Genomic DNA, 57,671 nt, shown 5'->3' with positions numbered 1-57,671 from the left:
ATTTCCGCGCCCCCGCTCACCTGATCGTAACCGGCGCACATGGTCTGCTGGGGCGACAAATCCTGCGCCTGGCCCCCACTGCGCACGGCTTCGGGCGGGCCGAACTCGACATCACCGACCGCGACGCCGTCGACGCCGTCCTCACACCCGGAGCCGTGGTGATCAACTGCGCGGCCTACACCGCGGTCGACGCCGCCGAAACCGACGCCGCGGCGGCCTTCGCCGCCAACGCGACCGGACCGGCCGTGCTCGCGGCCGCCTGCGTCGCGGCGGGTGCGCGGCTGATCCACGTCTCCACCGACTACGTCTTCCCCGGAACCGCGCGGAGGCCGTACGAACCCGGGGACCCCACCGGGCCGACCACGGTCTACGGACAGTCCAAGCTCGCCGGTGAGCAGGCGGTGCTCGCGCTGGGCGCGCACGTGGTGCGCACCGCCTGGGTGTACGCCGGTGTCGAGGGGGATTTCGTCGCGACCATGCGCAGATTGGAAGCCGAACGCGACACCGTCACCGTGGTCGACGACCAAGTCGGCTCCCCCACCAGCGCCGCCGATCTCGCCGCCGCGCTCCTGGAATCGAGCACCCGCCCCGACGTGCCCCGGGTGTTGCACGCCACCAATTCCGGCACCGCTACCTGGTTCGACCTCGCCGCGGCGGTTTTCACCGACCTGGGCGCCGACCCCGGCCGGGTGCGGCCGTGCGCGTCCTCCGAATTCCCCAGACCCGCACCGCGCCCGGCGTATTCGGTGTTGTCCCCGGCGGCCTGGAACGCGGCGGGCCTCACCCCGCTTCGCCCCTGGCGTATCGCACTCACCGACACACTGCGCCGGTTGTCCGACTAGGCTCCGCAGTCGTGAACGCAGCAATCCCCGCCGATTCTCCAGCCCCCGCCGGCCTTGCCGTGGTCACGGTGACCTATTCACCGGGTGAGCACCTCGAGCACTTCATCACCACCCTGGCCGACGCCACCAGCGAGAAGCCGCAGGTGATCCTGGCCGACAACGGCTCGACCGACGGCGTCCCCGAGCTCGTCGCCGAGGCGAACTCCCACGTCACGCTGCTGCGTACCGGCGGCAATATCGGCTACGGCGGCGCCATCAACCGGGCCGTCGCCGAGATCGACCCGTCGATCGAATTCGTCATCCTGGCCAACCCGGACATCCGCTGGGGCGTCGACTCCATCGACAAGATGCTCGAAGCCGCCGCGCGCTGGCCACGGGCGGGCGCGATCGGGCCGATGGTTCGCGAGCCCGACGGCAGCATCTACCCGTCCGCACGTCGGGTCCCCGGGCTCGCCGACGGTGCGGGCCACGCCGTTCTCGGCTCGGTCTGGCCGAAGAACCCCTGGTCGGTGCGCTACCGCCAGGAGAACGAGCAGATCTCCGAGCGGGTGGTCGGCTGGCTGTCGGGCTCGTGCCTGCTGGTGCGCCGCGCCGCGTTCGACACCATCGACGGTTTCGACTCGCGCTACTTCATGTACATGGAGGACGTGGACTTCGGTGACCGCATGGGCAAGGCGGGCTGGCACAATGTCTTCGTCCCGGACGCCGAGGTGACCCACGCCAAGGGTCACGCCGCGGGCAAGCATCCCGAGCTGATGCTGCCCGCCCACCACGCCAGCGCCTACCGCTTCCAGGCGGATCGGCATCCGCACTGGTGGCAGGCTCCGTTGCGGGGCGCGTTGCGGGCCGGACTTGCGGTTCGCTCCAAGATTGCGGTTCGATCGGCGCTGCGCGAGCAAGCGCGATCCGCCTGACTCGTCAGCGCCCGGAGGCGACAGCCTGTGTAACCACGTAGGGCGCCGAGGCAGGCAAAATAGACACCGGCGCCCGAGTGGGCGCTGTGCGACTGTGAACAGGGGAAACTCGATGGCAGGCAATGCAGGCACCGACGCGGTCATCCTCGTCGGCGGACAGGGCACGCGGCTGCGCCCGCTCACCCTCTCGGCGCCCAAGCCCATGCTGCCGACGGCCGGGCTGCCGTTCCTGACCCACCTGCTGGCCAGGATCGCCGAGGCCGGGATCACCCACGTGGTACTCGGCACGTCTTTCAAGGCCGAGGTTTTCGAAGAGCACTTCGGTGACGGCTCCGAGCTGGGCCTCGACCTCGAGTACGTGACCGAGACCGAGCCGCTCGGCACCGGCGGCGGTATCCGCAACGTGCTGCCCAAACTGCGCGCCGACAACGTGATGGTGTTCAACGGCGACGTGCTCGGCGGCACCGACCTCGGTGCGATCCTCGACACCCACGAGTCGACCAACGCCGACGTCACCCTGCATCTGGTCCGTGTCAGCGACCCGCGCGCCTTCGGCTGTGTGCCGACCGACGACAGCGGGCGCGTCACCGCGTTCCTGGAGAAGACCCAGGATCCGCCGACCGACCAGATCAACGCCGGTTGCTATGTGTTCCGTCGCGAATACATCGAGAAGATCCCCACGGGTCGCCCGGTCTCGGTGGAGCGCGAGGTCTTCCCCGCGCTCCTGGCCGAGGGTGCCCGCGTCCAGGGCCACGTCGACGCCTCCTACTGGCGCGATATGGGCACCCCCGAGGACTTCGTGCGTGGTTCCGCCGACCTGGTCCGCGGTATCGCCCCCTCCCCCGCTCTTCCCGGCCAGCGCGGCGAGTCCCTCGTCCATCCCGGCGCGGGTGTGGCACCGGGCGCGCTGCTCATCGGCGGGACCGTGGTCGGGCGCGGCGCCGAGATCGGTGCGGGCGCGCGCTTGGACGGTGCGGTGATCTTCGACGGCGCTGTCGTCGAGGCGGGCGCGACCGTCGAACGCTCCATCATCGGCTTCGGTGCCAGGATCGGCCCCCGCGCGTTGGTTCGCGACGGTGTGATCGGCGACGGCGCCCACGTCGGTGCCCGCTGCGAGCTCCTGCGTGGTGCGCGCGTGTGGCCGGGCGTGGTCATCCCCGACGGCGGCATCCGCTTCTCCACCGACGTCTGATACCCCGCGACGCCGGGTCCCGCCGATTTCTCGGCAGGGCCCGGCGGCGTGCTCTCCGGACCTGCTCGGCCTGTGGCTGCTAGCTGAAACCCACCGCTTGGTCGCCCCAGGCTGTGTGCAGGTCGGCGTCCGGGTTGTCGACCACGCGGTCGATGGTGTCGATGAGCAGGGTGGTGCGGGCGGTGGGCCGGTAGTTGGGCCAGTGCTTGGAGCCGTCGAGCGCGGCGGGGACGCTGTGTTCGGCGAAGGCCAGCCAGCGGCGTTGCATCCGCCCCGAGACCGCGACCGAGGCTTTGCGTCCGCCGAGCCAGAAGGTGGGGTCGTGGTTGAAGGTGCCGAAATTGCCGAAGACATACGGTAATTCGGTGGCATGCCCCGCACCGACCCTGGCCGCTTTCAACATCGGGGTCGCGTAGTCGAAGCGATAGTTCCAGGTCGGGGAATGCTGGGCGTGCCCCTCGGCGACCCAGGCGGCAGGCATCCGGAAGGCCGCGTCGGTCGACATCGCCAGTGCCCCACGGGTGGTGGCGAGATCGGGGTAGGCCGAGGTGATCTCGGCGATCCGCTCGTGCGACATCTCCGGATGCGACGCGGCGACGTCGCGCAGCATCGCGTTCACCGCGTCGGGCGTCACCGGCATGATCGGCGAGCGCAGCACCCGAAACAGCGACGCCTCATCACGATTGGTGCCGATCAACAGCGGCACCCGATGCGAGAGACCCTGCTGGAATTGGTCGATCGGATAGCCGGGCAACAGATCTCCGTCGACGACCGGCGCCGCGGCGAGCCTGCCCGGTTCCTTGATCGGTACCTCGTCCAGCAGCACCGCACCGATCTCGACGAGGCGTTCGATCGGCAACTCCAGCAACCGATTCGTCTCGCCCGGCCCGAGCTCGAGCAGTTCCAGATAGCGCTGCCCGACCACCGCGGCCCGCTCCTGCCCGAAAACCGTCGTGGCGGGCGGGCTCTGGGCGATCGCCTTGTGGAACAGTCCGGCCGCGGCCGGTGAGGTGAGCAGTGCGGTGACGCATCCCGCGCCCGAGGACTCACCGAAGAGGGTCACGTTGTCCGGGTCGCCGCCGAACGCGGCGATATTGTCGCGCACCCACGCGAGCGCGGCGATCTGATCGCGCAGGCCGAGGTTGGCGGTGAACTGCTCGCCGAACGAGGACAGGTCGAGGAAGCCGAGCACCCCGAGTCGATAGTTCACCGAGACGACCACCACGTCGCCCGCCTCGGCCAGCTTGCGCCCGTCGTAGATGGTCTGGGCGGCGGTGCCGAGGCAGTAGGCGCCGCCGTGCAACCAGACCATCACCGGGCGCGGTTCGTCGTCGCTCGGCTCGGGCCGCGGCGACCAGACATTGACCCACAGGCAGTCCTCGCCCATCTGCAGGTCGGAACCCACCGGCACCATCGCACCCATGGCCTGCGGTGCGATATCGCCGAAGACCACACAGTCGCGTACCCCGTCCCAGGGCTTCGGCGGCTCCGGGGCGACGAACCGAGCCGGTCCGGCGGGTGCGGCGGCATAGGGAATGCTGCGCCACACCGCCACCGGTCCGTCCCAGGTTCCGCGCACCACTCCGTACTCGGTGCCCGCCAGTGGGTCGGCCTCGTGCGTCCGCATGTCGTGGTCGAGATCGGGCTGAATGCTCATCGCACACCTCCTAGCCGGCGCGACCGGGCGGGTGCCTGTGCATTTGCTCCCGCTGGCCGCAGCACCTGGTGACTTCTAACGAGAGTACGTGCGCACCGCCCGTACACGCGCCCTACGCGCCATTTCCGCAGGTAACAGTTACTCCGCGGTACAGAAGGAAGCGGCGTTTCGTCGCCCGCGACGGGAGGAAGTGGGCCGATCAGGTCGAATTTCGGCCCCGCCGCGGCGACCGACGCCGGCGTGCCGCTGTCCGGCGGACAACGCTTCGTTTCGGTTAGCCAGAAATGTGCTGAGCGAGGCCGGGCCGAAGCGTCCGCCCGCATCCCGAGGGCGCTACGACGATATTCCGACAGGCAATCCGTCGGGCGTCGGCGCTGCCTACACTGTGTCGATGCCGAACTACAGCTTCCGGTGTCGTTCCTGCGGCGACACGTTCGACGTCAACCGGCCGATGGCGCAGTCCTCGGACCCCGCCACGTGCCCCGTCGGCCACGATGACACCGTCAAACTGCTCACCACCTTCGCGGCGGTGGGACGCGGCTCGGCTCCGACACCCGCGCCCGCGCCACGTCCGGCGGGGGGCGGTTGCTGTGGTGGTGGCGGCTGCTGCTGACCGCATCGACGAGACGGCGCGCGGCCACGGCTCCCGTTGCGACGTCAGTCGCGGCGGTCGGCGTGGCCCAAGTCGCGGTCGGGCGCGATCCGGTCGCGCACCCGCTGCTTGAGCACCGCGATATCGGGAAAACCCCCGTCCGCCTTGCGTTCCCAAAGCTGTTCACCGTCGAGGGTGATCCGGAAGATCCCGCCCTCGCCCGGCACCAGCGCCACCTCACCGAGTTCGGTGGCGAACGTGGTGAGCAGTTCCTGCGCCATCCAGCTCGCCCGGAGCAGCCAGCGGCATTGGGTGCAGTACTCGATCGCGATACGGGGCACGTGAGCAGTATCCCCCGTCTCAGGCCTGGAACGTCCCGTCGAGGTAGACCCACGCGCCGTCGACCCGCACGAAGGTACTGATCTCGTGCATCGCGTCACGCGTGCCGTCGAGCTTGTAGTGGGCGATGAACTCGACCGTGCCGTTGTCGTCGAACGGCCCACCACGCTGTGTCCCGACGATCTCGAGAAACAGCCACCGCTGATCCCGGTCGAGCTCGAGCTCGGCGGGGCGCGTACTGGGATGCCAGGAGCGCAGCAGATAGTCCACCTCGCCGACGACGTAGGCCGTGTAGCGAGACCGCATCAGCGTCTCCGCGGTCGGCGCGGCCTTCTCCCCCGCGAGAATCGGCCCGCAGCACGCGTCGAACGGCTCACCACGACGACACGGACACGGTCTCACTTCACCCATGCCCCCATCCTGCCGGACCCGCCCGCCCTCCCCGCACCCCAGATCCGTCGGCGTCGCTCACCCGAACGGCTGGTGCGCGAGGGGAGCCAGCGCCAACACCCGCGCCAGCTCGGCGGTCTGATCCCGCCACCGCCGCAGGTCGGTGACACTCGGCGCCATCTCGTAGTCCAGATGATGCGCCGCCCGGGACAGCGCCGCCCACAACGCGCCGACCTGCCCCGCTGTCTCCGCCCCCGCGTACACCCGCAACGCCAGCAGCTGAGCCCGCATCGGACACCGCATCAACTCCGGCGCCACCTGCGCCCACAATTGATCCACGGCCTGTTCGAGCGCCAGCCGCAGGATCCACGCCACCGCCCGCGACCAGACGCCACCGGCATCCGACACCGACCCGTCCAACAGGTTCTCGGCCGCGTGCAACCGCTGCGCCACCGAAGGCCGCGGGCTGAACTTCGCGCGAGCGGGCCTGCCACGGCGATTCACGACGACCTCACCGAGCCGCTCGTGTTCGCACCGCGGTCGGCTCGTGCGCTCGCAACCAGGTGATGAATCGTTCGGTGTCACTGATCAATTCACGCATCGGGCGGTCGATCGGCACGTGGGCGCCCGCGGTGGCGTCACGCAGGACACCGACGAGCCAGCGTCCGCCCACCGCGCTCAGATGCTTGTTCAGGTCGTCCACGCGGGCGCCGACGCCCATGATGGCGAGGGTGATCATGGCGCGGGTGGTGTGCGCGTTGCGGACGCGCCGTTCCACCTCCCCGTGCTCGAGACCGGCCGCCAGCAGAACTTGTCGCGCCTTCGCCAACCCGGCCGCTTCGATCGCCGAACGGCAGCAGGTCGCGACGAGTTCGTCGGCGATGGCGGCGGGAAGCTGGGGGGTGCGCAGCAGGGATCGAGCGTCGTCGAGGTAGCGCCGAACCGGGTCGCCGGTCACCCTGACCTCGACGATCGAACGCTCGCGCCGCTGCACCTCGAGCACCGTGGCGTCGAGCTGCATGCGGCGCACCGCCTCGGCCAGGCGCTCGTCATGGGTGAACACCACCACCTGCCGCGAGGCCGCCACTTCGGCGAGCACTCCGGCCAGCCCGTCGACTTTCGCGGGGTCCATCGCCTGCACCGGGTCGTCGATCATCACGAACCGGAAAGGGCTGTGCGCCACCGTGGCTCGCGGGAGGAACAGCGACAGTCCGAGCGCGTGCAGCTCCCCCTGGCTCATCACGCCGAGCGCCGCGCCGTCCACCTCGTCGACGGTGACATCGAGCACCACCCGCCGTGCCGTTCCCGCGCTGCCCTGCAACCGGATCGCGCCGAGCTCCACGTTGCTGTGCTGGCGCAGAGTGCTCCACACCCAGCGTGCCGTGGTCTCCAGTGGCCGCATCCGCTCCCCGCGGATCGTCGCCGTCGCCCCCTTGAGCCAGTCGGCCGCCTTCTTCACGACCCGCAGCTCGCTCGCGTGGTCGGCGACGGCGCGGGCGGGGTCGAGCCAGGCGAGAATGCGCGGGACCAGCGGCGACCACACCGCGTCCAGGCGTTCCAGCTCGGCGCGGGTATCTCGTTGCAGTGCACCGAGTTCGGCGGCGAGATCGAGGTGGACTGCATGCAGTCGATCCGGGAGTCGGTGGTCGTAGTCGAGCGAAGCGAGCTCGGCCCACTGCGACCAGAGCTCTCCCACGACCTCGCGCTGTTTGCGCAGCGAATCCGCGCTACCCGGTAGCGAATTGGCGCGACCTGTCTCCGCAGCCGGCCGGGCGGTGGTGGTCGAGCGCCCCTCGGCACGGGCGCCGCGTGCACCGGCCACGCCGAGCTCGATCGGCACACCCTGGACGAGTGCGCGGGCCGCCAGCAGCGCGTTGTCGAACTCCGATCGGGCCGCCTGGAATGCGGCGAGTTCCGCACTGCGGTGGGCGATCTCGATGTCGGCGGACGCGAGCCACGCGGTATCGAGATCGCCACGCCCGCAGACCGGGCAGGGGCACTCGCCACCCGCGGTGACGTGTTCGCGTGCGCGCGTGAGCAATTCGAGAACCCTCAGGTCACCCTCCGCGTCGGCGGTCGCGTAGCGCGCGACCGCCTGCGCGGCTTCGGCGAGCCGATCCGTCGTCGCGGCGACCGCGACCGCGTCGGGCAGGGTGAGCCGCAGAATCGCCCGCAAGCCCTCTGGCCCTTCGATACCGAGAACCGAGTCGGCGACCGCGGCCGCCACCGCGTCGATGTCGGGATCCGGCGCTCGCAGCAGGTCGGCCACGTCGCGGGCGCGTTCGTCGTCGGCCTCGGCGAGTTCGACCAGCAGATCGGCGCGGGACTGGCGCGAATCCTTCACGGCGCGTTCGAGTTCGAGCTTGCGCAATCTGATCTGTTCGGCCGCGGCGGCCAACTCGTCGAGGCCGAGCAGGCGATGCAGGGCATCGAACAGGTCGCTCGGCTTCCCGTCGACGAGCGCGCCGAGCTCGCTGTAGGACAGGAACGGCCGGTACAGATCGAGCCGTTGCCGCCGGCCACGGGGGTCGATCGGGGCTGCCGGTTCGGTCCCGCGCCGCTCGGTCCACCGCGCGTCGGCCAGCTCCGCACTCGCGTCCCAGCTGGTGGCGACCGAGAGCTGCGGCTCCTCGCCCGCGGTGAGCAGCTCGACGTCGATCCGGGCGGTCTCGGGCTCGTGCAGGTTGCGCCACCCCTCGCGCCACGCGGTCGAGCGGCCGTCCCAGCGCCGATTCCCACCGGTCAACGCGAATTCCGCCGCCTCGGCGAAACTCGACTTGCCGCTACCGTTGCGACCGACCACCAGCGTGAGGCCCGGCCCGGGGTTCAATCGCAGCGTCGCCGCGGGCCCGATCCCCCGGAAGCCCTGCACGGTGATCGACCGCAGAAAGACCCCGGTATCACCGGAATCCGTTGCGGCCGAGTCACCGTCGACAGCTGCGAGCGCGGCAAGCACGCATTCGGCGACCCGTTCCTCCACTGCCGGGTCGGCGGCGAGCTCGCGCGCGACCACCTCGGCGATCCGATCCGAGCACACTGGCGACATCCCCCTTCGCGTCGGCGCGCAACGCGGCGATCCTGGTGGAAACGCTACCCGATCGCCGGATGTTCGCCCAGGGGATGCGCGGGGCCCCAGCGAATCTGCCCGCGGAGGTGGAATGGCCATCGCGGCGCCACGGCGGGACCTCGATGTCCACCCCTCGCCCACCCCGGCGGGCAGCTCGATGAGGTGTTCACACCCGCGTTACGCTGCGTCGGGCAGCACGGGCGGTCCGGGCGGTGCCGAACAAGTCAGAATGCCAGACATTGCGGTCCACGGCAAGGGCTGGGGTGCGAAATTCCCACAGCACCAGCATTTTCCACGCGACCGGCCCTCGGCACCGCTAGTTGTCGGTGGGTTGCGGTAGATATTCGGCGAACAGAGAACGGGGGAACCGATGACCGAGCAACGCACGCCGTGGACCGAAGACCAGGTCCGCGCGCTCGCGCCCGATGCGAGCTCGCTGGCTGCCGCCCGCAAGCTGGCCGGTCGCTGGCGCGAGACCGGCACCGCGGGTAACGCGGTGTGGGGGCTGTGTCAGGGCAGCGGCGCCAAGCCGTACCAGGCGATCGTCGACCTGGACGGGCCCGCGTACAAGTGTTCGTGCCCGAGCCGCAAGTTCCCCTGTAAGCACACACTGTCGCTGTTGCTCACGTGGTCGAGCGGCCAGGCGCCCGCACGCGATGCCCCCGCCGATTTCGCGGCCGAGTGGTTGGCCGGGCGGGCCGCGAAAGCCGCCGCGCCACCGAAGCCGAAGACCGCGAGCGCGCCGTCGCAGGCCACCGTCGAGCAACGGCGAACCCGCGTCACCGCCGGGCTCACCGAACTGGAGATCTGGCTCACCGACCAGATCCGGACCGGCCTGGCCCAGACCGACCGATCCTTCGCCGCCTACGAGGCGATCGCGGCCCGGATGGTCGACGCCCAAGCGCCCCGAATCGCCGAGACCCTGCGGCGGTTGCCCTCCGCGGTGGTCACCACCGAACACTGGCCCGAACTGCTGTTGCGCGAGTACGCCCGCCTGCACCTGCTGGTGCTGGCCCATCGCGGGCTCGACGCACTGCCCGAGCCGTGGCAAGCGGGCGTCCGAACCCATGTCGGCTACCCGACAACGGCCGAGTCGGTCCTGACCGAGCCCGCGGTGCGGGACCGCTGGCTGGTGCTCGGCATGCGGGTGAGCGAAGAGGAGCGACTGCACACCCGCCGTACCTGGCTGCGCGGCCGCGCCGGCGGACGATGGGCCCTGCTCATCGAGCATTCCTTCGGCACCCCGAATTTCACCGGCGAAGTGCCCGCACCCGGCAGCGAAGTAGACGCCGAACTGCACTACTACCCCGGCGCCGTGGCCCTGCGCGCGCACTGGGGCACCCGCCACGGCGTACCCGAACCCTTCACCACCGTCCCCGCTGTCGGCGGCACCACGATCGACGACGCCTTGGACGCCTACGCCACCGCGTTGAGCGAGGATCCGTGGCTGCGCGCCTGGCCCGCGCTGCTCGCCGACGTCGTGCCGGTGCCCGACGAGAACGGATGGCTGCTCGTCGCGTCCGACGGCAGCGCGCTGCCACTGCCCGCGGGCGCGCGCCCCTGGCGGCTGATCGCCGTCGCGGGCGGTCACCCGGTGACAGTGTGCGGCGAATGGCGAGCCGACGGCTTCGACCCGATCTCGGTGTTGCACGCGGGCGAGGTGAGCGACCTGGACACCGAGTTCCCCATCGAAACCACCCCGTCCCCCGCGCTGGCCGAACTCGTCTCGGTAGCCCTGCTCGGCACCGCGCGCCGCAGCGCCGACGGCGTCCACCTCGACTCCGCGGTCGCCGCCGCCGTACCCCAGCACGCGAGCGAACCGGCCACCCGCCTGCTCCACACCGCCGCACTCCAAGACCTCTACCTCCGTGGCGGACAGCTCCCCCGGACGGCATCGAGACCCGAACCCGCCCTCGACGATCCACGCCGCCTTCTGCCACGGCCCGCGGCCGACCGCCTCAGTCGTCTACTCGCGGACAAATCCCCGTTCCTGCCCGAATGGTTCGCCGCGGCGACACCGTTCGACTTCAGACTCCCCGACGTGCTGTGCGTTCAAGCGCTGTCCGCCGCCTCCGACAGTGCGCTGCGAGCGCCGCTCCTTCGCCTGGCCGGGCGCCGTGGGCGCTGGCTCGCCGCACGCAACCCGGCGTGGGCGAAACTGGTGGACGAATTCCCGGGCGAGAAACAACCGATTTCGCACGCGGTGGGCATCGACGCCGACCCCCACATCGATACGGTCGCAGCCCCTGGCGCGGGCAGCGGGCCGAGCCCCGATACCGGCTCGGGTTCCAGCACGGGCACGGGCACGGGCAAGGATCCGGCCCACGATGTATGGCTGTTCGGCACAGCGGGAGAGCGCAAGGACTGGTTCGCGCGTACTCGTCGGGCGAATCCGGATGCGGCCCTCGCCCTGCTGTCGGCGGCGTGGCCGAAGGAGTCGGGGCCCGTCAAAGCGGAGCTGCTGGCATTGCTCGCCGATGGGCTCAACCCGGCCGACGAAGCCCTGCTCGAGCGGGCCCTCGATGATCGGCGCGGCGATGTGCGACGCACCGCCACCACGCTGCTGAACAAGCTCCCCGGCGCCGCCTTCGGGCAGCGGATGGCCGCGCTGATCGGATCGTGGATTCAGGTGCGCGCCGACGGCACCGTCGAGGTGACAGTGCCCGCGGAGCTCGACGCGCAGGCCCGGCGCGACGGCATCACCGACGCGACCGATCAAGCGAAACTGCGCTGGGACACCCCTGATTCGACGATCACCACCCTGCACCAGGCGGTCGCCGCGACTCCGCTCACCGCCTGGGCCCCGATCGTGGGCTCCACCGGCGCGGATGCCGCGACCACCGCGCTGAGCCTGACCCTGCCACCCCGCTATGCCAAGGCGATCGTGGACGGCTGGGTCGACGCCACGCTCGCCCAGCACGACACCGTCTGGGCCCGTGCGCTGTTCGCTCACGCGACCCCGACCGAGCAGGCCGTGCTCCGGCGGCGGGAACTGTTCACCCTGCTCGACCCCGCCGACCGGATCGAGCACGTGCTCGACCTCGACGCACACCAACTCAACGAACTACACGCGATCCTGCCCGGCCTCGATCACCCGTGGCCGGAACCCGTCGCCACCCATGTGCTCCGGCTGCTCGGTGAGCGCGCCCGCACCACCGCCCGCCAGCCGCACGCAGGCGCGGGCGTGTACACCGATCGGGCGCTGCTCACCGCGGCGAGCGTGCATCTGCCTGTCGACCTGGCCACGCGGATCACCGCGCTCGCCGACACCACCGATGATCCTGCCTGGCAACAGGCTTTCCACCGACTCGCCCACGATCTCACCGATCGCGCCACCATGCTCGAGGAGCTGCGTTGACCACCACCGAACCGTCCACCACCCTGCTGCGTCCCCACGCCGAACAGGCCTTCGCCGACGAATTGGCGGCCCTGGCCCGCGTCGACGACCGCGTCCGTCCGCCGTCCTGGAAACTGTCGCCGTGGGCGGTGGTCACCTATGTCCTCGGTGGCACCCTCGACGACGGCACCGTGATCACCCCCAAATACGTGGGTCCACGCAGGCTGATGGAGGTCGCGGTCGCCACCCTCGCCACCGACCGCGCGCTGCTGCTGCTCGGGGTGCCGGGCACGGCGAAAACCTGGGTCTCCGAGCACCTTTCGGCGGCGATCAGTGGCGAGTCGACCCTGCTCGTACAGGGCACCTCCGGTACCGCGGAAGAGGCGATCCGCTACGGCTGGAACTACGCCCGTCTACTCGCGGAGGGGCCGAGCGACGCCGCCCTGGTCGCGTCCCCGGTGATGACCGCCATGCGCACCGGCGCCATCGCCCGCATCGAAGAGCTCACCCGCATCCCCTCGGATGTGCAGGACGCGCTGATCACCATCCTGTCCGAGAAGACCCTGCCCGTTCCCGAGCTCGGCGGAGAAGTGCAGGCGGCCAAGGGTTTCAACGTCATCGCCACCGCCAACGATCGCGACCGCGGCGTGAACGACCTCTCCTCGGCGCTGCGCCGACGCTTCAACACCGTCGTGCTGCCGCTGCCGGCCGACGAGGATGCCGAGGTCGCCATCGTCAGCCGTCGCGTCGAACAGCTCGGTGCCGCACTGGAATTGCCGACCGTGCCCGCCGCCGCCGAGGAAGTGCGCCGCGTGGTGCGGGTCTTCCGCGAACTGCGCTCCGGCATCACCGCCGACGGTCGCACCAAACTCAAGTCCCCTTCGGGCACGCTGTCCACCGCGGAGGCGATCTCGGTGATCACCAACGGTCTCGCCCTGTCCGCACACTTCGGCGACGGTGTGCTGCGCGCCTCCGACATCGCGGGCGCCGTGCTCGGCTCGGTGATCAAAGACCCGGTGGCCGACACCGTGATCTGGACCGAATACCTCGAGGCCGTGGTCCGGGAACGCCCCGACTGGGCCGACTTCTACCGAGCCTGCCGCGAAATCGCCGGCTGACACCCACCGCCGGGGAGGACGGAACACAGCACACATGGGGTTTTCGATGAGTCAGCGCAACAAGCCGGCCCGCCCGACCACCGGAGAGACCACACCGGCCGACCCGGCAGGCGATGCGGACAACCGCAGGCGCTCCGGTGCGGCCACCGGCACAGACCTGGACGCAGGAACTCTCACCGAGCTGCGAGAGGGCAGCGCGAGCACAAAAGCCGATGCGGCCGAGCTGAATTCAGATGTGTGGGCGAGTCCGAGTACGAGCGCCAGTGCGCGTCTGCGTACGGGCGCGGGCGCGGGAACGGCGAGTGATCCTGTGGTCAGCGGGGAAGCGGTGACGCGGGTCTTCGGCATCCGTCACCACGGGCCGGGATCGGCGCGCTCGCTGCGCCACGCGCTGGAGGAGTTCCGTCCCGACGCCATACTCATCGAAGGGCCGTCCGACGCGGATCCGCTCGTCGGGTTCGTCGCCGCCGACACGATGACCCCACCGGTCGCGCTGCTCGCCTACGTGCCGGATTCGCCTGCCCGTGCGGCGTTCTGGCCGTTCGCTGTGTTCTCGCCCGAGTGGCAGGCCATGCGTTACGGCGTCGATCACGCCGTCCCGGTCCGCTTCTGCGATCTCCCTGCCACCAACGTCCTCGCCGCCGACGACGACACTCGCGGCGGCGGCTCCGATCCGCTGGCCGCCCTCGCCTCGGCCGCGGGGTATGACGATGCCGAGCGCTGGTGGGACGCCGTGGTCGAGACAGTTCCCGACAGTGCCGCGTTCGACGCGATCACCGAAGCCATGGCCGCGCTCCGTGAGGATGCCCCGCACTCCGCATCGGAGCCGGCAGCACAGCCCGACACTGCGGACCCGACACAAACACCGTTGTCGGCCACCGAAATCGGATCACCGGCAGCGCCGGATCGACGGCATCCCTCGATCGCGCCGCTGCTCGTCGACCAGCACACCTTGGTCCGCGAGGCGCATATGCGACAGGTGATGCGCCACGTGCTCAAGGGCGGGGCGAAGAGAGTGGCCGTGGTGTGCGGCGCGTGGCATGCGCCCGCGCTGGCAGGCCCGCTCGGCCCGGCCGCGCCGGATATGCGGCTGCTCAAGGGATTGCCGAAGACGAAGGCGGCGCTGACCTGGGTGCCGTGGACGCATTCGCGACTGGCAGCGGGCTCGGGATACGGCGCGGGCGTCACCTCACCCGGCTGGTACCACCATCTGTTCACCGAGACCGAGCGGCCGGTGGCGCGCTGGCTGACCAAGGTCGCCGGGGTGCTGCGCGGGCACGATCTGCCGGTGTCGAGCGCGCACATCATCGAGGCGGTGCGGCTGGCGGATACCCTCGCGGCGTTGCGCGGCCGGCCACTGGCGGGATTGTCCGAGGTCACCGAGGCGGTGCGGTCGGTGATGTGTGGTGGCGACGAGACCGTGCTGCGACTGGTGGTCGATGAACTCGTCGTCGGCGAAACGCTCGGCGGCGTCCCCGAGGACACCCCCACGGTCCCCTTGGCCGCCGATCTGCGGGCACGCAGCAGAACCCTTCGGCTCAAGCAGGAGGCTCTTGCCCGCACCCTCGACCTGGACCTGCGCAAGGAACGCGACGTCGAACGCTCGCATCTGTTGCACCGTCTGCGCCTGCTCGGGATCGGTTGGGGAACTCCGACGACCGGTGAGATCCGCAGCACCGGCACCTTCCGCGAGACCTGGACACTGCGCTGGGAACCGGAATTCGAGGTGCGCATCGTCGAAGCCGCGGTGTGGGGCACGACCCTGCGCACCGCGGCGGAATCGAAGATCCTCGACACCGCGAGCCGGGACGGCGTCACCGTCACCGCCTTGGCCGACGCACTGGAAATGGCCCTGCTCGCCGACTTGGGCGGCGCCACCGACGGCTTGATCACCAGGCTCGAAGCCGCCGCCGCCCTCGATCACGACGTCACCCACCTGCTCGGCGCCCTCCCCGGCCTGACCCGCACGCTGCGCTACGGCGATGTCCGCGGCACCGACACCAAGGCACTGACCCACGTCGCCGACGGCCTGCTGGTGCGGATCTGCGCGGGCCTGCCCGGCGCCGTCACCGGCCTCGACACCGATGCCGCGCAGGCCCTGCGCCTGCAGATCGACGCCGCGCACACCGCCATCAGCACCCGCGACGACGAGCACGCCGGCACCGAGTGGCTGGCGACCCTGCAGCGCATCGCCGACCGTGACGATGTGCACGGCGCGATCGGCGGCCGCGCGGTGCGTCTGCTCTGCGACGCCGAACGCATCGACGACGCCGACTCCGCGCGCCGCCTCGCCGCCGCCCTGTCCATCGGCAACACCCCCGCCGCCAAAGCCGCCTGGATCGACGGCTTCCTCGGCGGCCGTGGGCTACTGCTCGTCCACGACCGAGAGCTGTTGCGCCGCATCGACGAATGGCTGCGCGACCTCAACGAAGACCAGTTCGTCGCGACCCTGCCGCTGTTGCGCCGCACCTTCGGCTCCTTCGAATCCGGCGAACGCCGAGCCATCAGCCAGGCACTGCGGGACACCGGCACGGCGCCGACCACCGCGTCCACTCCCACCGCGATCGACCCGGTGCGCGGCCAGTTGGCTCTTCGAGCCGCCGCCGCCATCCTCGGTGCCGGCGGATGACCACGCCGAACAGCCACGCGAGCGAGCGCCACACCCACTCGGGTCTGCGCCGAGTCGGCACCCGGCTCGCGTCAGGACATCACGAATCCTCGCTCGATCACCAGGAGCACCCATGACCGAACCCGATGAAACCCAGTCGCGCCGTTGGCGTCTCGTGCTCGGCACCGCCGCCGAGGAACAACTCGGCGGCCTGTCCTCCGGCGCCGACCAGGCGATGGACCAGGCACTGTCCGCCCTCTACAACACCGGGGAAGCCGGCGGGTCGCCGAAAAGATCTGGCGGACTGGGCGGTTCGGCGCCCCGAGTGGCGCGCTGGCTCGGCGACATCCGCAGCTACTTCCCCGCGACCGTGGTCGAGGTGATGCAGCGCGACGCCGTGGAGCGCCTGAACCTCACCCAACTGCTGTTGGAGCCCGAGCTTCTGGAATCGGTAGAACCCGACGTGCACCTGGTGGGCACGCTGCTCGGACTCAACCGGGTGATGCCCGAAACCACCAAGGCCACCGCGCGAATGGTGGTCGAGAAGGTGGTGCGCGAGATCGAGCAGCGCATCGCCGCCAAGACCGTGGCCGCAGTTTCGGGCGCGATCAACCGGGCCGCCCGCACCCATCGCCCGAAGCTGCGCGATATCGATTTCAACCGGACCATTCGCAAGAATCTCGCCAACTACCTGCCCGAACACCGCACCATCGTGCCCGAACGGCTCGTCGGATACGGCCGCAAGTCGCAGTCGATCCAGCGTGATGTGGTCCTGGCCATCGATCAATCCGGTTCGATGGCGGCCAGCGTCGTCTACGCGTCGGTCTTCGGTGCGGTCCTCGCCTCCATGCGGTCGCTGAAGACCTCGCTGGTCGTGTTCGACACCGAGATCGTCGACCTCACCGACCAGCTCAGCGACCCGGTCGACGTCCTGTTCGGCACCCAGCTCGGCGGCGGCACCGACATCAATCGCGCCATCGCCTACTCGCAAACGCTGATCACCCGCCCCACCGACAGCCTGTTCGTGCTCATCTCCGATCTCTACGAGGGTGGCGTGCGCAACGAGATGCTGCGCCGCTGCCACGCGATGAAGGAAGCGGGCGTCCAAGTGGTCGTGCTGCTCGCCCTCTCCGACGAAGGCGCACCCGCCTACGACCACGACAACGCGGCAGCACTGGCAGCTCTCGGCATCCCCGCTTTCGCCTGCACCCCCGACAAATTCCCCGACCTGCTCGCCACCGCCCTCGACCGTGGCGACATCACCCGCTGGGCCGACACCAACGCCCCGGCGGTGTAACTGAGACCAGGAGCGCATCGCGTCCGGGCCAACTAGGCTGCCAACGATCGGGTTCGGTGGACGGGGTGAGGCGATGTTGCGGCGCGGGGCGGTGTTCGCCGGTTTCGTCATCGAGCGTGAGCTGGGGCGCGGCGGGATGGGCGCGGTGTACGCGGCGAGGGACCGCAGGCTGCCACGGCTGACCGCGTTGAAATTGATGCACCGTGACCTGTTCGCCGACTTCGAGATCCGCGCCAGGTTCGAACGCGAAGCCGACCTCGTGGCCCAGCTCGATCACCCGAACATCATCACCGTCTACGACCGTGGCATCGACGAGGAACGTCTCTGGATATCCATGCAGTTCGTGGACGGTGTCGATGCCTCGGCGGTTCCGGCGCCGCAATTCGGGAGCGAGCGGATCGCCCAGATCGTCACCCAGACCGCGAGCGCCCTCGACTACGCCCACCGCCAGGGCGTTCTGCACCGAGACGTGAAGCCCGCCAACATCCTGTTGTCACACACCGCGGGAGTCGGCGCGGGCTTCGACGAACGAGTCGTGTTGACCGACTTCGGCATCGCGAAACTTCTCGACGACACCGGCGGGCTCACCCGCACCGGCCAGTTCACCGCCACCATCGCCTACGCCTCCCCCGAACAACTCAGCAGCGCCCCGCTCGACGGCCGCGGCGACCAATATTCGCTGGCCTGCACGGTATTCCGACTCCTCACCGGCACCGGCCCGTTCGACGCGCCCAACCCCGCCACCGTCATGCTCGGCCACCTCAACGCCCCGCCACCCGCGGCGAGCACCCGCCGCGCCAGCCTCCCCACCGCGGTGGACGCGGTCCTGTCCAAGGCCATGGCCAAGGACCCCGCCCACCGCTTCCCCACCTGTATCGCGTTCGCCACTGCCCTCACCGAGGCCCTCCGCCGACGCCCGACCTCCGGCGCCGCGCCGCACGGATCCCCGAGTCGGCCGAATGCCGGACGCCACGATCCGACCGCTGTCGGCCACCCCGCGACCGAGCCCGAAAGTCTCGTCGCCGTAGACAGTCGCGGCATCGACGCCGCCCGCGAGGCCCGGTCGGCCGAGGAACCGACCGCACACGCCCTCGCACCGACGCGGACATCGAGCTCCGATCCTGCGCGGCGGACCAGGGACGTCGTCGCGACGGCCGCACCGATCTGGCTCAACGCCGTGCACGGCTGCCTCCTCGGCGGCGCGATCGGTGATGCGCTCGGAGCGCCGGTGGAAACCCTGTCGCTGCAACAGATTCGCGACGAGCACGGACATCTCGGGGTGGGTGACGACGCCGATCATCTGCGGATCTCGGAGGAGACGCAGTTGACGGCGTTCACGGTGGAGGCTTTGATCCGAGGCTCCGTGCGTGCACGGGCGAAGGGAATCGGCGGGGCGACATTGGGTTTACTGCAGCAGGGGATGCTGGTGTGGTTGCGCGGGCAGGTACGCGATGTGCCCGATCAGCCGATCACCCTCCACAGCTCACTCGCCGACCATGCCGAACTGACCGAACAGCGCGGCGTGGCGGTCTCGGTGTACACCGCGCTGCGCGAGGCGGCCGAGCGCCGGGATCCGACGAATCCGATGGGCACCCGTGACCGGCCGATCAACAATTCCAAGGGCAGTGGCGCGGTGATGCGGGCCTCGCCGTGCGGATTCGGTTACGCCGCGGATCGTGGCGGCTCTGCGCTCACAGCCATCTTCGAACTGGGATGTGACGCGGCCGCACTCACCCACGGCCACCCCAGCGGCTGGCTCCCCGCAGGCACCCTCGCCGCACTTGTGTACCAGGCCAGTCGCGGCGTCGACACCATGACCGCACTCGACCGGGCTCGCGCCGAACTGGCGAGCTATCCACACCACGAGGAAACCTCGGCCGCACTCGAAGCGGCGATCTCGCTTGCCGCCCACACCTCCAGGCCAGGACGCAAGCCCCAGCCCGAGGACCTCGAAATTCTCGGCCAGGGTTGGATCGCCCCTGAAGCCCTCGCCATCGCCGTCTTCGCTGTGCTGGCCGCGGAGTCCGTCGGCGGGCCCGCCCACCTCATCGTCCGCAACGGACTCCTGTTGTCGGTCAACCATTCCGGGGACAGCGACGCCACCGGTTCGATCGCGGGCAGCCTGCTCGGCGCGCGCTACGGTCGCCCTGCCCTTCCCCATCGCTGGTCGCACACCGTCGATGCTCGCCCTGTGCTCGACCGGCTCGCCGCCGATTACTGCGCCGAATTCGGCCTCACCCCACCACAAGACGACCACGGGCATCCGACGCAGGCCTGGATCGACCGCTACCCCATCGTCTGAACACGGCGACGCCCAACCTGCGCTGCCTGTAGTCGGCGGCCGTCTACGAACACGATCTCGGCTCGAGGGCAGATCCTCGCCTCGGAACGCACTCGGCCCCCGATGGAATGTCCACCGGGGGCCGAGAGTGGTCGCGACTCTTACAGATCCGCGATAGCCGCCAACGGCGGCGTCCGCGCGGCCCGCACACCCGGCCACACCGCGGCCAGCACGCCCACCACACCGGAGGCGACCAGCACGATCACCAGCTGCGACCACGGAATGGTGATCTGGTCGATGCCCATATCGCGCAGCGTGCGCAGGAATCCGACGCCGAGCGCGATGCCGAGCACCAGCCCGACGATCGCGCCGAAGATCGCGATCAGCATGGACTCCAGGTAGATCGTGCGCCGCACCTGCGCCCGCTGGGTGCCCACCGCACGCAGCATGCCGATCTCGCGTCGGCGCTCCACCACCGACAGTGCCAGGGTGTTGATGATGCCGAGCACCGCGATCACCACGGCCAACGCGAGCAGCCCGTAGAGGATGGCGAGCAGGGTGTTGATCTGCTGGCCTTGGGCGCCCTTGAACTGTTCGTGATCCTGCACCTGCACCACCACGAACGGTTCGGTGGCCTTTTCCAGATTCGCCCGCATCGCGGTCAGGTCGACGCCGGGCGCGGCCTTGACCAGCACGAAGACGTTGGTACGCAAGCTCTGCGGCATCAACTGCTCATAGACACCGGGATCGACCACCATGGGGCCGAGCAGCGGTGTGTTCGCGTAGATGCCCGCGACCGTGAGCTCGAGCGCCTTGTTGTCGAGGCTGGTGATGGCGATCTTGTCGCCGAGTTTCCATCCACGATCGGCGGCCTCGGTCTCGTCGACGAGCACACCGCCGGTGGGAATCGTGCTCGTGCCGCTGATCATGTCGACGTCCATCACCGGATCGATCGGTCCGTCCGGTGAGGTGGCGCCGATCTGATCTTCGCCGACCTTGAACGCGACGACCCGGATCCCGGTGACATCGCTGATCCCCGGCACCTGGGTGCGCACGGCGTCGACCGCGCCGATCGGCGCACCGATCATCTGCGGCCCGGCGAGCACGTATTCGGCTTTCACGCCCTTGTCGATGAGCACGCCGACACTGGTCTTCGCCGAAGCGCCGAGAATGCCGATCGCCGAGACCAACATCAAGCCCAGCGTGAGCGCGAACGCGGTGGCCGCGGTGCGACGCGGATTACGGGTGGCGTTGTTGCGCGCCATCTGCCCGATCGCACCGAACGGCCTGGTGAGCACCCCGAGTACGAGCACCATCGGCCGCGACAACGCCGGCGACGCCAGCAGCACCGCCAGAATCAACCCGAGCGCTCCGACACCGACGGTCACCGCCGAGCCCTTGCCGGTGCCCTGCGCGCCGACGTACACGAGCACACCACCGGCCACGGCCATGACCGCGCCGACGATCGTCCGCAGCCGCAAAGAGTCACCGGCACTGGCAAATTCGGAGCGCATCGCCTCCACCGGCGGCACCTTCGCGGCCCGTTGAGCGGGCGCGTAGGCACTGGCCACGGTGACGATCAGACCCACGAGCAGCGCGACGATCGCGGTCCGCGGCAGCACCGTCAGCGACCCGGTGGGCAGACCGAGGTCGAACGCGTTGAGCATCGCCGACAACCCGTAGGCCAACCCGATACCGGCCGCGAGCCCGAGCACACTTCCGATCAACCCGATCACGACGGCCTCACCGACCACCGACCGTCCGACCTGCTGGCGGCTCGCCCCGATCGCGCGCAGCAGCGCGAGTTCGCGTAGACGCTGAGCCACGATCATCGAGAAGGTGTTGTAGATGATGAACGTGCCGACGATCAGCGCGATCGCGCCGAAGGCGAGCAGGAAGTAGTTGATGAATGTGAGCGCCTCGGAGATCTCCTTCTTCATGTCCTCGCGGACCTCGTCGGAGTTCTGCACCTTGTAATTCGGCAGCGCGGCGGCGAGCTCGTCGCGCAGGTCGTCGGCCGAAACACCGGGTGCCGCGGCGATATCGGCGTAGGCGACGTGCGAGCCGTCGGTGAACAGTGTGCGGCCCTGCGGTTCGGTGAACATCACCGCGACCACACCGCCGCCCTCCGCGCCGGGCATCTCGTAGATGCCGGACAGGGTCACGTCGAAGGGTTCGCCTTTGGACGGGATCAGCACCTTGGTCTTGTCGCCGACCTCGAGCCCGGCTTTCTCGGCGCCACCGGAGTTGAGCGCGATCTCGTTCGGCTGGGTGGGCGCGGCACCTGCCACGAACTTGTTGGGCGCCTCGACCGCCTTCTCCGGCGGCAGGTAGGACAGCCCGAAACTGGGTGCGCCACCGGTCTGTACTGCCTTCTTACCGTCGGGCTCGAGCAGTACGACCGGGCCGTTCACCGCGGGGGCGACCCGGGCGACACCCTCGTACTTGGCCAGCGCGTCGACGATGTTGGTCGGCACACCGAGTGATTGACGATCCGACGGGCCGACGCGCACGTCCACGCCCTGGGCCTGGCCTTCGAAGATGCCGTCGAAGGTGCGCTGCAGGGTGTCGGTGAAGACGAACGAACCGGAGATGAAGGCGGTGCCGAGCACCACCGACAGCAGGGTCAAGGCCAACCGCACCTTGTGCGCGGCGAGGTTGCGCAAGGCGACCTTGCGCATCGGATTGCCCCCACCCGTCACCCGGCCGCCACCACTGCTCGAATCGCTTCGCGATGTTGTGCTCACTTGTTTTCCAGCGCCTTCATCCGGTCGAGGATCGAATCCTGGGTGGGCTCGCGCAGCTCGTCGACGATGCGACCGTCGGCGAGGAACACGACGCGGTCGGCGTAGGCGGCCGCGCGCGGGTCATGGGTGACGATCACGACGGTCTGGTTGAACTCGTCGACCGAGGCGCGCAGGATCGACAGCACCTCGCCCGAGGAATGCGAGTCCAGGTTGCCGGTCGGTTCGTCACCGAAGATGATCTCCGGTTTGCCCACCAGCGCCCGCGCACACGCCACGCGCTGCTGCTGCCCACCGGACAGCTCCGAGGGTCGGTGCTCGAGGCGATCGCCGAGGCCCAGTCGCTTGACCACGGTGTCGAGCCATTCCTGGTCGGGCTTGCGACCCGCGATATCGAGCGGCAGGGTGATGTTCTCCAGCGCGGTGAGCGTCGGAACCAGGTTGAACGCCTGGAAGACGAATCCGATCCGGTCACGTCGCAACGCCGTCATCTGCTTGTCGGACAGGCCGGTGAGCGCGGTGTCGCCGATGCGCACGTTGCCCGAACTGGCGCTGTCGAGCCCCGCCAGGCAGTGCATCAGCGTCGACTTACCCGAGCCCGACGGACCCATGATCGCGGTGAATTCGCCCTTCGCGAAGCTGGCCGACACCCCGTCCAAGGCCTTGACCTGCGTGTCTCCCGATCCGTACAGCTTGACCAGATCCAGGGCTTCGGCCGCGATATCGGTGGCGGCCGCCGCGTCGACGGCCTCGGTCCCCATGGCGTGCGATGTCATGCTGTCCAGTCTGGCTGGCAGGACACCACCGCGCCATCCGGGATCCCCCCGATACCGCAGGTCTTACCGACCTCTCAGTGAACGACCCACTCGAACGCCTGCGCCCGCGACCGCGCGCCTTCCAGCGCGCGGGAGCGATTGGGTTCGCCCAGATCGGCGAGGAGTTCTTCGGTGAGGCCGACCAACTGGGCCAGCGAGGCCGGGGTGAACCAGTCGGGTCGGGTGGCGAACAGGATGTCCTCGGAGGCGGTGTTGCCGCTGGCGCCGGGGGCGAAGGGACAGCCGCCGAGTCCGCCCAACGCGCCGTCGACCATGGTGGCGCCCGCGGCGACGGCGGCCAGGGTGTTGGCCACGCCCATGCCCCAGGTGTCGTGACCGTGGAAGACGATGCGGCGCGACGGGGTGGACTCACGGACGGCGGTGACCAACGCGCTCACCTGGCCGGGGTGGGCTTGGCCGAGGGTGTCGGCGAGGACGATGTCGGCGGCGCCGTCGGTGCGCGGGTCGTTCGCGATGGCGAGCACCCGGTCCGGATCGACCGGGCCGTCGAACGGGCAGGTGAACGTCGTGGCCAGGCACAGCTGGATCTGGCCGCCCGCCTGCTGGGCGAGGCGGATCGCATCGGGCATCGCGGCCACCGAGGTCTCGGTATCGCGCCCGATATTGGCCTTGTTGTGGGCGTCGGACACCGACAAGCAGTACTGGAAATTGCGCGCACCGGCCGCCGCGGCTTTCTCGACGTGGCGCGGCGTCGCCACCCACACCCAGCATTTCGCCAGTTCATCGGGAGTGAGCGCCGCGATCAACTCGAGCGAATTGGCCATCGGCGCGACAAGGTCCGGTCGCGCCATCGAGCCGATCTCGAGAGCGGGCACCCCGGCGGCCAGCAACCTGCGCACCACGTCGACCTTCTGCCGCACCGGCAGCACCTTGCCGGTGAGTTGCAAACCGTCGCGCAACGTCACATCCCGCAACAGCGGTGCGGTCACCGCCGCTGCTCCGGTTCCTGGGCGGGCACGCACATCACGCCACCGCACGGCTTGTCGCCCACGCTGGCCGGGGTGGGATGGACGGTCGGACGCACATGTCCCGGGCCGCGCGGCTCCCACTTGTTGCGCACCGGCGGGCGACGCCTGCCGTGTACTCGCCTCGTCACAGTGCCTCCAGCGCGTCGATCTGATCTTCACTCATCCCGAGCAACCCGCCGAGCACTTCCCTGGTGTGCTCGCCGAGGTCGGGGCCGACATTGCGGATCGGCAGCGATGCGCCCCCGATCACCGGGACGATGCCGCCGAAACCCACCTGTTTGGGTTCGGCCTCGCCCACGTCGACGGGGAACATCTGGATCATATTGCGTGCGCGGTACTGCTCGTCGGCCACGATGTCGGCGGCGGTGTAGATCGGACCGCATGGGATGGCGGCGTCGTCGAGCAGTTTCAGCGCTTCCGCGCGGGTGTGCTGGATCGACCATTCCGCGATCGCGGCGTCGAGGCGTTCGCGGTGGCGCCAGCGGCCGTTGTTGTCGGCGAGCTCGGGGTCGGCGGCGAGGTCGGGACGACCGATGACCTGCATGTACCGCTGGAAGATGGCATCGCCGTTGCCGCCGATGATGATGCTGAAACCGTCGCTGGTCGGGTAGGCGTTCGAGGGTGCGATGCCTTCCATCCGGCCACCGACGCGCTCCCGGGTGATGCCGTAGGCGAGGTGGTCGGGGATCAGCGATTCCATCACCGACAGGATCGACTCGTTGAGCGCGACGTCGATGATCCGCTCCACCTGCGGCACCGGACCGGCGACCCGTTCGCGCTGGAACAACGCCATCACGGTCCCGAACGCCGCGTAGATGCCCGCGATCGAATCACCGATCGACACCCCGGTGCGCACCGGGGGCCGATCGGGGTCTCCCACCAGCTCACGCAGGCCACCGACCGCCTCCGCGACCGCGGCGAACCCCGGCCGCGCGGCCATCGGACCGGTCTGCCCGTAGGCCGAGATCCGCGTGATCACCAGCTTCGGGTTCGCCTGCTCTAGCGCCTCGGGCCCGAGCCCCCATTTCTCGAGCATCCCCGGCCGGAAGTTCTCCAGCAGCACGTCGCACTGCTTCACCAGATCGAGCACGATCGCACGGCCCGCGTCGGTCCGCAGATCCAGCACGATCGATTTCTTGTTGCGGTTGACGGTGCGATACAGCATCGAGGTGTCACCGCCGTACAGCCGCCAGTTGCGCAATTCATCGCCCGTACCAGGGCGTTCCACCTTGATCACCTCGGCACCGAAATCGCCGAGAATACGTCCGGCAGTGGGAGCGGCAACATAGTTACCGAGTTCCAGGACGCGAACACCGTCCAACGGCCGAATACTCATGCAGGCAGTATCGCAGTGCGACCCTCGGTGACGCCCGGCACATGCGGGCCCAACGCCGAACCGATAGTTCAGCCGACGAGGAGTTCCGCTTCCTCAGCCGAGGTTTTCCCGCAGGTAGGCCAGATCCTCGGCGACACCGTCGGCGGGCGTCTCCAAGATGACCGGCGCCCCGGCGGTACGGCAGACCTCGGCCAGCAGTTGCGGATCGATCGTGCCGTCGGCGAAATTCGCGTGCCGGTCGGCGCCGGAATCGAACTCGTCGCGCGAGGAGTTCAGGTGCACGAGATCGATGCGCCCGGTGATGGCCTTGATCCGCTCGACCACCCCGACCAATTCCTCACCGCCCGCCCACGCGTGACAGGTGTCGAGACAGAATCCGGCACCGTAGTCTCCGACCGCGTCCCACAACCGCGCGATCGAATCGAAATGCCTGGCCATCGCGTGATTGCCACCGGCGGTGTTCTCGATCAGGATCGGCACCGCGAATCCGCCCTTGTCCTGCTGGCGTTCGAACAGCTTGCGCCAGTTGTCGATTCCGGTGTCGAGCTCGGCGTCGGAGCGAACGTGCCCACCGTGCACGACCAGCCCGAACGCGCCGAGATCGGCCGCCGCCTTCGCCTGCTGGGCCACCGCGTTGCGCGAGGGCATCCGCAGCCGGTTGTTCAGGCTCGCCACATTGATCTGATACGACGAGTGCACCACGACATCGATCGGACTGGCCAGAATGTCGGCGGCCTTGGGATGCGGCTGGGGTTTGTCCCAACTCTGCGGATCGACCACGAACAGCTGGACGACCTCGGCACCGAGCTTCTCGGCGAAGCCGATCGGATCGCTCTCGTCGCGAACGTGTGCTCCAATGCGCATAGTTGCCACCCTAATATCAGGCACCGACAACTTCGCGCATGATGTTGCACGGCGGTGGCTTCGGGAGATACATCGGTAGAATTTCAACGGGTGCTCTGCCCTGGAGGGGGTGACTTCGCGTGTTGCGCAAAGGCGACGTGTTCGCCGGGTACACGATCCGGCGCGTGCTCGGCCAGGGCGGGATGGGCGTGGTCTACCTGGCCAGGCACCCGCGTCTGCCCCGGCTCACCGCGCTGAAACTGCTCAGCCGCGAGCTGTCGGCCGACGAGGAGATCCGGCGCCGCTTCGAACGGGAAGCCGATCTGGTCGCCCAGCTCGAGCACCCCAACATCGTCAATGTCTACGACCGCGGCACCGACGACGACCAGCTGTGGATCTCCATGCAGTTCGTGGCGGGCACCGATGTCGCGACCGCCGATGTGAACGTACTGACACCGGGCCGGGCCGTGCAGATCGTCGCCGAGACCGCCACCGCACTGGATTTCGCGCACGCGAGCGGCGTGCTGCACCGCGACGTGAAACCGGCGAACATCCTGCTCGCCAAGCCGCCGATCGGGCGCCCCGAACGCGTGGTGCTCACCGACTTCGGCATCGCGGCGGTGCGCGACAGCGAGACCACCCTGACCTCGGCGGGCACCATCACCGCCACCCTGGCCTATGCCGCGCCCGAACACCTGACGGGCGCGCCGCTGGATCATCGCGCCGATCAGTACTCGCTGGCCTGCACCCTGTTCTGGATGCTGACCGGCTCGGTGCCCTTCCCCGGACCGAGCCCTGGGGCGGTGATCCAGGCGCACTTGAGCAAGCCCCTTCCGCCGCTGCGCAGCCTGCGTCCCGATCTGCCCGTCACCCTCGACGCGGTGCTGGCCAGGGCTACCGCCAAACGGGTCGAAGCCCGTTTCGACAGCTGTGCCGAGTTCGCCATGGCGGCCAGAGCCGCGCTGTTCGCGGTGCCGGGACCGTGGCATCACCAGCAGCAGTACAGCCCGGTCGGCGTCGTGCTGCGCGCCCGCGAGCCCTATCCGCAGGCACCGGTCCATCCCCGGCCGCCGACACCGGCGCAGCCCTACCGCCACGCGCCCCCGCCGACCACACCCGCGCGTGCGCACCCGCACGCGCAGCCACACACCCCGCCGACCACGCCCGCGCAGCCGCACCCCCATGCGCCGCGGCCGTCGACCGGTGGCCAGGCCGTCGGGCCGCGACGTGGCACCCCCCGTCCCGGCACCATCGACTTCCCCGGTGGCCGTAACCATCCCGGCTATATCGTGCCGCCCCAGCAGCGGCGTCCGCCGTGATCGTGGCAGCCGTCGACGGCATGGCCGACTGATAAGGTTTCGTTGATTTTCCCGTGGCGGGCAACCTCGGCCGCGGCTTTTATGCTGTACGCGCGTGCGCTGGTGGGTCCCGGTGCGCGGCGGGAAGTGGAGCAGACATGCTGGCCAACGGAGATGTTTTCGCCGGCTACGTCATCGAACGACAGCTCGGTCGCGGTGGCATGGGTTCGGTCTATCTGGCCAAGCATCCCCGCCTACCGCGGATGACGGCACTGAAGTTGCTCAATCGCGAGATGTTCTTCGATCAGGAGGTGCGGGCGCGGTTCGAGCGGGAGGCGGATCTCGTGTCGCGCCTTGATCATCCGAACATCGTCACCGTCTACGACCGCGGACACGACGACGAACAGCTGTGGATCTCGATGCAGTTCATCGACGGCGTCGACGCCGCGTCGGTGGATCCGCAGACGCTGCCGCCCGCCCGTGCGTTGCAGATCGTGAAGGAAACCGCCGACGCGCTCGACTACGCGCACGGTATGGGCGTGCTGCACCGCGATGTGAAACCGGCCAATATCCTGCTCGCCCGCTCGGGCGCCGGCCGCGGCGAACGGGTGTACCTCACCGACTTCGGTATCGCCCGATTGCGTGACGACACCGGCCATCTCACCCAGACGGGCACCTTCACCGCGACGCTCGCCTATGCCTCGCCCGAACAGCTCACGGGCGCCTCGCTGGACCACCGTTCGGACCAGTATTCCCTTGCGTGCGCGCTGTTTTGGCTGTTCACCGGTTCGGGACCGTTCGCGGCGACCAATCCGGCCGCGGTCATCCAGGGTCACCTGCAGCAACCGCCGCCTTCGCTGAGCAGTGTCCGGCCCGGCCTGTCCTACGCCCTCGACGGCGTGCTCGCCAAGGCGATGGCCAAGCGGCCCGATGACCGGTTCGACTCCTGTTCGGACTTCGCCGAGGCGGCGATCGCGGCGTTGAACAGTCCGAGCGCGCCCGCGGTGCCGATCGTCGGTTCGCGACCGGGCACCGGTGGGGCGTTGCCGCTGGCCGGGCGTCCCGCGACGGGCGGTGCGATTCCGCAGACCGGTCTGCCCTATCCCGTCGCGACACAGGCACCAGTGACCGGTGGCCAGATGGGCACCGCCCATGGCCCGATGACCGGTGGCCAGATGGGCACCGCCCAAGGCCCGATGACCGGCGGTCCGATGGGCACCGCGCACGGCCCGATGACCGGCGGTCCGATGGGCACCGCCCAAGGCCCGATGACCGGTGGCCAGATGGGCACCGCCCAAGGCCCGATGACCGGTGGCCAGATGGGCACCGCCCAAGGCCCGATGACCGGCGGCCAGATGGGCGCCCAGCGACCGATCAACCAGTCGCCGCAGGCCGGTGCGTCGGCTCCCTACACCCAACAATCGCGTCCGCAGTACGCGTCCGCGCCGCGGCCACAGGCCGGCGGTTTCACCCGGTACCCGCAGGGGCAACGCCCGCCGTCGAAGTCGAACACCGGGCTGATCATCGGCATCGTCGTCGCGGTGATCCTGGTGATCGTGCTGTTGATCGGCATCGGCATCGCGGCCAGCGGCGACGACGCGGGCAGCGGCCGCACGACGACGACCACGGCGGCGGCCAAGGTGATCACCCCGAGCGCCGATGCCATCAGCGCCGAATTCGGCCGGATCGTGCCCGCCACGGTCGACGATTCCACCGGGTACAACGGTGCCAGCTGCTGGGAGACCGACAGCGGCAATCCCCCCTCGCCCGCGGACGGCGAGCCCGATTTCGGCGCCTGGGTTCATCTGTGGAGTTGCTTCGGCGGCGGCGACAGCGACGACCCGTTCTACCGCATCTACGCCTTCGATTCGGCCGCCGATGCCAAGGCGGTGCTCGACGGCCTGCCGACCAACACCAAGTCCACCGACAGCAACGGCGGCAAGCAGTACACCAACTACAAGTACACCGACAACGGCAACAAGATCATCACGCAGTTCACCGGAGATCCCGACCGCGCCCAGTTCCTGATGTACACCGACGGCTACGGCACGGCCGACGAGGTGCTGCGCTGGTGGCGCTCGGCTCCGCTGAACTGATGTCGACGCACGACGAGGGCGGTGTTTTCGCCGGGTACACGATCGAACGACTGCTCGGCCGTGGCGGCATGGGCTCGGTGTATCTGGCCCGCCATCCGCGGCTGCCCCGCCGCACCGCGATGAAGCTGCTCAATCGAGAGCTGTTCTTCGACAACGAGATCAGGGCCAGGTTCGAACGCGAGGCCGATCTCGTGGCCCAGCTCGAGCACCCGAACATCGTCACCGTGTACGACCGGGGTGTCGAAAACGATCAGCTCTGGATCTCGATGCGCTACGTCGACGGTGCCGACGCGTCGTCGCTGTCCTCGCCTGTCGACCCGGCCCGCGCGGTGCGCATCGTCGCCGAAACCGCGGCGGCACTGGATTTCGCGCACAGTCGCGGTGTGCTGCACCGCGACGTGAAACCCGCCAACATCCTGATCGAACCGGTGGACAACGGGGAACGGGTCTACCTCACCGATTTCGGGATCGCCCGCCTGCACGACGACAACGCCGCCAAGCTGACCCAAACCGGGACCTTCACAGCCACTCTGGCTTTCGCCTCCCCAGAACAGCTCTCCGGCATCGCCCTCGACGGCCGCGCCGACCAGTACTCGCTGGCGTGCACGCTGTTTCGCCTCCTCACCGGAACCACCCCTTTCGACGCCACCAACCCCGTCGCGGTGATCCAGGGCCACCTCCAGCAACCCCCGCCCCGAGCCAGCGCCCTCCGATCGGGCATCACCCCCGCGCTGGACGCGGTCCTCGCCCGAGGGATGGCCAAACGTCCGGAAGAACGTTTCGCCACCTGCGCCGACTTCGCCGCGGCCGCACAGCGGGCACTGGCCGGTCACGCTGCCCCACAGCAACTGCACGGCTCGGCGCCCACCAGAACTTACCCACCGAACTCGCCCTATACCCCGGGCGCCGGTTACCCGATTCCTGGACACACCGACCCGAATTCGCCCGGCGCGCACACGCCGTGGCCGAGCGCGACCGGACCCGATCAGCCGTGGGTGGCGGGCGGCCATCCCCTGCCCGCGGGTTACGGCCCGCAGTGGGCAGCGAATGCCGCCCCGAGCACCGGTCCGCCATGGCCTGCTGGGACGCCCGGTCAACCCGGCACTTCGTGGCCCGGCGGGTCGTCCCCGTACCGTGCCGGCGCGCCGAATGCCCTCGCCCAACGTCCCCGCGACGCCGGGAGTTCCGGGCGGACGGGCGGGCGCTCGTCGGTCGCCGAGGAGTATCTCGGCAAGAAGCGGAGCTCGCGCTGGGAAGGATCGCCGATCGGCTGGCTGGCGATCATCGCGGCCGTGGTATTCCTCGGCTGGATTCTCGTGACGGCACTCGGCGACGACGGCGCGGCGGGCGTGGCGGGTCGTCCGGGTCTCGAAACCTCCGCTGTCGCAACGCCGTCGGCGAGTACGACGACCTCCGCACCTCAGCGCCTGACCTCGACCGCCCCGCCGACCTCCGATCGCACGGTCATCGGCGCCAACGCGGCACGGCTCAGCGACGCGTTCCCCCGCATGGTGCCGCAGACGTCGGCGAGCAACCTGGTCCATGCCGGGTCGGGTCTGGGCAACGCGGGTTGCTTCGCCTACGACCGCGCGACCGCGAGCCGTGATTCCGACGACGCCGATATGGGCGACTGGTCGGTCATGTGGCACTGCTTCGGCGGCGGCAACAAGGCCACCTACGAATTCTTCCTCTACCCCTCCGCCGATCAGGCCGCGCAAGCGATCGCGGGCCTGCCCGCCAACGATGCGCGCCCCACGGCGCACACCGACCGCACCTACACCAATTTCGTCCTGCACGACAGCCCGCCGAAGTCCCCGCGGATGGTCACCCGTTTCGACGGCGATCCGGGCCGTGACAGCATGCTCATGTACAGCCGTGGCTTCATCGCCGACGAGGCCCAGATGCTCGCATGGTGGCGCAGCGCACCGCTGGTCTAATCGGTCAGCGCGTAGTGCACGAAATCGCGCACCGGCTCGAAGCCGATTCGCTGGTAGATCTTGTTCGAGGTCGGATTGGCCAGGTCGGTGAAAAGGCAGGCGTCGGCGCCCTCCGCGCGAATCCGGCCCGCGACCGTGGCGGTGAGGGCGCTCGCGAACCCGTTGCCCCGCAACCGTGGTGGCGTGTAGACCGGCCCGATCCTGGCCCAGCCGAAGACGGCCGCGTGCCGAGCGACCAGGGTGACGGGTTGCCCGTCGTGCTCCCACAACCACGAGCACCCGGCCTCGATCCGCCTGCGTACCGCCGTCTCGTCGAGCCGGTGTGGCACATCGGCTTCCACGCCGAATTCCTCGGTCATCGCGATGCAGACGGCCGTGTCGTCGACGGTGGCCTGGCGCGGTGCGCCAGGGGCGTGGGGCACGCGCAGGGCGCCGAGGCGGAACAGGCGGACCGCGAACTTCTCACGGTAGGTGCCACCGTGGGTCTTCGTCCGGTGCGCCGCGAAGGCAGCGGCGTCGGCATCGTCGCCCTCGACGCCGCACAGCGCGATACCGTGTGCCGCGAAGGCGTCGGCGACGGCCGAGATGCTGTGCGCGGGCGTCTGTCCGAGATAGACGGCGCCGTTCGTGCACTGTGCGAGGCCGACCACCACACCCGCGTCGTCGCGGACGCTCAGGAACCGCGTCGCCATCCCGCCGGACCTGCCGGTGATCAGGTTGGCGAGCGAACTCGCGATCACGGTGTGACGCAGCGGATCACGACGAAGGAACGGTTCCACGTCGTCCATGAACCGGGCAGCGTCACTGGTGATATCGATGCGCACCACACCGACGGTAAGCCTTCACACCCGCGGTGGCATCCGAATTATGAGGTGTCTCAGGTTGTTTCGCGCGCGTCCCGATCGGCGCGCAGTTTCAATAGGATGAGTCCAGCCGTACAGGCCAGGATCAGCCCGGCGACGGTGATCTCCACGTGCAGGCCCGCGATACCGAGGCCTGCACCGACGAGCCCGCCGATGAAGAACAGCCAGCCCATGATCCGCGCGACCACCGCGAAGGCGCGGTTGCCGGGCGGTGTCGACGAAAAATGCCCGACGGTGGCCGAATCGGTGTTCGCCGCCGCGGTTTCCAGCCGGGGTGTCGAGAGTGCTCCCATGAGATTCTCCTCGATGACGCCGATCAGATACTTGCGTCGCGCACACTTCGCGCGTCAGTGGTTTCGGGCCGGGCGTCTCATGCGTAACTTTGCTCACACACGCTACGACTCGGCGACGCCGAACGCGCGCGACACGTCCCCGCGACACGCTGAATTGATCAATCCGATATCTGGACCAGCAACGTTTAAAATGCGCCGATCCGGCCTACCTGCACTACTGTGAGGCGATCTCGAAGCCGACGAGGAGTAACAGGCGATGGATAGCAGCAGGGCCAAGTTCGTAGGTCCGGCGGTCGCTGTTGGCGCGGTATCGCTCGGACTGATCATCATCGGTGCGTGCGGTGTCGGACAGCAGGACGTCTACGTGCCGGCGCCGCCGCTGAGCGCGGATCTGGCCGCCGCACCCGCGCGGGTGGCCGACGAGCCCACCTCGACGACGGTGCACATCCCGATCCCACCGTCGCCGAGCTGGCGGATCGCGCCGTACATGTCCCCGCGTAAACCGTTCAGCCTCAGCTCCACCGAGACCTCACCGTCGCAGACGTCGACCGTGGGCGAGCCCGCTCCCGAGTCCCCCTCGGCCGAGGCGACCACCGAATCCCGCCCGCCCGAGGTCACGCTCCACCCGACGGAGACCACCGAAGACGAGCCGACCACCACCACGAGGCCACAGATCCCCACCCGGTCGAGCCCGACCCGCACCGTCACCCCGCCCCGCGTCGGCGACGACGAAGCGGCCGAGGACTATCCGCCGACCCAGGCCTTCGACCACGCGACCCCGACATCGGTCGTCTCGGCCGACACCGGCGACGCACCGACCCCGGAAACGACGACCGAAACCCCGGCTCCGACCACCGTCGAGGGCTGACACGACGATGGTGCGCACCCGACCCGGGCACGCACCATCGTCGCCAGAACTACAGCTGCACCAAGTCGTACTCGCCGATCCGATCGGCCAGCTCCCGCCGATGTTCCAGTGCCCCACCGAGCGTCTGCCCGATCGCGGTCAACCGGGCGACGTAGTGGCTCACCGGATACTCCGCGGTGACACCGATGCCACCGTGCATCTGGATGGCTTCCTGCCCGATGTGCTCGGCGGACTTGCCCACCTGCAACCGTGCCCGTGAAGCGACCGCCGGATCGCTGCCGCCGTCGGCCAGCGCCGCCGTCGCGTACAAGCTCATGCTGCGAGCCAGTTCCAGCGAGACGTAGCAGTCCGCCGCTCGCTGGGTGAGCACCTGGAACTTCGACAGGGTGACACCGAACTGCTTGCGGGTCTTGAGGTATTCGGTGGTCAGCGTGAGCGCGACCTCCATCGCCCCGACCGATTCCGCGCACAACGCCGCTTGGGCGTAGCCCTGGGTCAGGGCGATCTGTTCGGCCGCGTCGACAGCGTCACCGAGCAGTTCGCCGGTCGCGTTGTCGAAATCGAACTGCGCGGCGCGGCGACCGTCGAAGGTGCGGTACGTACGTCCTCGCACGCCGTCCTGATTCGGGTCGACCAGGAACAGTCCGGTCCCGCCGCCGGGCAGCATCGCGCTGACGATCAACTCGTCGGCCACGTCCCCGCGCAGCACCGGATTCTTCACCCCGGTCAGCGTGTAGCCGTCACCCTGAGCGGCCGCGGCGGTGGTGATCTCCGTCGACGGCCACCGCATCCCGGGCTCGGCGTGCGCGAAAGCGAGCAGGGTGGTTCCCTCCGCCAGGGCGGGCAGCAGCCGCTGCCGTTGCTCGGGGCTACCCGCCAGCCGCAGCAGTTCGGCCGGGATCACCACCGAGTCGAGTACCGGCTCCGGAGCGAGCGCGCGGCCGAGCTCCTCCTGCACCAGCATCGCCTCGACCGGGCCCGCGCCGACGCCACCGTCCTCCTCGGGAATGGTCAGCCCGAGCACGCCGAGGTCGGCGAGCTGCTTCCAGACCGTGCGGTTCCACCCCGGGTCGGTGTCGCCGGCCTTGGCCAGCGCCTCGCCGTCGTAGAACCGGTGCAGCAGTTCGCGCACGGTGTCACGCAGCATCGTCTGTTCGTCGGTGAGTGCGAGTTCCATGTCAGTGCCTCACAATCCGAGGATCGTGGAGGAAATGATCGAGCGCTGGACCTCGCTCGAGCCTCCGTAGATGGTCACCTTGCGGTAGTTCAGGTAGCCGGGCCCGGTGTGCTGGGCCCACGCGGGCGAGGCGATGTCGTCGGCGCCGACCGGCAGCGCGTCGGCGCCGGCGATGTCGAGCAGCAGTTCGGTGGCGGCCTGTTGCAACTCGGTGCCCTTCAGCTTCAGCACCGAGGACGCCGGATTCGGCTTGCCCTCCACCGAATTGGAGACCACCCGCAGCTGGGTCAGTTCCAGGGCGAGCAGTTCGTTCTCGAGTTCGGCCACCCGCGCCGCGAACACCGGGTCGTCGAGCAGCGTGCCGCGCCCCGTCCTGGTCGCGCGGGCATAGTCCTTCGCGAGGCCGAGCTTGACCTTGGTCTTGCCGACGCCGGTGATGGAGGTGCGTTCGTTGCCGAGCAGGTACTTGGCGTAGGTCCAGCCCTGGTTCTCCTCGCCGACGAGCTGATCGGCGGGCACCCGGACGTTCTCGAAGAACACTTCGTTGACTTCGTAGCTGCCGTCGATCAGTTTGATCGGCCGCATGGTGACACCGGGCGACTTCACATCGAAGAGCAGGAAGGAGATGCCCGCCTGTTTCTTCGGCGCGTTCGGGTCGGTGCGCACGAGGCAGAAGATCCAGTCGGCGTACTGGCCCAGGGTGGTCCAGATCTTCTGGCCGTTCACGATGTAGGAGTCGCCGTCGCGCACCGCCGTGGTGCGCAGCGAGGCCAGGTCCGAGCCCGCGTCGGGTTCGGAAAAGCCCTGGCACCACCAGATGTCGAGCGCGGCGGTCGGCGGCAGGAAGCGCTGTTTGAGCTCCTCGGAACCGAACTGCGCGATCACCGGGCCGACCATCGAGGCGTTGAATGTGAGCGGCTCCGGCACCGAGGCCAGCTGCATCTCGTCGAGCCAGATGTGGCGCTGCATCGGCGTCCAGTCCTTGCCGCCCCAGGCCACCGGCCAGTTCGGCACGCACAAGCCGTTGTCGTTGAGGATCTTGTTCGCGGTGACGAAGTCCTCGCGGGACAGATCCGCGCCGTGTTTCACCCGCTCACGAATGTCGGCCGGGATCTCTGTCGTGTAGAAATGCCGGAGCTCGTCGCGGAAGGCGACCTCGTCAGGGGACAGGGCTAACTTCATACGGGTCTCCCAGTCACTCGTAGCCGTCGAAGAGAAACCTACCCTTCGGTAATCCTCGGTGTCGACTACATCACACGCGATGCCCGCGTCAGCGCCGTCGCCACGCCGTCGGCGCCTCGGCGACCGGCGCGCGGGCCTGGTACGTTGCCAGACGAACCGGACTATCCGGCGACGAGTATCCACCGAGGAGTTACGGGTGAACGGCAGATCCATCGCAGGTAGAGCGGCGGCGGTCACCGCAGCGAGTATCGGGGCGCTGGCACTGCTCGCCCCCGGCGCGGTCGCGACGCCCACCGACGACGCGATCAGCCACCTGAACCACCTCGCGGGCGAGGACGCCACGGCGAAGGCCGGGGTCGGCGCGATCGCCAGCTACACCCGGATCGTCGGCGCCGACACCCTGCGCGACATCTCGACGCAGTTCACCCCCTTCACCTACGCGGCCCCCACGTTCGGCTGCGGCAGCAACGGCCCGATCACCACGATCATCGCCGCCGCGTCCTTCGAAGGACCCGGCCCGCGCACCGAGGCGAGCCTGACGCCGGGCGACATCCGCTTCAGCGCGAGCCCGCGCCACACCGGCGTCCCGCTGGCGTCGGGTCTGAGTGTGGCCTGGGTCAATGTCAACAACGGGCAGAGCGGCATCGTCGGCCTCGACGACCAGACCGAATTCAACCTGCCGTCGCTGTCGAAGACGGTGCACAGCGGTGCGGGCACGGTGGTCGCCTCCATGTGGGGAACCATCGATTACCCGGGCGCGCGCTGCGTGATGACGCCGACCGTCGGCACGTTCGTCGTGCCCGAGTTGCCGACAGCGATCCCCGAAGCCCCCGCGGCAGCGCCCGCCCCCGAGCCCCAGAACGCCAACCCTGGCTCGGGTGGACCCTCCTCGGACACCCCGGCGCCGCAGGCACCTGCCGCCCCAGCGCCTGCTCCGGCACCCGCTCCGGCCGAAGCGCCGCAGCCCGCCCCGGCTCCCGCTCCCCCCGCCCCGCCGGCGGCGACCAACGTCGGCGGCTGAGCGAACTTCTCGGACGTCCGCCACGATCTACGCGATGATTCTTCAAACCGGCGGCGCAGCGGTGCGCCCCCACGACCCGGGATGCGCGCGACGGTAGCCGTCGGCGCCGAGCGAGTCTCCTCGACGGTTATGTCGGCCCGTATCGACCGAACACCCCGACGGGGCCGAACACACCCCGACGGGGCCGAACACACTGCGTCGAGGCGTCGAAATCAGCTGATCGGGCGGATGCGCAGGACAGTGCCTTCTTCGGAACCGGCGAGCAGCGCCGACGGGTCCGCGGGGTCGGCGACGACCGCGGTCAGCGGCTGGGTGGCGACGACGGTGCAGGCGCTGCCGGTGGACGGGTCGACGCGGACGAGGTGCCCTGCCAGCGTGGTCACGTACAGGTTGCCGTCGCGGACGACCAGGTCGTCGACGAAATCGGGCAGGGTGCCGAAGGAGGTCAGGTCCGCGACGGTGGTCGCGTCGGCCGGGTCGGTGCGTGACAGTCGCAGCACCCGACCGACCGGGCCGTCGGGGCCGGCGAAGTTCGCGGTGACGTAGACCGAATCACCCGACACCACAACACCATTGGACCCGTCGATGCCGACGGCCGCCCACCAGTCCATGTCCTCGCTGCCGTCGCGGCGCAAGCGGTGCAGGCCGTTGCCGGTGGTCACGTACAGGTTGCCGTCGGCGTCGAACGCGGCGCCGTTGGGCTGGGGGAATCCGGTCGCGAACGCGACGGGGTTCGGGCGCGCGGCCGTCGGGTCGAAGCGGACGATGCCGCCGGAACCGGCCAGCGGTGAGTTGCCGGTGACCACGTACAGCAGTCCGTCAGGGCCGAGCCGGACCGCACCGGGCGATGGCACGGCGACGGTAGTGGTGAGCCGCCCCGCACTGTCGTAGCGCTGCACCTCGCCGCGCAGGACCCGCGAGACCCAGAGGCCGCCCTCGGCGTCGATGCCGAAGTTCTCCGACCAGTCCAGCAGCGGCACACTCGACCTGATCGCGACATCCTGGTGTGCCGGTCCGCACGACGACAACGGGGCGGCCCCCGCGACAGCGCCGGTACCGAGCGAGACGCTGCTCACGACAGCCGCACCGACCACAGCACGAACAACGCACTGGCGCAACGACAACATCTGCAACCCTCGACTCTGTTGACCCGGTTCGACGCGCGAAGTCTAACGGCTGTGGCCCGACCGTGGGCGGCCCACACCACCTGCGGTTCGGATCACCACTTATCACGTACTACTACTGTCGTGCACGACAATTCGATCAGCCGAGCGGCGATAATCGGAACGTGCCCTATTTCGACAGCGAACGTGGACGACTGCACTGTCGGCGTTGGTCCATCGACCAGCCCGTGGTCAGGCTCGCGCTGTTGCCGGGCACCGGCCAGCACAGCGGGCACTACCACCGCTTCGCCGCGGCGTTGCGTCCCGCGCGGATCGAGCTGTGGACCCTGGACACCTCGGGACAGGGACTGAGCGAGGGTGATCCCGACGCGCCGGGCACCCTCGACGAGCTGACCACCGACGCGGGGATATTTCTCGATCTCGTCCGCGCCGATCATCCGGACGCGCCGGTGTTGATGGGCCACTCGCTCGGCGCGGTGACGGCACTGAACCTGGCCCGCGAAAATCTCTCTGAACTGGCCGGACTCGTCGTATGCGGCACCCCGCGCCGCGCCGCCGACCTCGCACCGGAGCCCGGACTCCCGACGCTGGCGGTGCACGGTGTGGACGACCGGCGCGCACCGATCGATGTAATCCGGCTATGGACAGCGCGGCACCGATCGGTAGATTTGCGCGAGTACGCCGACGCCGGCCACGACCTGTTGCACGAACCGGTGCAGCACCGCGTGGCGGCCGATATCGCGGAGTGGGTACTCACCGCGGTGCGATGAACGACGAAGGGGGAACCGGTGCAACCGAATCGAACGGGGCTGCCGAATACGGCGGCTCTCGGCCAAGCCGTCGACGAGGGTGGGCTGTGGATCGACGGGGTACTCGTCGCCGACGGCGCACCGGAACGGTGCGCGCTGCGCTACGAACGACTCGCCGAGGAAGTCGAAGCCCAGGTGCGGGTGCTCAGCCGGACCGCGGTCATCCCCGGTTTCGGCGGACTCGCCTCGGGGGGCGCGCTGCGCACCGGCTTCGAGACCAAGGCGAGCCAGGCACTCGACGAACTGCGTGCCTACGCGAGCACCGCGCGCGAGCTGGCCACCGTGTTCCGCGCCGCCGGGGCGAACTATCGCGAGGCCGATCAGGCACTGGCGAGCGCGGTCGCCGCGATCGAGGTCGGCGGTGACGGCGATGCGTAGCATTTCCGGCCGCACCGACGCCGACTTCGTGCCTGTCGTCGAGGTCTTCGACAACCTCTCCCATGCCGAAATCCACAATGCGGTCAGGCAACTCGATCCGGCGGCCCTGGTGGGCGCGAGCGAGACGTTCCTGACCACCGCCACCGGCCTCGGCGACGGTGTGGAGAACGCGCACGGTGAGATCCGGGCCGCCATCGCCGACGGCTGGCGCGGGACCGCGGCCCAGCAGGCCTCGGACGCCGTGCGCGACTTCGAGCAGGCGGGTCGGCGCATCGCCGATGTCTTGACGGCGGTCGGCGTCCGGCTCGGCCAGGCCGGCGACGCGGCCGAGTCCCTTCGTGCCGCCATCGCGGAACCCGATGGGGCACAACCCGATCCGGCCGCCGCGCTGCTGGACTCCGAGCAGGCCGCGACCAACGCCACGATCACCCGTGAGGCCGAGAACGCTCGGCTCGACGCGGTGCGGGCGATGGAGACGATCTACGCGGGAGCCTTCCTGCCCACCGGATCGGGTGTGCCCGCGTTCACCGGAATCGCCACGGAGGCAGCGACTGTCGCAGCCGGTGCGGCGCCGTCGGGCGCTGTGGGGTCGACCGGTATCGCGCAGACGAGCGGGCCCTCGGTCGCCGCATCGTCGACCACACCGGCCACCGTCACCGCCGCGACGACGCCCGCGGCAACCGTTGTCGGCACCACAGGCACGACCTCGACAGGCAACGGCGGACTCACGGCTACGAGCAATGCCGCAGTTCCGACGCCGTCGACGCAGGGGACGCCCCCGGCTGCCGCGACCCCGACCGTTGTCGCAGGTCGGAGTCGACCGGGGAGCAATTCCACGGCCACGGCCAGCACCACCCCGGCATCGACAACGGCTGCCACATCACCGGTTTCGGTCGGTGTGGCCGCCCCTGGCAGCCGGCATCGTCCCGGTTCAGCGGCGTCCCGCACGTCCGACACCACGGGTGTGTCCGCCGACGCCGACGGCAACTCGACCGCCGCCGCGTCGTCTTCGGGCCAGATGGCCGACGCCACGACGGACAGCCGACACGAGCGCGACACCCCGACGGCCGGTGGCGAGGCCGCGGCGGGAATGGGCGCGGGCGCCATCGGCGGCATGATGGGCGGGGCGATCGCCGCCGCGGATCAGTCTCGGCAGTCCGGTGGGCCGCGGCCCACTCCGCCGGTGGAGGAGCCCGAGGACGAGGAAGACGAGTTCTTGCGGTTCCTCGAGGAGGAACCGACCTATCTGGAGCCCGCCGACGAGGTGAACGCGCTGATCGGGAAAATGGAGCCGACCAGCCCCGCGGTGCTCGGCGAGTGGTCCGAGCGGGAGTGAACTGGCATTTCACCCCGGACCAGTTCGCGCTGACCTGGGCGCGCACGGACGGCGACCGGATCCCCTATCCGCTCGCCGTGCGTGCTTCGGCACGCGACACTGTCGAGCGCGCCGCCCAGCAACCCGCGCTGGAGGCCTGGTGTGCCCGCACCCTCGACGCCGACCTCGCGGCCGCCCTGCGGGTGCTGGCGAAACCGGAGATCCGGGTCGAGGTCTGCGGCCACGCGCCGACGCCGGTGCGCATGCTCGGCGCGGTCACCGCCGACGTCGCGGTCCTCGCGGTCCAGGATCCCGGCAGCGCGCCCGACCGAGGCGGCTCGGTCCACGTCCAGGTGGGAAGCACGAAACGTCTGGCCGCCCAGGTCTTTTCTCGACTCCCGAACCAGCCCCCCGGCCTGATGCCGCGCATCACCGCGCCGGCGACCCGCGTCGACGAGGACAGCCGCGACCTGGTGACCGCGCCCGTCGCCGGCCCCTCCGACGCCGCCCGCATTCGCCGACTCCTGCAGCGCCCCCGCAGCGGCATCGGCCAGATCCTCGTCGCGGCAGGCACGGACCCGAAACCCGCGGGCGTGCTGTCCTGGATCGATATCCCCGGCGACGGCCGCTACCTCGTCCACGCCAGCCGACACATCGATATCACCCCCGCCACACCGGATTCCGCCGTCGAATGGTTACGTCGCCTCCTCCGCAGCGTCTGAACCACCTTCGCCCCACCACCTCTGGCCCAGGACACCTGTCCACCCACCCGGCGGTCCGAAATCTTTTCCGATCGGCCCGAACCACTCGTCACCCCACTCACCGAGTAGTCCTGATGTGTCGCGATCAAGGGGCCCGCCCCGATCTGGACTGACCGGAGGGTGCGACGAAGGAGTACCCGGAGGGAGGGAAGATCGGGGCAACCAGGGGCCCCGCTCGAGCGCGCCAGCGCTCCGAAAACACTAGCCGAGCTGAAGAAACCCCACGAGATCGGCGAGTTCCTCGGCGGTATCCGGAAGATACTCGGTGAGCAGCGGCGAGCGAATAACGATGGCCTTCCACATCGCCCGGCACAGCGTGGCGTGGATGACGGTGCGCGACAACAAGGCTCGCATACCGAACGGCGCATCGGCCGGAGTCGATGTCGTCATCGACAGCAGCACGACGGCGGCCTCCCGACCACGGAATCGATCGGGTGTCCCCACGAGCACGTCTTCGATCTTGGCGCGAGCCAGCAGCGTTCGAATCCGCGCCACCTGCGCGGCATAGGGGGCGACGACGACGATGTCGTGCGGGTGCAGCTTGCGGGTTCCGCCGTCGGAGGTCCAGGTCTCGCCGAGCAGCACCCGAACCTGGCGCACCACTTCCCGCGCCTCGGCGTCGGATTCGGTGGCGCTGCCCCGGTGCTCGACGAGCACAGTGCTCACACCGGGCGCGATCCCGGCCAGATCCCGTGTCATCGTGACGGCTTCGTCCGCGCGTAGTCGACCGTCGTAGCAGCTCGCCGACACCGGTTCGCAGATCGCGGGGTGCATGCGCCAGGTGCGGTCGAGGAAGTAGCCACGTTCGACGGGCAGCGTCGTCGCACCTTCACACAGCCATTCCAAGGCCGAGACCTGCACCGGCTGTGGATGTTTCGCCTGCGCCCTGGCGGGGACAGGGTCACCGATCAGGAGCAGGTTACGTGCGCTCACCGCGACCGCGACAGTGTCGGCCAGTGAGCATTCGCCCGCGTCGGCGATCACCAGCAGGTCGAGTGCGCCGGGTGCGATCAGCCGGTCGTCGACGAAATCCGCGGTGGTGCCGCCGATCACGCACCCGTTGACGGCATTGTCGAGGAAACGCGGATACCGCGTGGCATCGATCGCCGACCACTCGGGGCCGACCGAGGCCACGTCCTTCTTCGCCACGAGTTCGGGCAGCAGGCCGGCTTCGACGACCGCGTCGAAGATCCGCTCGATCACCGCGTGCGACTGCGCCACCACGCCGATCCGCCACTTGTGACGGGTGACGAGCCGTTCGAGCGCGCGTCCGGTGATGCCGGTCTTGCCGGTGCCGGGCGGGCCGTGCACGGCCAGGTACGAGGCGTCGAGCGCACCGGCCGCGTGGGCGAGGACGGCGCCGAGGTCGTCGTGCGGTTGTGGCAGCGCCATACCGTCGCGCAGCCGCGGTGCGCGGCGCAGCAGCAGGTCGTAGACCGCGTTCTCCGGCACCCACGGCAGGCTCATCAGCAGGTCCTGGGCGGTGAACTCCAGCGCGGCCTCGAGCTCTGCCTCCCCGCCGGGCGGGCCGGGGGCGATGGCGGCGGGCAGGTCGTCATAGGGCGGGCAGCCCGCCGGGAGCAACTCCTCCAACCGGACGGTGTCGTCGAAATTCGGGTCGACGGCGCATCCGAGCACGGTGGCGGTCGCGGTGGCGCGGCGACCGAGCGTCTGGGTCATGCCCGCCGCGGCGGCACCGTCGTAGATGGTGACCATCTGCGTGCCCGGGGTGAGCGTGGCGCCCGTCCCGAGCCTGCCGGTGAGCGTGAGGTAGCGGCGCATCGTCGGAAGTTGTGGTGTGCGATGCCATTTGGTATCGACGGTGCCCCATTCGACGACGAGCACACCCGGCGCGTCGGCCCAATCGCCGACCGGGTGGCCGAGCCTGTCGATATGGGCCCACCAGCGGGGCTGGCGTTCACGACGGTGATAGCCGAGAACCGCGGCCGTCAGGGCGGCGGCGCGCGACGAATCCCCCTGCGCGTCGGCGGCGAACTCGCTCAGCGCCGCTTCCAGCGAGCCAGGATGCAGCGAAGGCGGCACATCGGATTCCGCCACGACGAACCCGGTGCCCGGCACCGCGATTCCCGCGTCGGCCGCGCGGTCGAGCAACCAGTCGCGGATTCCGAGAACCGTCGCCGCTCGACCGGGTGTGTCGGGTAACAGGGCGGCCAGCCCCGTCGCGTCGTAGGACTGTTCGCCGATCAACAGCGCGGTGCGCACGATGGGGGCGAGATCGACCAGCGCCCGATCGGCCAACAGCTCGTCGAGCAGATCGGCGCCGGTTCCGAGCCTGCCCGCCCAATCGAGCAGAGCGGTCCGAATATCGGACCCGTAGTGGTACACCCGCACATGCGGATCCGCCGACCGATGCTCGGCGATGATCTCCAGCAATTCCTCGAGCACTCCCCCGTCCTGCGACGCCGGACTGCGCGGCGGCGCATCGCCACCGGCGGGCCGTGGATCGGGCGCGGGCGCCGTCGTCGAGCCGTCGTCGTCGATGACGATGCGCTCGAAAGCGACGGTGTCGGCATCGGACGGATCGGCGCGGGGATAGCCTGCCGGATTCGCGGGTTCGACACCGGCGGGTCCGAAGACCACGGCGTTGGTGTCCGTCGAACCGACCGGCACGATGGGGCGGTAGCTGACGCTGTTCGGCTGATCCACACCGGCGACCACCGGCCGGAAGACGATGGTGGTGGCATCGGCGAGTTCGAGGCCGGTGATGACGCCGTGCCGGTCCAGGTCGATGACCAGGGCGAGGTCGCCGGGGCGGGGGGCGGGCAGGGCGCCGAGCGCGGTGGCGTCACGAAGGGTGAAGGCGGGGCGGCCGGTGCGTTCACGCACGAGCTGGATGTCGGCTTGTTTGCGCAGGGCCGTCAGCGTGCGGGGAGCGAGGCCGGGCACGGGTGTGTCGGTGGTGGCGAGGCGGTCGATCGTGAGCACACCCGCCTCCCGCAGCCTGGCCCGCTGGGTGGGGCGGATTCCCGCGACCAGCAACAGGTCTCGCGCGTTCGTCGCCGCAGCCCGGCAGCTGGGGCACCGACCGCACGCCAGGTAGCGCGGGTCGCCCCACTGGACCGGCAGCAATTCCGCCAGCTTGTCCTCGATGATCTGCTCCACCCGAGCGCGCCGCGCCGCGTACACCGGCGACAACTGCTCGGCCGACACCCGCCGCACGCCGTCGACTGTCCAGAGGTACGCCACGGCCGCCACGCCCGTCCCGGCATCGCCGAGCGCCCGCGCGACCGCCGCGAATTCGAGACGAGCGCGCAGCGATTCGCGAGCAGGGTCGACCTTGACCGTGTGCACCGACGCCGCCGCCCGCTCGAACGGTGTGCGTCCGGCGGCCAATTCGCGACGCAGCACGCGGATGTCGGCCGGGGACACCGCGGCGATCGGTCGGTCGGTCGGCTGCGGGTGATCCGAGGAATTCGCCAGCGCGGCAACCGAAATCGGCGCCACCCCGGGCACACCGACCGCCGACGGCGCGACCGCGCTGTGCACGGTGTAGTTCTGTTCGCCGACCGCGCGTACCAGCAGGTCGGCACCGCAGGCGAATCGACCGTCGAAGAACACGGCGCCGTAGACGGCCTCGGCACCGGTGCGCAGGGCGTGTGCGGTCTGCTCCGCGGCCGTGGTCAGCGCGGCGATCCTGGCAACCGCATCGCCGCCGACCACTTCGGGGGACGGGATACGGACGAGCCGGGTACCGAAGTGAGCGCTCAGTTCGGCGGACGGTTCGGCCGTGTGCACCAGCGCGGCGGTGGTGTCGGGAACCCCGGGCAGATTGCCGAGGGCGGCGTCGATGCCACGCAACACCGCGAACTCACAGTTCGCCGCGCGCGCGAGATCGCCGACGGCACCGACCACCCGATCACCGGACACGAACAAGCGCGGCCCTCCTGTGTTCACGCACACCCGACGCCCACACTGTAACCAGCGTTGCGAGAGACCAGCGCACTACCCGCGGACCGGGCGCACGCGCCTGACCTCGGGTGGTGCGCTCGAGCACGACTCAGGTGCGCGGCTTGCGCCGTTCGGTGCGCGGGCGCGCCTCGCGGTCGCGACGCGGGCCACGAGCGTTCAGCCGCTGCGCCGGTGCGCCCTGGTCGGGCGTCAGCTGGATCAGCACACCGCTGATCCTGGTGCGCCGCAACGCTTCCAGGGTCTCGTTGGGCAGATTGGCAGGCAGCTCGACGAGGCTGTAGTCGGGCCGGATGCTGATGTGACCGAAGTCGCTGCGTCGCAGGCCGCCCTCGTTGGCGATAGCGCCGACGATGGCACCGGGCACCACGCGGTGCCGCTTGCCGACGCTGATCCGGTAGGTGGCGAGTTCTTCGCCGTTCTCCCGGTTGAACGACGGCGGACGCGGGGCCCGGTCTTCGTCGTCGAAGCGGCGCGGTGCGCGCTCACGGTCGCGATCGAAATCACGCTCGCGGCGCGGAGCGGGCTCCGGCTCCGCCGACATGAAGAAGTTGTCACCGTCGTAGCCGCCGACGGCCAGTGCCGCGGCGATATCGACGAGCGGGGTGTTGTGCTCGGCCTCGTAGTCCTCGATCAGCTTGCGGAACAGCGCCACATTGTCCGAGGCCAGGTTCTCGGTGATCGAGTCGCCGAACTTGGAGGCACGCGTGGCGTTCACATCGTCGACGCTGGGCAACTGCATCTCGGTGAGCGCGCTCCTGGTCGCCCGCTCGATCGACTTGAGCAGATGACGCTCACGCGGGGCAACGAACAGCAGCGCCTCACCCGAACGGCCGGCGCGACCGGTGCGACCGATGCGGTGCACGTAGGACTCGGTGTCGTGCGGGATGTCGTAGTTGACGACATGGGAGATCCGGTCCACATCGAGGCCACGAGCCGCGACGTCGGTGGCCACCAGGATATCGATGCCGCCCGACTTCAGCTGCCCGATGGTGCGTTCACGCTGGTTCTGCGCGATGTCGCCGTTGATCGCGGCGGCGGAGAAACCACGCGAGCGCAGCTTCTCGGCCAGCTCTTCGGTGGCCTGCTTGGTGCGCACGAAAATGATCATCGCCTCGAAGGTCTCGACCTCGAGCACGCGAGTGAGGGCATCGAGCTTGCGCTGATGCGACACCTGCACATAGCGCTGGGTGATGTTGGAGCTGGTCTGAGTCGTGGACTTGACCGTGATCTCGACCGGATCGTTGAGGTACTGCTTGGAGATCTTGCGGATCACGCCCGGCATGGTGGCCGAGAACAGCGCGACCTGCTTGTCCTTGGGGGTGTCGCGCAGGATGCGCTCGACGTCTTCCTGGAAGCCCATCTTGAGCATCTCGTCGGCCTCGTCGAGCACCAGGTAGCGCAGCTGCGACAGATCCAGCGTGCCCTTCTCCAGATGGTCGATCACGCGGCCGGGGGTGCCGACGACGACGTGCGCGCCACGGCGCAGGCCCGACAGCTGTACGCCGTAGCTCTGCCCGCCGTAGATCGGCAGCACGTGCAGACCCGGGATGTGCGAGGAGTACTTGCCGAACGCCTCGGCGACCTGGATGGCGAGCTCACGAGTCGGCGCGAGCACCAGGGCGCTCGGCTTCTTCTGCGCGGTGTCCAGATTCATCAGAATCGGGATCGCGAATGCCGCGGTCTTGCCGGTGCCCGTCTGGGCCAGACCGACCACGTCGGCGCCGGAGAGCAGCGGGGGGATCGTCGCCGCCTGAATCGGGGACGGCGACTCGTAGCCCACATCGGCGATGGCCGCGAGCACGCGGTCATCGATGCCGAGATCGGCGAAAGTCGGGCCGGTGTCGTGCCTGTCGTCGTCGGCAGGAACGCTGTCGACCTCATTTGTGTTCATTGACCACCAGTTTACTGCCTGGAGGTAGCTGCCCCAACCACCAGGTGAATACGGTGAGACCTATGCAACTGCAGAACGGGTCAACACATCAGGAACTCGAGCCGGTGACGGTGGCGATTGCCGTGGTCCAATTCGCGCCCGACACCGACCCCGACACGAATTTGGCGACCCTGCGCGAACACGTGCGAATCGCCGCCGACGCGGGCGCTCGCGTGGTGGTGGCGCCCGAGTACTCGATGTTTGCCGTGACTCGCCTGGACGAACGTGTCGTCGCGATCGCGCAGCCGCTGGACGGTCCTTTCACCACCGGACTCGCCGCACTGGCCGCCGAATTCGGAGTGTTCCTGGTGGCCGGTGTGGTCGAGTTGCCCGCGCCGGGAGCCACCCGGATCAGCAATACGCTCGTCGCGCACGGTCCGGACGGCTCGCGGGTGGCGGTGTATCGGAAGGTGCATCTGTACGACGCGTTCGGGCATCGGGAATCGGATGTGGTGGCCGCCGGACCGATCGTCGCGCCCGCCGCGTTCACGGTCGACGGTGTGATCTTCGGCATGCAGACCTGTTTCGATCTGCGTTTTCCGGAGGGTTGTCGGCGTGTCGCGGCAGCGGGCGCCCATGTGTTGCTGCTCCCCGCGCAGTGGATTCCGGGAGCTGCCAAGGTCGACCAGTGGACGACCCTGCTGCGGGCCCGTGCCATCGAGAACACGGTGTATGTGGCGGCGGCCGATCAGTGCGCGCCACGTGGCGCGGGCGCGTCGATGATCGTGGATCCGGCGGGGACGGTGCTGGCCGACCTCGGCGACGAGCCGGGCGTGCTCACCGCCACCGTCGACCTCGCGCGGCTGGCCGAGGTGCGCACCGCCAACCCCAGCCTGTCGCTGCGTCGTTTCACCATTTCCGAGGCGCCCGCGCCGGAGTAGCGTTCGAGACGATGGTGTACCCGGATCGCGCGGCGGCGGGCCGCGCTCTCGGCACGGCCCTCGAGCACCTGCGGGCTACCCGCCCGCTGGTGCTCGGGCTGCCACGCGGGGGTGTGCCGGTGGCGGCGGCGGTGAGTGCGGCGATCGGCGGGGAACTCGATGTGCTGCTGGTACGCAAGCTGGGGCTGCCGTGGCAGCCGGAGCTGGCGATGGGCGCGCTCGGGGAGAGCGGACTGCTGGTCCTCAATCGGGAGGTCGTCGATCGCAGCGGGGTGAGTGCCGAGGCGTTCGACGCGGTGGAACAGGCCGAGCGGGCCGAACTCCGTCGACGCCGAGCGGTCTTGCGTGACGGCGAACCGATTCCCCTGGCCGGGCGCACGGTGGTGCTCGTCGACGACGGGATGGCGACCGGCGCGACGGTGGTGGCCGCGTGCCGGGTGGCGCGCGCGCAGCGGCCCGATCGGCTGGTGGTGGCGATGCCGGTGTCCTCGCCGGAGGCGGCCCGCCGGGTCGAACGCGAATGCGACGAACTCGTCTGCCTGTGGACCCCGATCGATCTCGGCGGCGTCGGCCTGGCCTACGACGACTTCCATCAACTCGACGACGACGAGGTCACCGCACTGCTGCGCTGACGTCGGTCACCGTTGGGGCCCGGTACGGATACAGTGTGGGCGGCCGTCGATACGGCCACGATCGGCGAGGGAACCCGGTGTGAATCCGGGGCTGACGCGCAACGGTGACGGTCTTCGACGACCGCAGCCCGAATACTCCCGATCGAGTTCGATGAATTTCTCGGCTCCGCGACTGGGCCCTGATGAAGGAGTTCGGCGCCGCATGCGCATTTCCCTCCGGCACCTCGGTGCCGTCCTCACCACCACGGCGACGCTGTTCGCCCTCGGCTGCTCGACCGAAGCCGACCCCGTCGACGGAACTCGGCCCGGCGCAATCGGTTTCCCGCTGACGCTGCAGAACTGCGGCCGGGCGGTCACCGTCGACGCCCCGCCGCGACGCGCGGTCTCGCTCAACCAGGGTTCCACCGAGATCCTGCTCTCGCTCGGCCTGGCCGACCGGATGGTCGGCACCGCCACCTGGACCGATCCGGTCCGGGCGAACCTCGCCGAGGCGAACGCGACAGTGCCTCGGCTGGCCGACAACAAGCCGTCCTTCGAGGTGGTGCTCGACACCGAACCCGACTTCGTGTCCGCGTCCTTCGGCGGCACCCTCGGTCCCGGCGGCGTCGCCGAGCGCCGGCAGTTCGACGACCTCGGTGTGCCCACCTACCTCTCGCCCACCGACTGCGACGGCAAGACCGACGAGAGCGTGAACTCCGACGGTGCGCGCACCGAGCCGCTGCGCATCGACTCGGTGTATCAGGAGATCCGCGACCTCGCGGCGATCTTCGACGTTCGCGACCGCGGCGAACAGCTCGTCACCGAACTTCAGCGGCGACTCACCGCGGCCACCGGGTCGGTGCGGGCCGCCGGGGTCTCGTTGGCGTTCTGGTTCGCCGATACCGCCACCCCGTACCTGGCGGGCTGCTGCGGGGCCTCCGGCATCATCACCGACTCCATCGGGGCGACCAATGTGTTCGCCGACACCACCGACGAATGGCCGCAGGTGAGCTGGGAGAGCGTGCTCGACCGCGATCCGCGCGCCCTCGTACTCGCCGATCTGAGCCGGCGCAAGATCGCCGGTGACGCCCTCGACAGCAAGATCGCGTTCCTCGAATCCAATCCGGTCACCCAGCGCCTCACCGCTGTGCGGGACAAGCGCTACATCGTGGTCAACGGCGCCGACCTGAACCCCTCGATTCGCACGATCGACGGCGTGGAGAAGGTCGCCGCCGCGGTGAAGCAATGGGAATGGGCACGCTGACCCAGGCCCGGCCACGCCGCGGATCCGGGGCGGCGCTGGCCGGATATCTGTTGGTCGGGTCGATCCTGCTGGTGATGTCGATCGCGATCGGTATCACCTTCGGGCCTGCGGACCTGTCGGTGCGCGATGTGTACGCGGTGGTGTTCGAGCACCTCGGGATCGGGCAGGCGCGGATCAGCCGGATCAAGGAGGGCATCGTCTGGGAGCTGCGGCTGCCGCGCACTCTGCTCGCCGCGGTGTGCGGGGCGGGGCTGGCGCTGTGCGGCACGATCATGCAGTCGCTGCTGCGCAATCCGCTCGCCGACCCGTTCGTCCTCGGCATCTCCTCAGGGGCTTCGACGGGGGCGGTGGCCGTGGTGGTGCTCGGGCTGGGCGCGGGCGCGGTCTCGCTGTCGGCCGGGGCGTTCGGCGGGGCGCTGCTCTCGTTCACGCTGGTGATGCTGCTCGCCGCGGGCACCGGTGGCGGCACCTCGCGGGTCGTGCTGGCCGGAGTGGCTGGTACCCAACTGTTCTCGGCGCTGACCTCGTTCATCGTGATCTCCTCCGCCGACGCCGAACAGACCCGCGGCGTGCTGTTCTGGTTGCTCGGTTCGCTGTCGGGCACCGACTGGACCGATGTGCTGGTGTGCGGCTCGGTCACGCTGACCGGACTCGCGGTGTGCTGGACGCAGGCGTCCGCGCTGGACGCGTTCGCCTTCGGCGAGAGTGCCGCCGCCTCGCTGGGGATCTCGGTGCGGTGGGTCAGGATCGTGCTGTTCGGCATCACCGCGCTGGTCACCGCGGTACTGGTGAGTGCCGCGGGTGCCATCGGGTTCGTCGGGCTGGTGCTGCCGCACGCGGCGCGATTGCTCGTCGGGCCGGGACATCGCCGATTGGTGCCGGTCGCCGCGCTGGCCGGGGCGATCTTCCTGGTGTGGGTCGACGCCGTGGCGCGAACCGTCTTCGCACCGGCGGAGATTCCGATCGGCGTGGTCACCGCGCTGATCGGGGTGCCCGCGTTCGCGCTGATCATGTTCCGGATGCGGGGCACTCGATGACGCTGCACGCCGAGGGCATCGGATGGACCAGGGGCGGGCAACCGGTGCTGAACGGGGTGAGTGTCAGCCCGGAGCGCGGCGAGACGATCGGGCTCCTCGGCCCCAACGGTTCGGGCAAGTCCTCGCTGCTGCGGCTGCTCGCCGGGATCGACCGGCCCGACGACGGGCGGGTACTGCTCGACAACACCGACCTGCGCGCACTGCGCCGCCGTCAGGTCGCACGTCGGGTGGCCGTGGTCGACCAGCACGCCGACACCGAGCTCGACATCACCGTGCGCGAGGTGGTCCGGCTCGGCCGGATTCCGCACGGCGGCGTCTTCGGCGGTGACGAGTCGGCGGACCGGACCTCGGTCGAGCGCGCCATGGAAGACACCGGCATCGCCGGTCACGCCGAACGCCGTTGGCACACGCTGTCGGGCGGGGAGCGCCAGCGCGCCCAGATCGCCAGGGCACTCGCGCAGGACCCCGACGAGTTGCTGCTCGACGAACCGACCAACCATCTCGACATCCAGCACCAGCTCGAGATTCTGGCCCTGGTCGCCGCACTGCCGCTGACCAGCTACATCGCGCTGCACGACCTGAACCTGGCCGCGATGTACTGCGATCGGGTGGTGGTGCTCGACCGCGGTCGGGTCGTCGCGGTCGGGACGGCCGCCGAGGTGATCACGGCCGAATTGGTGGAGCAGGTCTATCGGGTGAGGGCGACGGTTGTCGTCGATCCGGTGGTGGGGTACCCCACGGTCACCTACCGACCGAGTCGGCTTCCCAGCAGCCCGGCCACGTCAGTGGGTGCCTCGCCCCGGTGATCGGGGTTCTCGATCGACCTCAGCCGAAGCACTGACCTTCGCCGCGGTAGGTGGGAACTGTTGTGCGCGAACCGGATTCGTCGATCAAGTGGATCTCGGCGAAGCGTTCACACAGTTCGCCCGCCTTGGCGTGGCGGAACCAGACGCGGTCGCCGATCTCGAGTTCCGCGCCGCCGGCCAGAGGCGTCTGGACCTCCCCCGCGCCTTCGGAGCCGAGCAGCTTCAGACCGGCGGGCCAGACCGGGACCGGAACGCGGTTGGGGCCCGCGGGACCCGACGCGATGTAGCCGCCCGCGAAGACCGTGGCGATGGTCGGGGTCGGTTTGCGCAACACCGGGGTGGCGAAGAACAGCGCGGGGCGCGGGGTGAACGAGCGGTAGTGGTCGAACAGCGTGGGTACGTAGAGGCCGGAACCGGCGGTCACCTCGGTGACATCGGGATCGGTGATCGAGACCTCGATCGAGCCGGTGCCGCCGCTGTTGACGATCTGCAACGGCCCCGTCACCGCGCGGACCGCGTCGAGTACCCGGGTGCGCCTGCGCCCGATCTCGATGGCGGACAACCGTTTCACCACACGCACCGCCGGATTGCTGTCGGGCAGACCGGCGATCTGTGCCTCGTAGGTCATCACGCCGACCACATCGAACCCGCGTCGCAACGCCTCGGCAGCGAGTTCGTCGGCCTGCTCGGGAGTGCGCACGGGCGAACGCCGCGTCCCCAGGTGCAGCGGTCCGATGCGCAGGGCGGCGTCGACATCGAGGCAGACGCGCGGGTGAACCAGGTCGGTGCCCAGCGCGGCGCGGGTGAGTTCGAGTTGAGCGACATCGTCGATCATCAGCGTGATCGCTTCAAGCAGGGTGGGGGCGGTGGCGAGTTCGGCCAAAGCCGCACGGTCGAGCACCGGGTAGCCGAGCAGGACATCGCGGGCGCCGAGGCGGACCAGCCAGATGGCCTCACGCAGGGAGTAGGCCATGATCCCGGCGAAACCGTCGCGGGCGGTGAGACCGTCGCCGAGTACGCGCTCGAGCACGGCGCGGCAGCGCACCGATTTACTGGCCACCCGTACCGCGACGCCGTTCGCACGGCGAACCAGGTCGGCGGCGTTGCGGTCGAGCGTGGTCAGGTCGACGGCGGCCAGCGGCGGGTCGAGCTCCGCGGTCGCCGCGTGCAGATGGTGCAGCGATGTCGTCTGGGTCACTCGACTACTGAACCACCTATTTGGTCAATCGTCCAGTACGACGCGGATCAGCCTTCGACAGCCTTGAGCGTCAGACAACCGACCAGGTCGTCGATCACCACGAGGATGGTCTCGTCGTTGCCGTCGGCGAGCCAGCGCAACACCGAGCCGTGGAATACCGAGACGAGGTAGCCCGCCACCGAATCGACCGGCTCCAGCCACTGGGTACCGGACAGGCGGGCGCACATCGAGAGGAAATCGGCGGCCTCGTTGTCCATCTCCCGGAACATCGCCACGGCGGTCGGATCGCCGATGGTGTCGCCCGTGGGCGTCCATCGCTGACGCAAAGTCTCCAACGCGGCCTCGTACGCGGCAATTCGCCGGGTGGGCGCGGCTTTCACCAATGGCCAATAGGTGCTGAGCCCGGCGTGCAGCAACACCCGCAGCGCCCGAACACCGGTGGCATCCGAGCTGGCGGCGGCTTGTTCGACGGCATCGCAGACGGCGGGCCGAAGCGAAATTTCTGTTAGTTCACGACTGGCGCTCAACGACGACTCCTCGGCAACAAATATCGCTGCCCGCGGCGATGCGAGCTTGGTGGTCACCGAACTCGATCTTAGAAGATTTTCAGGATTCACGAACTGGTTCAGCCATCCTTTTCAGACTGAAAGATTGTTTTGTTATGCGAATGCGACCTTTTTCAAAACCGACCATACGGCCTCAATTTGTCGCATTCCCGGATATCCGACACCCCCGCGCCGGAATCCGCGCATCTGATCAATAGTACAAGTCTGCCCTGGTCAACCCCGCCGCGTGTGGGCGACGGCACAGTGGCACCCCACGAAACGGACGCAACACATCCGATGACGATCCGCGAACTCGGGCGCGGCGGCAGCGGAGTCGCCGATAACCTGGTCAGGTGACTCTCTCGCCTCCTGCCGACCAGTTCGCCCTCAGCGGCACCTTCAATTTCCGCGATGTGGGCGGCCTGCGTACCGCCGACGGCACCACCGTGCGCCCCGGCGTGCTGCTGCGGTCCGCCCAGTTGAGTGGCCTGGACGACCAGGGTCACGACACCCTGCGCGAATGGGGCGTCACCGATGTGCACGATCTGCGCGGCATCGTCGAGATCGACCACATCGGCCACGACACCCTGCCCGACGACGTGCGCCTGCACGTGACGCCGTTCGATTCGCGGATGGAGGAGGCGCCGCCGCACGAGGCGAAGACCGTCTCGGCGTTCGCCCACATGATCGAGGTCTACCGGGCCTTCCCGACGCTGCCCGAGGCACACACCGCGATCGCCGAGTTGGCCGGCTCGATCGTGCGCGGCGACGGCGCGGTCCTGGTGCACTGCGCGGCGGGCAAAGACCGCACCGGCTGGGCGGTGGCCACCCTGCTGCGCGCGGTCGGTGTCACCGAGGAAGACGTGTACGCCGACTTCCTCGCCAGCAACGCCGCCGTCGAGCCACTGCGCATGCTGCTGGAACCGAAGATCGGCAACGGCGACGCGCTCTCGGACGACCTCCTCGGCGTGCGCGAGGAATACCTGCGTACCGCCGACGCCAGCGTGCGCGAGATCCACGGCGACATCGAGGACTACCTCGCCGTCGTCGGCCTCACCGGCGACCTGCGCGAGGCCCTGCGTGCGCGCCTGATGTGACCGGACCGCCGCCAACGAATCCAGCGCGGATCACAGCCCACCGGCCCGGCGACCCGGGTCGGCGCGGACCAGTCCGTCGGCATCGATGCTGACGAAATCGCCGGTGTGGAACCAGCTTCCACTGAACCTGGCGGCCGAGGCGGCGGGATTGTTCCAGTAGCGGCGGCTGACATTCGGTCCGCGACACAACAATTCGCCGCGACCGGCACTGGCTCGCGGCCCGGCGAGCGCCAATTCTGTTCCGCCGAAAGCGAACCCGAGCGTCGCGTCGGAGTGGGCGAGGTCGGTGTCGTCGACCACCAGGCCGATGCCGCTGGTCTCGGTGGCACCCCAGACCGACCATTGCCTGGCCGCGGGGAACAGCTCACGCAGCGCGGCGGTGAGAGTGGCGGGAGCCGCGGCGGCGGCGCGTTCGGAGCGATGACAGGCCTTGCTGATCCGGCGCACACCGTCGCCGGAGCGGCGGGCCACGAGTTCGGGGACCAGCCCCGCGAAGATCCGCGGGGTGGCCGAGACGGTGTCGATCCGCTCGCTCACCAGGACGTCGGCGAGTCGGCGGGCACCCGGTGCGAGGACGACCGTGCCGCCCACGGCGAAGGTGGGCAACAACTGGTCGACGCAACCGCTGGCGTGGGCCAGCGGCAGCAGCACCAGATTGCGCAACCCGTCGGCAGGCAGCCCCAGCGCGCCGACCACCGACGACACCGCCGAGAGCAAATTCTCGTTGGTCAGTTCCACCCCCGCGGGCATGGACTGCCGCGCGGCGGTGCCGGTATAGCAGAGCAGAGCCGGATCAGCCAGTGCCGCACCGTCATCGATATAGGCGGTGCTGTCGGGCAGCGGCCCGTCGGGGCCGAGTACGAAATCGGCGCTACTGTCGGCGATCACCCGGTCGGCGACCGCGGCGGGCAAGGCGTCGGGCACCAGGACCGGCACCGCGCCGCAGAGCAGCGCGCCGAGAAACGCCTGCACCCACCGCGCGCTGGTCGGCATGTGCACCGCGACCCGATCGCCGTAGCCGATACCGTGGTCCTGCAGGCCGCCCGCGATCCGCGAGGCGCTGTGCCAGAGTTCGCGATAGGTCAGGCGTGGGCCGCCGACCTCGACGACAGCCTCGCGGTTGGTGAAGGAGTGCACCCGCAGATCGAGCAGTTCGGTGAGGGCCGGACTGAGGTCGCCGTAACGCAGCACGCCGTCGGAGCCCCGCCGCAGCTGCGTTGCCGCACTGGTGGCGGGGAACTCGAAGACGGCCTCGCCCGGTTCGTGCTCGCCATGACCCATCCGGACCTCCGTACGTCGATACAGCCGCACTGCGACTATATGACGTGGATCACACTGCTGTCAGGCGCTCGGGGCGTTCATTCGCCGCGATAGGTCGCCTTGCCCGGTCCCTTCTCGAGGAAACTGCGTACCGCACCACGCAGGTCCGCGGTGCCGAACAGCTCACCCGATACTTTCGGGGTCACCGAATCAGCGTGTGCCACACCGCCGGAACGCCACGCCTCGATGATCTGCTTGGTCGCGGCGTGCGCGCGGGTCGGGCCGTCTGCGAGCCGGGCGACCAGCGCGCCTGCCGCGGCATCCAGGTCGTCGTGGATCGCGTTGACCACGCCCCACTCGGCCATCGTCGCGGCGGGGTAGAGGTCGCCGGTCATCACGAACTCGCGGGCGCGCCCCGAGCCCGCCCGCTCGGCCAGCCGCTGCGGCCCGCCCATCGACGGCGTGAGCCCCACCACGGTCTCCACCAGCCCGAATCTCGCCTTCGGCGCCGCGAGGATGATGTCGCAGGCAAGCGACATCTCGAAGGCGGCGGTCAGGGTGAGCCCGTGCGCGGCGAACACCACCGGGCACGGCAGCGCCTCGAGCGGATGGATGATCTGCTCGAACAGCTCACGCCACAGCTGCGCGCCTTCCTCGACGGTACGGCCGTCGAAGATGTTCACATCGACGCCGCCCGAGACGACCTTGCCTTCGGCCCTGATCAGCAGAGCGCGCGGCGGTTGTGCGCCCACCGCGGCGAGATCGGCGATCAGCGCGTCGATGAGTTCGCGATCGAACAGGTTCAGCGGCGGGTGGTCGATCGTGATCGTCGCGATCTCGGCACCGGCTTCGGTGAACTCGCGCGTCAGTCGGGTTGGCCTGGTTTCGCTCATCGGGTCAGCGTAGAACCCGGCCGCGGTCCCCGACAGAGCCAGTCGGACCGGGAGGTGGGGACAGGTCACCCAGATCACGGAACCGCGCGCTGTCGGTAGTCGTTGACATGATGAGCTCGCGGGTACGGAAGTGCCCTACAGTTCGACTCGTTGGGGCGAAGAGGAGGACGACGCCGTGTTCAAGAACGCGATCGAAAAAGCCGTGGTCGATGTGCTCGACACCGGGTCCAAGTTGCAGGCGCCGGCCGTACGCCGCTATGTCGATTACCTGCGTGAGCGTCATCCCGGGGAGACTCCGGCCCAGATCGTGGCCCGCTTGGAGAAGCAGTACCTGCTCGCCGTCACCGGCAGCGGTGCCGCGGTCGGCGCCACGGCGGCGGTGCCGGGGATCGGCACGATCGCCGCGCTCGGCGCCGTGAGTGCGGAGACCGTGTTCTTCATGGAGGCCTCGGCCCTGTTCACCCTGGCCCAGGCGGCGGTGCACGGCATCGAGCCCGAGGACAAGGAAGCCCGGCGCGCGCTGGTGCTCGCGGTCGTGCTCGGTGACGCCGGAATGGCGATCGTGCAGAAGGGCCTCGGCAGCCAGTCCAAGAATTGGGCAGGCCAGCTCGCTACCAAGGTCCCCGGCATCGGGGGGATCAACAGCAAACTGCTGCAGCAGTTCATGAAACGGTTCATCACCAAGCGAGTCGCGCTGATGGCGGGCAAAGTGCTCCCCGCCGGAATCGGTGCCGCC

The 57,671-nt window shown here is 69.4% G+C and carries 47 protein-coding genes and 1 riboswitch (2 of these 48 only partly in view); of the genes, 25 read left to right on the top strand and 22 right to left on the bottom strand.

Annotated elements, in window-relative coordinates:
• From rfbD to ACFWUR_RS16810, 3 genes are all read left to right on the top strand, one after another.
• On the top strand, window positions 1-842 hold the 3' portion of the coding sequence (gene rfbD / locus ACFWUR_RS16820) for a dTDP-4-dehydrorhamnose reductase (RefSeq protein ID WP_378907836.1). 10 nt of this gene lie to the left of the window's left edge; only the last 842 of its 852 coding nucleotides appear in the window; its start codon lies beyond the left edge, outside the window; it ends in the stop codon at window positions 840-842.
• Between the two features lie 11 nt (window positions 843-853).
• Window positions 854-1,756, top strand: coding sequence for a glycosyltransferase family 2 protein (locus ACFWUR_RS16815; protein WP_378907834.1), 903 nt, complete (start codon window positions 854-856; stop codon window positions 1,754-1,756).
• Between the two features lie 112 nt (window positions 1,757-1,868).
• A complete protein-coding gene (locus tag ACFWUR_RS16810; protein WP_378907831.1) occupies window positions 1,869-2,948 on the top strand; it encodes a sugar phosphate nucleotidyltransferase in 1,080 nt (359 codons plus the stop codon).
• A gap of 79 nt (window positions 2,949-3,027) precedes the next feature.
• Here the strand turns inward: ACFWUR_RS16810 and ACFWUR_RS16805 are convergent, their stop codons facing one another.
• Window positions 3,028-4,575, bottom strand: a complete 1,548-nt coding sequence (locus tag ACFWUR_RS16805) for a carboxylesterase/lipase family protein (protein WP_378908013.1) — start codon at window positions 4,573-4,575, stop codon at window positions 3,028-3,030.
• 421 nt (window positions 4,576-4,996) lie between these two features.
• On the opposite strand from ACFWUR_RS16805, the gene ACFWUR_RS16800 reads away from it, so the two are divergent.
• On the top strand, window positions 4,997-5,218 hold the full coding sequence (locus ACFWUR_RS16800) for a zinc ribbon domain-containing protein (protein WP_378907830.1): 222 nt from the start codon (window positions 4,997-4,999) through the stop codon (window positions 5,216-5,218).
• A 44-nt stretch (window positions 5,219-5,262) separates the two neighbouring features.
• Here ACFWUR_RS16800 and ACFWUR_RS16795 read toward each other — a convergent pair whose 3' ends face one another.
• Genes ACFWUR_RS16795 through ACFWUR_RS16780 form a run of 4 tightly spaced genes read right to left on the bottom strand, consistent with a single transcriptional unit; the run spans window position 5,263 to window position 8,972 of the window.
• On the bottom strand, window positions 5,263-5,538 hold the full coding sequence (locus ACFWUR_RS16795) for a SelT/SelW/SelH family protein (protein WP_378907828.1): 276 nt from the start codon (window positions 5,536-5,538) through the stop codon (window positions 5,263-5,265).
• 19 nt (window positions 5,539-5,557) lie between these two features.
• Window positions 5,558-5,947, bottom strand: coding sequence for a YchJ family protein (locus ACFWUR_RS16790; RefSeq protein ID WP_378907825.1), 390 nt, complete (start codon window positions 5,945-5,947; stop codon window positions 5,558-5,560).
• A gap of 57 nt (window positions 5,948-6,004) precedes the next feature.
• Complete coding sequence (locus ACFWUR_RS16785; RefSeq protein ID WP_378907823.1) at window positions 6,005-6,430, bottom strand: hypothetical protein; 426 nt, start codon at window positions 6,428-6,430, stop codon at window positions 6,005-6,007.
• 7 nt (window positions 6,431-6,437) lie between these two features.
• Window positions 6,438-8,972: an AAA family ATPase gene (locus ACFWUR_RS16780; RefSeq protein ID WP_378907821.1), complete on the bottom strand. Its 2,535-nt coding sequence runs from the start codon at window positions 8,970-8,972 to the stop codon at window positions 6,438-6,440.
• A gap of 391 nt (window positions 8,973-9,363) precedes the next feature.
• On the opposite strand from ACFWUR_RS16780, the gene ACFWUR_RS16775 reads away from it, so the two are divergent.
• The 5 genes from ACFWUR_RS16775 to ACFWUR_RS16755 all read left to right on the top strand — a co-directional run bounded on the left by ACFWUR_RS16775 (window position 9,364) and on the right by ACFWUR_RS16755 (window position 19,655).
• Window positions 9,364-12,351, top strand: a complete 2,988-nt coding sequence (locus ACFWUR_RS16775; RefSeq protein WP_378907820.1) for a DUF5691 domain-containing protein — start codon at window positions 9,364-9,366, stop codon at window positions 12,349-12,351.
• Window positions 12,348-13,448, top strand: coding sequence for an AAA family ATPase (locus ACFWUR_RS16770; RefSeq protein WP_378907818.1), 1,101 nt, complete (start codon window positions 12,348-12,350; stop codon window positions 13,446-13,448). The genes ACFWUR_RS16775 and ACFWUR_RS16770 overlap by 4 nt, the downstream gene beginning before the upstream one ends.
• A gap of 46 nt (window positions 13,449-13,494) precedes the next feature.
• Window positions 13,495-16,077 (top strand): DUF5682 family protein, encoded by a 2,583-nt coding sequence (locus ACFWUR_RS16765; RefSeq protein ID WP_378907816.1) that lies wholly within the window; start codon window positions 13,495-13,497, stop codon window positions 16,075-16,077.
• A 112-nt stretch (window positions 16,078-16,189) separates the two neighbouring features.
• Window positions 16,190-17,353 (top strand): VWA domain-containing protein, encoded by a 1,164-nt coding sequence (locus tag ACFWUR_RS16760; protein WP_378907813.1) that lies wholly within the window; start codon window positions 16,190-16,192, stop codon window positions 17,351-17,353.
• A gap of 73 nt (window positions 17,354-17,426) precedes the next feature.
• Window positions 17,427-19,655, top strand: coding sequence for an ADP-ribosylglycohydrolase family protein (locus ACFWUR_RS16755; RefSeq protein WP_378907810.1), 2,229 nt, complete (start codon window positions 17,427-17,429; stop codon window positions 19,653-19,655).
• 140 nt (window positions 19,656-19,795) lie between these two features.
• Here the strand turns inward: ACFWUR_RS16755 and ACFWUR_RS16750 are convergent, their stop codons facing one another.
• The 6 genes from ACFWUR_RS16750 to ACFWUR_RS16725 form a co-directional block, all read right to left on the bottom strand.
• Window positions 19,796-22,315 carry an ABC transporter permease gene (locus ACFWUR_RS16750; protein WP_378908011.1) on the bottom strand — a complete coding sequence of 840 codons (2,520 nt, stop codon included), beginning with the start codon at window positions 22,313-22,315 and terminating at the stop codon, window positions 19,796-19,798.
• Window positions 22,316-22,377: 62 nt separating this feature from the next.
• Window positions 22,378-23,154 carry an ABC transporter ATP-binding protein gene (locus ACFWUR_RS16745; RefSeq protein WP_378907807.1) on the bottom strand — a complete coding sequence of 259 codons (777 nt, stop codon included), beginning with the start codon at window positions 23,152-23,154 and terminating at the stop codon, window positions 22,378-22,380.
• A gap of 74 nt (window positions 23,155-23,228) precedes the next feature.
• The gene (locus ACFWUR_RS16740; protein WP_378907805.1) at window positions 23,229-24,143 is read right to left on the bottom strand and encodes a hydroxymethylglutaryl-CoA lyase; all 915 of its coding nucleotides are present in this window, start codon (window positions 24,141-24,143) and stop codon (window positions 23,229-23,231) included.
• Window positions 24,140-24,310: a hypothetical protein gene (locus ACFWUR_RS16735; protein WP_266292705.1), complete on the bottom strand. Its 171-nt coding sequence runs from the start codon at window positions 24,308-24,310 to the stop codon at window positions 24,140-24,142. The genes ACFWUR_RS16740 and ACFWUR_RS16735 overlap by 4 nt, the downstream gene beginning before the upstream one ends.
• Window positions 24,307-25,518 carry a CaiB/BaiF CoA transferase family protein gene (locus ACFWUR_RS16730; RefSeq protein ID WP_378907802.1) on the bottom strand — a complete coding sequence of 404 codons (1,212 nt, stop codon included), beginning with the start codon at window positions 25,516-25,518 and terminating at the stop codon, window positions 24,307-24,309. Before ACFWUR_RS16730 ends, ACFWUR_RS16735 begins: the two co-directional genes overlap by 4 nt.
• Before the next feature lie 93 nt (window positions 25,519-25,611).
• Window positions 25,612-26,382, bottom strand: coding sequence for a deoxyribonuclease IV (locus tag ACFWUR_RS16725; protein ID WP_378907799.1), 771 nt, complete (start codon window positions 26,380-26,382; stop codon window positions 25,612-25,614).
• Window positions 26,383-26,501: 119 nt separating this feature from the next.
• Between ACFWUR_RS16725 and ACFWUR_RS16720 the strand changes: the two genes are divergently transcribed.
• The 3 genes from ACFWUR_RS16720 to ACFWUR_RS16710 all read left to right on the top strand — a co-directional run bounded on the left by ACFWUR_RS16720 (window position 26,502) and on the right by ACFWUR_RS16710 (window position 31,692).
• Window positions 26,502-27,680, top strand: a complete 1,179-nt coding sequence (locus ACFWUR_RS16720; RefSeq protein WP_378907796.1) for a protein kinase — start codon at window positions 26,502-26,504, stop codon at window positions 27,678-27,680.
• Window positions 27,681-27,817: 137 nt separating this feature from the next.
• Window positions 27,818-29,755, top strand: coding sequence for a serine/threonine protein kinase (locus ACFWUR_RS16715; RefSeq protein WP_378907793.1), 1,938 nt, complete (start codon window positions 27,818-27,820; stop codon window positions 29,753-29,755).
• Entirely contained in the window at window positions 29,755-31,692 is a 1,938-nt protein-coding gene (locus tag ACFWUR_RS16710; RefSeq protein ID WP_378907791.1) for a protein kinase, read from the top strand. Before ACFWUR_RS16715 ends, ACFWUR_RS16710 begins: the two co-directional genes overlap by 1 nt.
• Here ACFWUR_RS16710 and ACFWUR_RS16705 read toward each other — a convergent pair.
• Window positions 31,689-32,516 carry a GNAT family N-acetyltransferase gene (locus tag ACFWUR_RS16705; RefSeq protein WP_378907788.1) on the bottom strand — a complete coding sequence of 276 codons (828 nt, stop codon included), beginning with the start codon at window positions 32,514-32,516 and terminating at the stop codon, window positions 31,689-31,691. The two genes, ACFWUR_RS16710 and ACFWUR_RS16705, sit on opposite strands and share 4 nt — an antisense overlap.
• A 53-nt stretch (window positions 32,517-32,569) precedes the next feature.
• A complete protein-coding gene (locus ACFWUR_RS16700; protein WP_378907785.1) occupies window positions 32,570-32,848 on the bottom strand; it encodes a hypothetical protein in 279 nt (92 codons plus the stop codon).
• A 256-nt stretch (window positions 32,849-33,104) separates the two neighbouring features.
• On the opposite strand from ACFWUR_RS16700, the gene ACFWUR_RS16695 reads away from it, so the two are divergent.
• A complete protein-coding gene (locus ACFWUR_RS16695; protein ID WP_378907783.1) occupies window positions 33,105-33,716 on the top strand; it encodes a hypothetical protein in 612 nt (203 codons plus the stop codon).
• A 49-nt stretch (window positions 33,717-33,765) separates the two neighbouring features.
• On the opposite strand, the gene ACFWUR_RS16690 is transcribed toward ACFWUR_RS16695, so the two are convergent.
• Entirely contained in the window at window positions 33,766-34,893 is a 1,128-nt protein-coding gene (locus ACFWUR_RS16690; RefSeq protein ID WP_378907780.1) for an acyl-CoA dehydrogenase family protein, read from the bottom strand.
• A gap of 9 nt (window positions 34,894-34,902) precedes the next feature.
• The gene (locus tag ACFWUR_RS16685; RefSeq protein ID WP_378907778.1) at window positions 34,903-36,075 is read right to left on the bottom strand and encodes an acyl-CoA dehydrogenase family protein; all 1,173 of its coding nucleotides are present in this window, start codon (window positions 36,073-36,075) and stop codon (window positions 34,903-34,905) included.
• Window positions 36,076-36,271: 196 nt separating this feature from the next.
• Here ACFWUR_RS16685 and ACFWUR_RS16680 point away from each other — a divergent pair, with 196 nt between their 5' ends.
• Window positions 36,272-37,096, top strand: coding sequence for a hypothetical protein (locus tag ACFWUR_RS16680; protein ID WP_378907776.1), 825 nt, complete (start codon window positions 36,272-36,274; stop codon window positions 37,094-37,096).
• A gap of 212 nt (window positions 37,097-37,308) precedes the next feature.
• On the opposite strand, the gene ACFWUR_RS16675 is transcribed toward ACFWUR_RS16680, so the two are convergent.
• Window positions 37,309-38,172 carry an SMP-30/gluconolactonase/LRE family protein gene (locus ACFWUR_RS16675; RefSeq protein WP_378907774.1) on the bottom strand — a complete coding sequence of 288 codons (864 nt, stop codon included), beginning with the start codon at window positions 38,170-38,172 and terminating at the stop codon, window positions 37,309-37,311.
• Between the two features lie 212 nt (window positions 38,173-38,384).
• Here ACFWUR_RS16675 and ACFWUR_RS16670 point away from each other — a divergent pair, with 212 nt between their 5' ends.
• Genes ACFWUR_RS16670 through ACFWUR_RS16655 form a run of 4 tightly spaced genes read left to right on the top strand, consistent with a single transcriptional unit; the run spans window position 38,385 to window position 41,444 of the window.
• Window positions 38,385-38,990 carry an alpha/beta hydrolase gene (locus ACFWUR_RS16670; protein WP_378907771.1) on the top strand — a complete coding sequence of 202 codons (606 nt, stop codon included), beginning with the start codon at window positions 38,385-38,387 and terminating at the stop codon, window positions 38,988-38,990.
• A gap of 18 nt (window positions 38,991-39,008) precedes the next feature.
• On the top strand, window positions 39,009-39,407 hold the full coding sequence (locus ACFWUR_RS16665; protein ID WP_378907769.1) for a hypothetical protein: 399 nt from the start codon (window positions 39,009-39,011) through the stop codon (window positions 39,405-39,407).
• Window positions 39,400-40,743: a WXG100 family type VII secretion target gene (locus ACFWUR_RS16660; protein ID WP_378907767.1), complete on the top strand. Its 1,344-nt coding sequence runs from the start codon at window positions 39,400-39,402 to the stop codon at window positions 40,741-40,743. The genes ACFWUR_RS16665 and ACFWUR_RS16660 overlap by 8 nt, the downstream gene beginning before the upstream one ends.
• A complete protein-coding gene (locus tag ACFWUR_RS16655; protein WP_378907765.1) occupies window positions 40,725-41,444 on the top strand; it encodes an ESX secretion-associated protein EspG in 720 nt (239 codons plus the stop codon). Before ACFWUR_RS16660 ends, ACFWUR_RS16655 begins: the two co-directional genes overlap by 19 nt.
• Window positions 41,445-41,684: 240 nt before the next feature.
• Here the strand turns inward: ACFWUR_RS16655 and ACFWUR_RS16650 are convergent, their stop codons facing one another.
• Together ACFWUR_RS16650 and ACFWUR_RS16645 are read right to left on the bottom strand one after the other, a co-directional pair.
• Window positions 41,685-45,371: an AAA domain-containing protein gene (locus ACFWUR_RS16650; RefSeq protein WP_378908009.1), complete on the bottom strand. Its 3,687-nt coding sequence runs from the start codon at window positions 45,369-45,371 to the stop codon at window positions 41,685-41,687.
• Window positions 45,372-45,501: 130 nt separating this feature from the next.
• Complete coding sequence (locus ACFWUR_RS16645) at window positions 45,502-47,304, bottom strand: DEAD/DEAH box helicase (protein ID WP_378907762.1); 1,803 nt, start codon at window positions 47,302-47,304, stop codon at window positions 45,502-45,504.
• A gap of 62 nt (window positions 47,305-47,366) precedes the next feature.
• Between ACFWUR_RS16645 and ACFWUR_RS16640 the strand changes: the two genes are divergently transcribed.
• The 5 genes from ACFWUR_RS16640 to ACFWUR_RS16620 all read left to right on the top strand — a co-directional run bounded on the left by ACFWUR_RS16640 (window position 47,367) and on the right by ACFWUR_RS16620 (window position 51,942).
• Window positions 47,367-48,224 carry a carbon-nitrogen hydrolase family protein gene (locus tag ACFWUR_RS16640; RefSeq protein ID WP_378907761.1) on the top strand — a complete coding sequence of 286 codons (858 nt, stop codon included), beginning with the start codon at window positions 47,367-47,369 and terminating at the stop codon, window positions 48,222-48,224.
• Window positions 48,225-48,235: 11 nt separating this feature from the next.
• Window positions 48,236-48,856, top strand: coding sequence for a phosphoribosyltransferase (locus tag ACFWUR_RS16635; protein ID WP_378907758.1), 621 nt, complete (start codon window positions 48,236-48,238; stop codon window positions 48,854-48,856).
• Between the two features lie 22 nt (window positions 48,857-48,878).
• Window positions 48,879-49,015, top strand: a riboswitch (cobalamin riboswitch).
• A gap of 43 nt (window positions 49,016-49,058) precedes the next feature.
• Entirely contained in the window at window positions 49,059-50,099 is a 1,041-nt protein-coding gene (locus ACFWUR_RS16630; RefSeq protein WP_378907756.1) for an ABC transporter substrate-binding protein, read from the top strand.
• Window positions 50,081-51,136, top strand: coding sequence for a FecCD family ABC transporter permease (locus ACFWUR_RS16625; protein ID WP_378907754.1), 1,056 nt, complete (start codon window positions 50,081-50,083; stop codon window positions 51,134-51,136). The genes ACFWUR_RS16630 and ACFWUR_RS16625 overlap by 19 nt, the downstream gene beginning before the upstream one ends.
• Complete coding sequence (locus tag ACFWUR_RS16620; RefSeq protein ID WP_378907751.1) at window positions 51,133-51,942, top strand: ABC transporter ATP-binding protein; 810 nt, start codon at window positions 51,133-51,135, stop codon at window positions 51,940-51,942. Before ACFWUR_RS16625 ends, ACFWUR_RS16620 begins: the two co-directional genes overlap by 4 nt.
• A gap of 19 nt (window positions 51,943-51,961) precedes the next feature.
• Here the strand turns inward: ACFWUR_RS16620 and ACFWUR_RS16615 are convergent, their stop codons facing one another.
• Both ACFWUR_RS16615 and ACFWUR_RS16610 read right to left on the bottom strand, forming a co-directional pair.
• A complete protein-coding gene (locus ACFWUR_RS16615) occupies window positions 51,962-53,140 on the bottom strand; it encodes an amino acid deaminase/aldolase (RefSeq protein ID WP_378907748.1) in 1,179 nt (392 codons plus the stop codon).
• 47 nt (window positions 53,141-53,187) lie between these two features.
• The gene (locus ACFWUR_RS16610; protein ID WP_378907746.1) at window positions 53,188-53,724 is read right to left on the bottom strand and encodes a TetR family transcriptional regulator; all 537 of its coding nucleotides are present in this window, start codon (window positions 53,722-53,724) and stop codon (window positions 53,188-53,190) included.
• A 314-nt stretch (window positions 53,725-54,038) separates the two neighbouring features.
• On the opposite strand from ACFWUR_RS16610, the gene ACFWUR_RS16605 reads away from it, so the two are divergent.
• On the top strand, window positions 54,039-54,782 hold the full coding sequence (locus ACFWUR_RS16605; protein WP_378907743.1) for a tyrosine-protein phosphatase: 744 nt from the start codon (window positions 54,039-54,041) through the stop codon (window positions 54,780-54,782).
• Between the two features lie 30 nt (window positions 54,783-54,812).
• Here ACFWUR_RS16605 and ACFWUR_RS16600 read toward each other — a convergent pair whose 3' ends face one another.
• Window positions 54,813-56,063, bottom strand: a complete 1,251-nt coding sequence (locus tag ACFWUR_RS16600; protein WP_378907741.1) for a class I adenylate-forming enzyme family protein — start codon at window positions 56,061-56,063, stop codon at window positions 54,813-54,815.
• Window positions 56,064-56,140: 77 nt separating this feature from the next.
• Window positions 56,141-56,935, bottom strand: coding sequence for an enoyl-CoA hydratase/isomerase family protein (locus tag ACFWUR_RS16595; protein WP_378907738.1), 795 nt, complete (start codon window positions 56,933-56,935; stop codon window positions 56,141-56,143).
• Between the two features lie 175 nt (window positions 56,936-57,110).
• Between ACFWUR_RS16595 and ACFWUR_RS16590 the strand changes: the two genes are divergently transcribed.
• Window positions 57,111-57,671: the 5' portion of a hypothetical protein gene (locus tag ACFWUR_RS16590; RefSeq protein ID WP_378907735.1), read on the top strand. It continues 159 nt past the right edge of the window; the window shows 561 of its 720 coding nt (coding positions 1-561); the start codon lies at window positions 57,111-57,113; the stop codon falls past the right edge of the window.

The organism is Nocardia sp. NPDC058633 (genome assembly GCF_042717045.1).
Classification (GTDB): Bacteria; Actinomycetota; Actinomycetes; order Mycobacteriales; family Mycobacteriaceae; genus Nocardia.
The sequence above is the reverse complement of the archived record's forward strand: the minus strand, read 5'-3'. Positions and strand labels throughout refer to the sequence as shown.

What these genes read in the sequence shown, in the direction of transcription:
- ACFWUR_RS16810 (WP_378907831.1), top strand. Translation starts at nt 1,869, where the DNA reads ATGGCAGGCAATGCAGGCACCGACGCGGTCATCCTCGTCGGCGGACAG.
- ACFWUR_RS16805 (WP_378908013.1), bottom strand. Translation starts at nt 4,575, where the DNA reads ATGCGGACGCACGAGGCCGACCCACTGGCGGGCACCGAGTACGGAGTG.
- ACFWUR_RS16800 (WP_378907830.1), top strand. Translation starts at nt 4,997, where the DNA reads ATGCCGAACTACAGCTTCCGGTGTCGTTCCTGCGGCGACACGTTCGAC.
- ACFWUR_RS16790 (WP_378907825.1), bottom strand. Translation starts at nt 5,947, where the DNA reads ATGGGTGAAGTGAGACCGTGTCCGTGTCGTCGTGGTGAGCCGTTCGAC.
- ACFWUR_RS16780 (WP_378907821.1), bottom strand. Translation starts at nt 8,972, where the DNA reads ATGTCGCCAGTGTGCTCGGATCGGATCGCCGAGGTGGTCGCGCGCGAG.
- ACFWUR_RS16775 (WP_378907820.1), top strand. Translation starts at nt 9,364, where the DNA reads ATGACCGAGCAACGCACGCCGTGGACCGAAGACCAGGTCCGCGCGCTC.
- ACFWUR_RS16765 (WP_378907816.1), top strand. Translation starts at nt 13,495, where the DNA reads ATGAGTCAGCGCAACAAGCCGGCCCGCCCGACCACCGGAGAGACCACA.
- ACFWUR_RS16760 (WP_378907813.1), top strand. Translation starts at nt 16,190, where the DNA reads ATGACCGAACCCGATGAAACCCAGTCGCGCCGTTGGCGTCTCGTGCTC.
- ACFWUR_RS16755 (WP_378907810.1), top strand. Translation starts at nt 17,427, where the DNA reads ATGTTGCGGCGCGGGGCGGTGTTCGCCGGTTTCGTCATCGAGCGTGAG.
- ACFWUR_RS16750 (WP_378908011.1), bottom strand. Translation starts at nt 22,315, where the DNA reads ATGCGCAAGGTCGCCTTGCGCAACCTCGCCGCGCACAAGGTGCGGTTG.
- ACFWUR_RS16745 (WP_378907807.1), bottom strand. Translation starts at nt 23,154, where the DNA reads ATGACATCGCACGCCATGGGGACCGAGGCCGTCGACGCGGCGGCCGCC.
- ACFWUR_RS16730 (WP_378907802.1), bottom strand. Translation starts at nt 25,518, where the DNA reads ATGAGTATTCGGCCGTTGGACGGTGTTCGCGTCCTGGAACTCGGTAAC.
- ACFWUR_RS16725 (WP_378907799.1), bottom strand. Translation starts at nt 26,382, where the DNA reads ATGCGCATTGGAGCACACGTTCGCGACGAGAGCGATCCGATCGGCTTC.
- ACFWUR_RS16715 (WP_378907793.1), top strand. Translation starts at nt 27,818, where the DNA reads ATGCTGGCCAACGGAGATGTTTTCGCCGGCTACGTCATCGAACGACAG.
- ACFWUR_RS16710 (WP_378907791.1), top strand. Translation starts at nt 29,755, where the DNA reads ATGTCGACGCACGACGAGGGCGGTGTTTTCGCCGGGTACACGATCGAA.
- ACFWUR_RS16700 (WP_378907785.1), bottom strand. Translation starts at nt 32,848, where the DNA reads ATGGGAGCACTCTCGACACCCCGGCTGGAAACCGCGGCGGCGAACACC.
- ACFWUR_RS16695 (WP_378907783.1), top strand. Translation starts at nt 33,105, where the DNA reads ATGGATAGCAGCAGGGCCAAGTTCGTAGGTCCGGCGGTCGCTGTTGGC.
- ACFWUR_RS16690 (WP_378907780.1), bottom strand. Translation starts at nt 34,893, where the DNA reads ATGGAACTCGCACTCACCGACGAACAGACGATGCTGCGTGACACCGTG.
- ACFWUR_RS16685 (WP_378907778.1), bottom strand. Translation starts at nt 36,075, where the DNA reads ATGAAGTTAGCCCTGTCCCCTGACGAGGTCGCCTTCCGCGACGAGCTC.
- ACFWUR_RS16660 (WP_378907767.1), top strand. Translation starts at nt 39,400, where the DNA reads ATGCGTAGCATTTCCGGCCGCACCGACGCCGACTTCGTGCCTGTCGTC.
- ACFWUR_RS16645 (WP_378907762.1), bottom strand. Translation starts at nt 47,304, where the DNA reads ATGAACACAAATGAGGTCGACAGCGTTCCTGCCGACGACGACAGGCAC.
- ACFWUR_RS16640 (WP_378907761.1), top strand. Translation starts at nt 47,367, where the DNA reads ATGCAACTGCAGAACGGGTCAACACATCAGGAACTCGAGCCGGTGACG.
- ACFWUR_RS16635 (WP_378907758.1), top strand. Translation starts at nt 48,236, where the DNA reads ATGGTGTACCCGGATCGCGCGGCGGCGGGCCGCGCTCTCGGCACGGCC.
- ACFWUR_RS16630 (WP_378907756.1), top strand. Translation starts at nt 49,059, where the DNA reads ATGCGCATTTCCCTCCGGCACCTCGGTGCCGTCCTCACCACCACGGCG.
- ACFWUR_RS16625 (WP_378907754.1), top strand. Translation starts at nt 50,081, where the DNA reads ATGGGAATGGGCACGCTGACCCAGGCCCGGCCACGCCGCGGATCCGGG.
- ACFWUR_RS16620 (WP_378907751.1), top strand. Translation starts at nt 51,133, where the DNA reads ATGACGCTGCACGCCGAGGGCATCGGATGGACCAGGGGCGGGCAACCG.
- ACFWUR_RS16600 (WP_378907741.1), bottom strand. Translation starts at nt 56,063, where the DNA reads ATGGGTCATGGCGAGCACGAACCGGGCGAGGCCGTCTTCGAGTTCCCC.
- ACFWUR_RS16595 (WP_378907738.1), bottom strand. Translation starts at nt 56,935, where the DNA reads ATGAGCGAAACCAGGCCAACCCGACTGACGCGCGAGTTCACCGAAGCC.